General features: G+C 72.8%; 57 protein-coding genes (1 of these 57 running past the window's edge). 24 read left to right on the top strand and 33 right to left on the bottom strand.

All coding sequences use genetic code 11. The features are described from left to right. Both gltB and ACWC91_RS37070 read right to left on the bottom strand, forming a co-directional pair. On the bottom strand, window positions 1-405 hold the beginning of the coding sequence (gene gltB / locus ACWC91_RS37075; RefSeq protein WP_450643318.1) for a glutamate synthase large subunit. The gene continues 4,107 nt to the left of window position 1, outside the view; 405 of the gene's 4,512 nt are visible here — the first part of the coding sequence; its start codon is at window positions 403-405; its stop codon lies beyond the left edge, outside the window. Between the two features lie 506 nt (window positions 406-911). Then, a complete protein-coding gene (locus tag ACWC91_RS37070; RefSeq protein WP_225074224.1) occupies window positions 912-1,643 on the bottom strand; it encodes a VIT1/CCC1 transporter family protein in 732 nt (243 codons plus the stop codon). 285 nt (window positions 1,644-1,928) lie between these two features. Between ACWC91_RS37070 and ACWC91_RS37065 the strand changes: the two genes are divergently transcribed. The 6 genes from ACWC91_RS37065 (at window position 1,929) to ACWC91_RS37040 (ending at window position 9,498) form a co-directional block, all read left to right on the top strand. Further along, complete coding sequence (locus ACWC91_RS37065) at window positions 1,929-3,026, top strand: ADP-ribosylglycohydrolase family protein (RefSeq protein ID WP_281155098.1); 1,098 nt, start codon at window positions 1,929-1,931, stop codon at window positions 3,024-3,026. Between the two features lie 713 nt (window positions 3,027-3,739). Next, complete coding sequence (locus ACWC91_RS37060) at window positions 3,740-4,855, top strand: ADP-ribosylglycohydrolase family protein (RefSeq protein ID WP_225074226.1); 1,116 nt, start codon at window positions 3,740-3,742, stop codon at window positions 4,853-4,855. A gap of 8 nt (window positions 4,856-4,863) precedes the next feature. Then, on the top strand, window positions 4,864-6,051 hold the full coding sequence (locus tag ACWC91_RS37055; RefSeq protein WP_225074227.1) for an ADP-ribosylglycohydrolase family protein: 1,188 nt from the start codon (window positions 4,864-4,866) through the stop codon (window positions 6,049-6,051). Beyond that, a complete protein-coding gene (locus ACWC91_RS37050; RefSeq protein WP_225074228.1) occupies window positions 6,039-7,430 on the top strand; it encodes an ADP-ribosylglycohydrolase family protein in 1,392 nt (463 codons plus the stop codon). The genes ACWC91_RS37055 and ACWC91_RS37050 overlap by 13 nt, the downstream gene beginning before the upstream one ends. After that, a complete protein-coding gene (locus ACWC91_RS37045; RefSeq protein WP_450643309.1) occupies window positions 7,427-8,644 on the top strand; it encodes a CaiB/BaiF CoA transferase family protein in 1,218 nt (405 codons plus the stop codon). Before ACWC91_RS37050 ends, ACWC91_RS37045 begins: the two co-directional genes overlap by 4 nt. Beyond that, complete coding sequence (locus ACWC91_RS37040) at window positions 8,641-9,498, top strand: HpcH/HpaI aldolase/citrate lyase family protein (protein WP_374113872.1); 858 nt, start codon at window positions 8,641-8,643, stop codon at window positions 9,496-9,498. Before ACWC91_RS37045 ends, ACWC91_RS37040 begins: the two co-directional genes overlap by 4 nt. 251 nt (window positions 9,499-9,749) lie before the next feature. Here the strand turns inward: ACWC91_RS37040 and lgt are convergent, their stop codons facing one another. The 11 genes from lgt to hisI form a co-directional block, all read right to left on the bottom strand. Then, the gene (lgt, locus tag ACWC91_RS37035) at window positions 9,750-10,757 is read right to left on the bottom strand and encodes a prolipoprotein diacylglyceryl transferase (RefSeq protein WP_450643311.1); all 1,008 of its coding nucleotides are present in this window, start codon (window positions 10,755-10,757) and stop codon (window positions 9,750-9,752) included. 84 nt (window positions 10,758-10,841) lie between these two features. Further along, complete coding sequence (locus tag ACWC91_RS37030) at window positions 10,842-11,615, bottom strand: DsbA family protein (protein WP_450643312.1); 774 nt, start codon at window positions 11,613-11,615, stop codon at window positions 10,842-10,844. A gap of 90 nt (window positions 11,616-11,705) precedes the next feature. Continuing rightward, window positions 11,706-12,542: a tryptophan synthase subunit alpha gene (trpA, locus tag ACWC91_RS37025; protein WP_225074232.1), complete on the bottom strand. Its 837-nt coding sequence runs from the start codon at window positions 12,540-12,542 to the stop codon at window positions 11,706-11,708. Beyond that, window positions 12,539-13,822 carry a tryptophan synthase subunit beta gene (trpB, locus tag ACWC91_RS37020; RefSeq protein ID WP_225074233.1) on the bottom strand — a complete coding sequence of 428 codons (1,284 nt, stop codon included), beginning with the start codon at window positions 13,820-13,822 and terminating at the stop codon, window positions 12,539-12,541. The genes trpA and trpB overlap by 4 nt, the downstream gene beginning before the upstream one ends. 209 nt (window positions 13,823-14,031) lie before the next feature. After that, complete coding sequence (trpM, locus tag ACWC91_RS37015) at window positions 14,032-14,220, bottom strand: tryptophan biosynthesis modulator TrpM (RefSeq protein ID WP_141361829.1); 189 nt, start codon at window positions 14,218-14,220, stop codon at window positions 14,032-14,034. Window positions 14,221-14,266: 46 nt separating this feature from the next. Beyond that, window positions 14,267-15,076, bottom strand: a complete 810-nt coding sequence (gene trpC, locus ACWC91_RS37010; protein WP_141361827.1) for an indole-3-glycerol phosphate synthase TrpC — start codon at window positions 15,074-15,076, stop codon at window positions 14,267-14,269. A 176-nt stretch (window positions 15,077-15,252) separates the two neighbouring features. Continuing rightward, a complete protein-coding gene (locus ACWC91_RS37005) occupies window positions 15,253-15,753 on the bottom strand; it encodes a DUF2752 domain-containing protein (RefSeq protein ID WP_450643315.1) in 501 nt (166 codons plus the stop codon). Between the two features lie 89 nt (window positions 15,754-15,842). After that, window positions 15,843-16,088 carry an HGxxPAAW family protein gene (locus ACWC91_RS37000; protein ID WP_141361823.1) on the bottom strand — a complete coding sequence of 82 codons (246 nt, stop codon included), beginning with the start codon at window positions 16,086-16,088 and terminating at the stop codon, window positions 15,843-15,845. Between the two features lie 143 nt (window positions 16,089-16,231). Beyond that, window positions 16,232-16,879, bottom strand: a complete 648-nt coding sequence (locus tag ACWC91_RS36995; protein ID WP_225074235.1) for a TIGR02234 family membrane protein — start codon at window positions 16,877-16,879, stop codon at window positions 16,232-16,234. 61 nt (window positions 16,880-16,940) lie between these two features. Next, window positions 16,941-18,455: an anthranilate synthase component I gene (locus ACWC91_RS36990; protein WP_450642760.1), complete on the bottom strand. Its 1,515-nt coding sequence runs from the start codon at window positions 18,453-18,455 to the stop codon at window positions 16,941-16,943. Between the two features lie 11 nt (window positions 18,456-18,466). After that, entirely contained in the window at window positions 18,467-18,868 is a 402-nt protein-coding gene (hisI, locus tag ACWC91_RS36985; protein WP_450642762.1) for a phosphoribosyl-AMP cyclohydrolase, read from the bottom strand. Between the two features lie 165 nt (window positions 18,869-19,033). Here hisI and ACWC91_RS36980 point away from each other — a divergent pair, with 165 nt between their 5' ends. Next, window positions 19,034-19,669 carry a TIGR03085 family metal-binding protein gene (locus ACWC91_RS36980; RefSeq protein WP_141361816.1) on the top strand — a complete coding sequence of 212 codons (636 nt, stop codon included), beginning with the start codon at window positions 19,034-19,036 and terminating at the stop codon, window positions 19,667-19,669. A 25-nt stretch (window positions 19,670-19,694) separates the two neighbouring features. Here the strand turns inward: ACWC91_RS36980 and ACWC91_RS36975 are convergent, their stop codons facing one another. From ACWC91_RS36975 to hisD, 10 genes are all read right to left on the bottom strand, one after another. Further along, entirely contained in the window at window positions 19,695-20,951 is a 1,257-nt protein-coding gene (locus ACWC91_RS36975; RefSeq protein WP_225074238.1) for an MFS transporter, read from the bottom strand. 14 nt (window positions 20,952-20,965) lie between these two features. Then, window positions 20,966-21,553: an ArsR/SmtB family transcription factor gene (locus ACWC91_RS36970; RefSeq protein ID WP_225074239.1), complete on the bottom strand. Its 588-nt coding sequence runs from the start codon at window positions 21,551-21,553 to the stop codon at window positions 20,966-20,968. 119 nt (window positions 21,554-21,672) lie between these two features. Next, entirely contained in the window at window positions 21,673-22,428 is a 756-nt protein-coding gene (hisF, locus tag ACWC91_RS36965; RefSeq protein ID WP_225074240.1) for an imidazole glycerol phosphate synthase subunit HisF, read from the bottom strand. Continuing rightward, window positions 22,425-22,829: a RidA family protein gene (locus ACWC91_RS36960; RefSeq protein WP_450642763.1), complete on the bottom strand. Its 405-nt coding sequence runs from the start codon at window positions 22,827-22,829 to the stop codon at window positions 22,425-22,427. The genes hisF and ACWC91_RS36960 overlap by 4 nt, the downstream gene beginning before the upstream one ends. Next, complete coding sequence (gene priA, locus ACWC91_RS36955; protein ID WP_225074242.1) at window positions 22,826-23,551, bottom strand: bifunctional 1-(5-phosphoribosyl)-5-((5-phosphoribosylamino)methylideneamino)imidazole-4-carboxamide isomerase/phosphoribosylanthranilate isomerase PriA; 726 nt, start codon at window positions 23,549-23,551, stop codon at window positions 22,826-22,828. The genes ACWC91_RS36960 and priA overlap by 4 nt, the downstream gene beginning before the upstream one ends. Window positions 23,552-23,555: 4 nt before the next feature. Next, the gene (gene hisH / locus ACWC91_RS36950) at window positions 23,556-24,206 is read right to left on the bottom strand and encodes an imidazole glycerol phosphate synthase subunit HisH (protein ID WP_376503426.1); all 651 of its coding nucleotides are present in this window, start codon (window positions 24,204-24,206) and stop codon (window positions 23,556-23,558) included. Further along, window positions 24,197-24,361 carry a hypothetical protein gene (locus ACWC91_RS36945; RefSeq protein WP_225074244.1) on the bottom strand — a complete coding sequence of 55 codons (165 nt, stop codon included), beginning with the start codon at window positions 24,359-24,361 and terminating at the stop codon, window positions 24,197-24,199. The genes hisH and ACWC91_RS36945 overlap by 10 nt, the downstream gene beginning before the upstream one ends. Further along, window positions 24,358-24,960 carry an imidazoleglycerol-phosphate dehydratase HisB gene (gene hisB, locus ACWC91_RS36940; protein ID WP_225074245.1) on the bottom strand — a complete coding sequence of 201 codons (603 nt, stop codon included), beginning with the start codon at window positions 24,958-24,960 and terminating at the stop codon, window positions 24,358-24,360. Before hisB ends, ACWC91_RS36945 begins: the two co-directional genes overlap by 4 nt. Beyond that, window positions 24,957-26,072: a histidinol-phosphate transaminase gene (locus ACWC91_RS36935; protein ID WP_225074246.1), complete on the bottom strand. Its 1,116-nt coding sequence runs from the start codon at window positions 26,070-26,072 to the stop codon at window positions 24,957-24,959. The genes hisB and ACWC91_RS36935 overlap by 4 nt, the downstream gene beginning before the upstream one ends. A gap of 7 nt (window positions 26,073-26,079) precedes the next feature. Further along, window positions 26,080-27,405 carry a histidinol dehydrogenase gene (gene hisD, locus ACWC91_RS36930; protein WP_450642766.1) on the bottom strand — a complete coding sequence of 442 codons (1,326 nt, stop codon included), beginning with the start codon at window positions 27,403-27,405 and terminating at the stop codon, window positions 26,080-26,082. 194 nt (window positions 27,406-27,599) lie between these two features. Here hisD and ACWC91_RS36925 point away from each other — a divergent pair, with 194 nt between their 5' ends. After that, window positions 27,600-29,174 carry an oxidoreductase gene (locus ACWC91_RS36925; RefSeq protein WP_450642767.1) on the top strand — a complete coding sequence of 525 codons (1,575 nt, stop codon included), beginning with the start codon at window positions 27,600-27,602 and terminating at the stop codon, window positions 29,172-29,174. A 7-nt stretch (window positions 29,175-29,181) separates the two neighbouring features. On the opposite strand, the gene ACWC91_RS36920 is transcribed toward ACWC91_RS36925, so the two are convergent. Further along, the gene (locus ACWC91_RS36920) at window positions 29,182-29,709 is read right to left on the bottom strand and encodes an Lrp/AsnC family transcriptional regulator (RefSeq protein WP_450642769.1); all 528 of its coding nucleotides are present in this window, start codon (window positions 29,707-29,709) and stop codon (window positions 29,182-29,184) included. A 240-nt stretch (window positions 29,710-29,949) separates the two neighbouring features. On the opposite strand from ACWC91_RS36920, the gene ACWC91_RS36915 reads away from it, so the two are divergent. The 10 genes from ACWC91_RS36915 (at window position 29,950) to ybaK (ending at window position 38,899) form a co-directional block, all read left to right on the top strand. Further along, window positions 29,950-30,432, top strand: a complete 483-nt coding sequence (locus ACWC91_RS36915; protein ID WP_450642771.1) for a hypothetical protein — start codon at window positions 29,950-29,952, stop codon at window positions 30,430-30,432. Beyond that, window positions 30,429-31,508, top strand: coding sequence for a C45 family autoproteolytic acyltransferase/hydolase (locus ACWC91_RS36910; protein ID WP_450642772.1), 1,080 nt, complete (start codon window positions 30,429-30,431; stop codon window positions 31,506-31,508). Before ACWC91_RS36915 ends, ACWC91_RS36910 begins: the two co-directional genes overlap by 4 nt. Before the next feature lie 58 nt (window positions 31,509-31,566). Beyond that, window positions 31,567-31,986, top strand: a complete 420-nt coding sequence (locus ACWC91_RS36905) for a VOC family protein (protein WP_225074252.1) — start codon at window positions 31,567-31,569, stop codon at window positions 31,984-31,986. Continuing rightward, a complete protein-coding gene (locus tag ACWC91_RS36900) occupies window positions 31,983-32,744 on the top strand; it encodes an SDR family NAD(P)-dependent oxidoreductase (RefSeq protein WP_225074253.1) in 762 nt (253 codons plus the stop codon). Before ACWC91_RS36905 ends, ACWC91_RS36900 begins: the two co-directional genes overlap by 4 nt. Window positions 32,745-32,777: 33 nt before the next feature. Then, on the top strand, window positions 32,778-33,806 hold the full coding sequence (locus ACWC91_RS36895; protein WP_450642773.1) for a Rieske 2Fe-2S domain-containing protein: 1,029 nt from the start codon (window positions 32,778-32,780) through the stop codon (window positions 33,804-33,806). Further along, window positions 33,803-34,744 carry a PDR/VanB family oxidoreductase gene (locus ACWC91_RS36890; protein WP_225074255.1) on the top strand — a complete coding sequence of 314 codons (942 nt, stop codon included), beginning with the start codon at window positions 33,803-33,805 and terminating at the stop codon, window positions 34,742-34,744. The genes ACWC91_RS36895 and ACWC91_RS36890 overlap by 4 nt, the downstream gene beginning before the upstream one ends. Before the next feature lie 36 nt (window positions 34,745-34,780). After that, a complete protein-coding gene (locus tag ACWC91_RS36885) occupies window positions 34,781-36,292 on the top strand; it encodes an amino acid permease (protein WP_281155103.1) in 1,512 nt (503 codons plus the stop codon). Window positions 36,293-36,385: 93 nt separating this feature from the next. Further along, the gene (locus ACWC91_RS36880; RefSeq protein WP_225074257.1) at window positions 36,386-37,417 is read left to right on the top strand and encodes a hypothetical protein; all 1,032 of its coding nucleotides are present in this window, start codon (window positions 36,386-36,388) and stop codon (window positions 37,415-37,417) included. Window positions 37,418-37,428: 11 nt separating this feature from the next. Beyond that, entirely contained in the window at window positions 37,429-38,169 is a 741-nt protein-coding gene (locus ACWC91_RS36875) for an LON peptidase substrate-binding domain-containing protein (protein WP_450642774.1), read from the top strand. A 178-nt stretch (window positions 38,170-38,347) separates the two neighbouring features. Beyond that, entirely contained in the window at window positions 38,348-38,899 is a 552-nt protein-coding gene (gene ybaK, locus ACWC91_RS36870; RefSeq protein WP_374113874.1) for a Cys-tRNA(Pro) deacylase, read from the top strand. Window positions 38,900-39,068: 169 nt separating this feature from the next. Here ybaK and ACWC91_RS36865 read toward each other — a convergent pair whose 3' ends face one another. From ACWC91_RS36865 to ACWC91_RS36845, 5 genes are all read right to left on the bottom strand, one after another. Beyond that, window positions 39,069-39,464, bottom strand: a complete 396-nt coding sequence (locus ACWC91_RS36865) for an amidohydrolase family protein (RefSeq protein WP_450642776.1) — start codon at window positions 39,462-39,464, stop codon at window positions 39,069-39,071. Between the two features lie 581 nt (window positions 39,465-40,045). Beyond that, window positions 40,046-40,780 (bottom strand): AAA family ATPase, encoded by a 735-nt coding sequence (locus ACWC91_RS36860; RefSeq protein WP_225074259.1) that lies wholly within the window; start codon window positions 40,778-40,780, stop codon window positions 40,046-40,048. Window positions 40,781-40,814: 34 nt separating this feature from the next. Continuing rightward, window positions 40,815-41,636 (bottom strand): ABC transporter permease, encoded by an 822-nt coding sequence (locus ACWC91_RS36855; protein WP_281155105.1) that lies wholly within the window; start codon window positions 41,634-41,636, stop codon window positions 40,815-40,817. Window positions 41,637-41,934: 298 nt separating this feature from the next. Beyond that, window positions 41,935-42,909 (bottom strand): ABC transporter ATP-binding protein, encoded by a 975-nt coding sequence (locus ACWC91_RS36850; protein WP_225074465.1) that lies wholly within the window; start codon window positions 42,907-42,909, stop codon window positions 41,935-41,937. A 116-nt stretch (window positions 42,910-43,025) separates the two neighbouring features. Continuing rightward, window positions 43,026-44,243: an NYN domain-containing protein gene (locus ACWC91_RS36845; protein WP_225074261.1), complete on the bottom strand. Its 1,218-nt coding sequence runs from the start codon at window positions 44,241-44,243 to the stop codon at window positions 43,026-43,028. A gap of 248 nt (window positions 44,244-44,491) precedes the next feature. On the opposite strand from ACWC91_RS36845, the gene ACWC91_RS36840 reads away from it, so the two are divergent. Further along, window positions 44,492-44,671, top strand: coding sequence for a hypothetical protein (locus ACWC91_RS36840; RefSeq protein WP_225074262.1), 180 nt, complete (start codon window positions 44,492-44,494; stop codon window positions 44,669-44,671). Window positions 44,672-44,754: 83 nt separating this feature from the next. Here ACWC91_RS36840 and dnaE read toward each other — a convergent pair whose 3' ends face one another. Continuing rightward, window positions 44,755-48,294, bottom strand: coding sequence for a DNA polymerase III subunit alpha (gene dnaE, locus ACWC91_RS36835; RefSeq protein ID WP_225074263.1), 3,540 nt, complete (start codon window positions 48,292-48,294; stop codon window positions 44,755-44,757). Window positions 48,295-48,515: 221 nt separating this feature from the next. Here dnaE and ACWC91_RS36830 point away from each other — a divergent pair, with 221 nt between their 5' ends. From ACWC91_RS36830 to ACWC91_RS36815, 4 genes are all read left to right on the top strand, one after another. Then, entirely contained in the window at window positions 48,516-49,832 is a 1,317-nt protein-coding gene (locus ACWC91_RS36830) for a DUF2252 domain-containing protein (RefSeq protein WP_450642778.1), read from the top strand. A gap of 69 nt (window positions 49,833-49,901) precedes the next feature. After that, complete coding sequence (locus tag ACWC91_RS36825; protein WP_225074265.1) at window positions 49,902-50,600, top strand: hypothetical protein; 699 nt, start codon at window positions 49,902-49,904, stop codon at window positions 50,598-50,600. An 89-nt stretch (window positions 50,601-50,689) separates the two neighbouring features. After that, a complete protein-coding gene (locus ACWC91_RS36820) occupies window positions 50,690-51,508 on the top strand; it encodes a thioredoxin domain-containing protein (RefSeq protein ID WP_225074266.1) in 819 nt (272 codons plus the stop codon). Window positions 51,509-51,617: 109 nt separating this feature from the next. Beyond that, window positions 51,618-53,279, top strand: coding sequence for an alkaline phosphatase D family protein (locus tag ACWC91_RS36815; RefSeq protein ID WP_450644831.1), 1,662 nt, complete (start codon window positions 51,618-51,620; stop codon window positions 53,277-53,279). Between the two features lie 16 nt (window positions 53,280-53,295). Here the strand turns inward: ACWC91_RS36815 and ACWC91_RS36810 are convergent, their stop codons facing one another. After that, entirely contained in the window at window positions 53,296-53,874 is a 579-nt protein-coding gene (locus ACWC91_RS36810) for a dienelactone hydrolase family protein (RefSeq protein ID WP_225074268.1), read from the bottom strand. 148 nt (window positions 53,875-54,022) lie between these two features. Here ACWC91_RS36810 and ACWC91_RS36805 point away from each other — a divergent pair, with 148 nt between their 5' ends. Further along, window positions 54,023-55,114 (top strand): mechanosensitive ion channel family protein, encoded by a 1,092-nt coding sequence (locus tag ACWC91_RS36805; RefSeq protein WP_225074269.1) that lies wholly within the window; start codon window positions 54,023-54,025, stop codon window positions 55,112-55,114. Window positions 55,115-55,255: 141 nt separating this feature from the next. Here ACWC91_RS36805 and ACWC91_RS36800 read toward each other — a convergent pair whose 3' ends face one another. Continuing rightward, a complete protein-coding gene (locus ACWC91_RS36800; protein WP_225074270.1) occupies window positions 55,256-55,996 on the bottom strand; it encodes an SDR family NAD(P)-dependent oxidoreductase in 741 nt (246 codons plus the stop codon). Window positions 55,997-56,048: 52 nt separating this feature from the next. Next, window positions 56,049-56,609, bottom strand: a 561-nt coding sequence (locus ACWC91_RS36795; RefSeq protein ID WP_450726232.1) for a cation:proton antiporter domain-containing protein, incomplete at its 5' end; no start/stop codon positions are given.

Here is a 56,609-nt window from a genome sequence, read left to right as displayed (position 1 = left end):
CTGGCGGAACACGGGCATGGTGGAGCGGGCGGTGGCGCCGAGCAGCTCGGGGGCGACCGGGACCTCACGCCAGCCGAGGACGGTCAGGCCCTCGTCGCCCGCGATCGCCTCGATGCGCGAGACGGTGTCCTCGGTGCCGTCCTCGGGCAGGAAGGCGATGCCGACGGCGTAGGCACCGGCCGCGGGCAGTTCGAATCCGGCCACCTCGCGCAGGAACGCGTCGGGCACCTGGGAGAGCAGACCGGCGCCGTCGCCGGAGTCGGGCTCGGAGCCGGTCGCGCCGCGGTGTTCCAGGTTGCGCAGAACCGTGAGCGCCTGTTCGACCAGCGCATGGCTCGCCTCGCCGGTGAGGGTGGCCACGAAGCCGACGCCGCAGGCGTCGTGCTCGTTGCGGGGGTCGTACATACCCTGCGCGGCAGGGCGGGCATCCATGAACGACCAGTTCTGGTCGTTCGCGGGATGCTGGGACGGCTGGCGCGGCATACGCATCGGCTCTCCCGTCGTCGTCATGTGGCTGTGGGTCCCTCCCAGGCCGTTCTGGCTCTGGGGGAGCGAGTGCCGAGGGACGACGTTGGCCCTCTGCCTGAAATGCGAAATTTCGTGCAGATTACATGATGGGCGGTTTCTCGGGAATCGGAAACTCCGTTCCAGCATGCGGGCACCGTGGGTCGCCAGGGGGGTACCGCGACCTGCGGTAAAAGCTGTGGGGCGGGCGGCGGACGAGATCGGTCGGATCCGTGTCCGTCGGCCCGGGGGGACAGGGAGGACGAAGTCGCCCGGCCCTGCGCATGCGCGACAGGCCTCATTGCCTGCGGGTGCTTACGGCTCATGCCCCGCGGTCACACGGCCGAAACCAACGGGTAAAGAAGCAACAGCGTACTTATGCGACTGTCCGCATAAGTTCCAGCGCCTTATCCTACGGCGGTTCCGAACAGGGTGCCCAGGGCGTAGGTCACACCGGCGGCGGCACCACCCAGGGCGAACTGCCGCAAACCGCTGTACCACCAGGTTCGCGCCGTCACCTTGGCCACCACCGCGCCACAGGCGAAGAGCCCCAGGAGGGCGAGCAGCACGGCCGGCCACAACACGTTGGCACCCAGCAGGTACGGCAGCACCGGCAGAAGCGCGCCGAGCGCGAACGAGCCGAACGACGACACCGCGGCGACCAGCGGGGAGGGCAGGTCGCCGGGGTCGACGCCCAGCTCCTCGCGGGCGTGTATCTCCAGGGCCTGCTCCGGGTCCTTCGACAGCTGCCGGGCCACCTCCTCGGCGAGCCCGGGCTCCACGCCGCGCGAGACGTAGAGCGCGGCCAGCTCCCGCTCCTCGTCCTCCGGGTGCTTGCGCAGCTCACGGCGCTCGACGTCCAGCTCGGCCTCGACCAGCTCGCGCTGCGAGGCGACGGAGGTGTACTCGCCGGCCGCCATGGAGAAGGCACCCGCCGCCAGGCCCGCGAGGCCGGTGAGGACAATGGTCTGCTGGCCCACCGCGCCGCCCGCCACACCGGTCATCAGGGCGAGGTTGGAGACCAGGCCGTCCATCGCGCCGAAGACCGCGGGACGCAGCCAGCCACCGTTCACGTCGCGGTGCGTGTGGTTGTCGCGGTGCGCCTCGTGGAGCGTCGCTTCGGTGTCGATGATGGCCATGACGAGGTCCCCCTGGGAGCTGGGCGAGAACTTAGGTAAGGCTGACTTTTGGACGAGTTCTATTTTTCGACAACACCGAATCTACGTTGGAAATTTCGCCGCCGCCAGCAAGGGAAGGCTGGGCTAACCTGCGGTTTTGCGTCGTTGCGCTCATCCGTGAACTGAGGTCCACAGATGTCGTACGGGTGATGGTGAGGTTCCCGAGGCTGCACCGGGCCCCGCGCCGGGGACAGTTCCGCTGAGGGCTCCCCCGCCCTGCGGGGCGCCCCGAGAGGAGAGCCCGCCATGGGATCGACCATCCGCGCCCCGCAGACCTCGGCGCCGGCCCCGGCCGCCTCGCGCGAACGGGCACGCGGCGCGCTGCTCGGCCTCGCCGTCGGAGACGCGCTCGGGGCGCCCGCGGAGAACCTGAAGCCGTCCGAGATCCGCGCCCGCTGGGGCCGGATCACCGGCTACGTCACCGACCGGCCGGCCGGCACGGACGACACCGAGTACGCCATCTTCTCCGGGCTGCTGCTGGCCCGGCACGGCCATGCGCTCACGCCCGCCCTGGTGGAGGCCGCCTGGCACGAGTTCATCGCCGACCGCGCCGAGGGTCCCTTCCACGGGGCCGGGTTCAGCGAGCGGGGCACCCTGGAGAATCTGCGCCGGGGGCTGGCCGCCCCCATCTCCGCCCAGCACCGGCACGCCTGGAGCGACGGGCTCGCCATGCGGGCGGCGCCGTTCGGGGTGTTCGCCGCCGGGCGGCCCGCCGAGGCGGCCCGGCTGGTGGCGATCGACGGCTCGGTCAGCCACGAGGGCGAGGGCATCCACGGCGGCCGGGCGGTGGCCGCCGGGGTCGCGGCGGCGATGGCGGGCGCGCCGCCGGTCGCGGTCGTGGCCGCCGCCCTCGCCGTCGTCCCCGACGACTCCTGGACGGCCCGCTCGCTGCGCCGGGCCACCGCCGCCGCCCACCGCGGCGAACGCGCGGTCCGCTCCGCGGTGGTCATCGGCGGCTATCCCTGGACCGACCTGGCCCCCGAAGCGGTCGCCCTCGCCTTCGGCGCGTACGCCGCCGCCGACGGCGACTTCCGCGAGGCGGTCCTCACCGCCGTCAACATGGGCCGCGACGCCGACACCACGGCGGCGGTCGCGGGCGCGCTGGCCGGCGCGACGCAGGGCCTCTCGGCCATTCCGGACGAGTGGGCGACGGCCATCGGCCCCGCCCGGGGCAGCTGCCTGCCGTCGATGGCGGGCCGGCACGTACTGGACGTGGCGGACCTGCTGGTGAGCGCCTCCACCGGCCTCCCCCGGCACGAAGCCCCCGTACGACGGGAGGCACCCCCCGTTCCGGACCGGTCGGCGTACGCGCTCACCGCCGGCGAAGAGGAGCCACAGCCGTGAACCACCGAATGGGTCCCGCCGCGGACGCCCCGGAGCACCCAGCCACGTGCGGTCACCCCGCCGCAGCGGCGACCGATCACCCGGCCCAAAGCGGCCACCCGCCGATGACACGACGCCCGCACGCCCGGCACAACCACGCCCCCACCAGCGACGAAGGCGGGACGCGACCATGAGCCGCAGGACCGGCGAGCCGACGGCCGGTCACCCGGCACGGAACAGCCACCCGCCGGTGGCAGCGGGCCCGCATGCGCAACACAACCGCACGCCCGCCGGCGACGAAGACGAGGCACGGCCGGGACACGCCGAGGCGAACGGCTGCCGCCGGATTTCGCCGCGGGAGGCTCCCGCGAGCGCCGCACCCCACAAGGACGCCCCGCCTCAGCGACGGCCGACCACCCGGCACGAAGCAGCCACTCACGCCCGACACCACGCCCACACGCCCGGCACGACCACCTCCCACCAGCGACGAAGGCGAGACGTGACCATGAGCCGCCGGACCGGCGAGCCGACGGCCGGTCACCCGGCACGGAACAGCCACCCGCCGGGGACGGCAGTCCGCACGCCCGGCGCGACCACGCTCACCGCCGGCGACGAAGACAAGGCACAGCCATGAGCCGCCCGACCAAGGAGCCGGTGCGCGGCAGCCGTCCGCCGGTGGCGGCAAGCCCGCGCGCCCGGCACCGTCACGCGCCCGCCGGACGTGAGGCGCAGCCGTGACGCGGCGGGTCGAAGGGCTGTTGCTGGGGCTGGCCGCCGGGGACGCCGCCGGGTGGCCCGCCGCGCGGCACCGGGCCGCTCGGATGCCGGAGTGGACCCGGCGGCTCACCCGGGAGCTGGACACGTTCGCCGAGCTGAACGCGACGACGACGCTGCCCGTGCCCATCGCGCTCAACCAGCCTCCGGAACCGCTGCGCCTCGGCCCCTCCGACGACGCCGAGTGGGCGGTGTTCGCAGCGGAGGCCCTGCTGCGGGCGGGGGACGACGGGGCGCTCGGCGACCTCGGCCGGGAGCGGCGCATCCGGGCCGCGATCGACCTGACCTGGAACGCCGCCGCCGGCGAGGTCGCGGCGGCGGCCGAACGCGCCCCCGAGGTCGAGTCTGCGGTGCTGCCGCTGCGCGCCCGTATCTCCGTCCGGGCCGGGCTCGGCAACCTGGCGACCGGACTGCGCCCGCCCGCCAGCGGACACGACAACCCGCACTACTTCGACGACGCCGCCTGCGTACGGGCCTGTGTGCTGGCCACGGCCCACCCGGGCGACCCCCGGTGCGCCGCCGAACTGGCCGAGTTCGACGCCCGGTACACCCAGGACGGCGACGGCGTCCACGGAGCCCGCGCGATGGCGGCGGCACTCGCCGAGGCGCTGGCGGGCGCGGAGGTCGGAGCGTGCGTCACGGCGGCGCTGGCCGAGCTGCCCGAGCGGACGGAGATCGGCCGCAACGCCCGGCACGCGCTGCGCCTGGCCCGGGACACCGAGGGCGCGTTCGCGCTCGTCCCGCTGCTTGAGCACCGGATCGTCGACCACGTCTACAGCTACGGCGTCGCCGCCGCCGAGACGGTTCCGGTCGCCCTCGCCCTGGCCACGGCGGCGGACGGCCGGATCGCCGAGGCGCTTCCGGCGGCGGCCTGCCTGTCCCGGGTCGCCGACTCCGCCCCGGCCCTGGCGGGCGCGCTGACCGGCGCGCTGGGCGGCGGCGAGACGATCCCGGCGTCCTGGCGGGAGGCCTGCCGCACCCTGTCCGGCTGCGTGCTGCCCCGCCTCACCGGCACCGACCTCGTGGAACTCGCCGAACTCCTGGAAGCGGCACAACCGGCCCCTCCAGGAGGATGATTCCGGGCATGACGCCCAAAGGAGAACAGAGCCGAGGCGTGGTCCGGGACGCGGACCTGGAGGAGCGGATCGCCGGCGCGCTCGTGGGAGCGGCCGTAGGCGACGCGCTCGGCGGGCCCGTCGAGGGCTACTCCCCCGACCGGATCCTCGAGCGCCACGGCGGCCGCGTGCACGGCGTCGTCGGCCCCTGGCACGGCGAGCGGTGGCGCACCGCCCGTCCCATCGCCCCGTACCACAAGGGCGACGGCCACGTCACCGACGACACCTTGATGACGCACGCCCTGGTGCGGGTGTACGCACGCGTCCGCGACCACCTCGACGCCTATGCGATCGCCGACCACCTGGTGCCCGACCTGATGACCAACCCGCGCTGGATCCCGGAACTCCAGGCGGAGGCGCTGCCGCTGCACCGGGTCTTCCTGGCGGAGAAGTGGCTCGTGGCACGGCTGCACTACGGCCACGTCGACCCGCGCGAGGCCGGCACCGGAAACATCGTCAACTGCGGTGCCGCGATGTACATGGCGCCGGTGGGCCTGGTCAACGCGGCCAATCCGGCGGCCGCTTACGCCGAGGCCCTGGACATCGCGGGCGCCCACCAGTCGTCCTACGGCAGGGAGGCGGCGGGCGTCCTGGCGGCCGGGGTCGCGGCGGCGTGCGCGCCGGGGGCGAGCGCGGACTCGGTGGTCACGGCGTGCCTGTCGCTGGCGAAGGACGGCACCCGCACCGCGATCGAGCGGGTCTGCGAAGTGGCCCGCGGGCACACGGACTTCGAGTCGGCGCTGGGCCCGCTGCGGGAGGCGGTGGCGCCGTACGACACGGTCGGGCCGGACTACCGGAACCCTTCCCTGGGCGCCCGCCGCCCCTCCCGGCTGCACGCGATCGAGGAACTGCCCATCGCGCTGGGCATGTTGACCGTGGCGCGCGGCGACTTCCGGCAGGCCGTCCTCGGCGCGGTGAACTACGGCCGCGACTGCGACTCCATCGCGACGATGGCCGGGGCGCTGGCGGGAGCGCTGGGCTCACCCGTCCCGGAGGACTGGGCGAAGACGGTGGCCGAGGCCAGCCGCCTGGACCTGTGGGAACCGGCGCGCACGCTGGCCGGGGTGACCCGGGAGGTCTTCGAGAAGGACGTACGGCGGCGGCGCGCCCACGAACGGGCGTTCGCCGGAATGGGAGGCCCGGAATGCTCCGAGTGACCTGGGTCCAGCCGGAGGACCTGCTCGGCCACGAGTTGCGCCAGGCGGTGCAGGACGGCCGCGAACCGTCGGCGATCGCCGCCCGCTGGCGCGCGGCGGGCGGACCCGAGGCGCCGGCCCGCGCGGGCGCGTCCCCCGGTCGCGCCTCCCGCTACCTGCGCCTCCTGGCGGAGGACCTCCTGGACGAACTGGCCGAACTCCCCAGCCGGCTGGCGGACGCGGAACCCACGGACCTGGCCGCGATCAAGGCCCTGTGCCCGGCCTGGCCCGGGCAGCCGGGCACTCCCGCGCCCTCGGGGACCGACGGGCGCCTGGAGGCCGCCTGGCTCGGCCGGGCCGCCGGCTGCCTGCTGGGCAAACCCGTGGAGAAGCTGCCCCTCACCGGCATCCGCCAACTCGCCCGGGCCACCGGCAACTGGCCCCTGAGCACCTGGTTCACGGGGAAGGGCGTACCAGGGGACCTGGCCGCCGCGTACCCCTGGAACCGCCGCTCGGCGGCCAGTTCTCTGGCCGAGAACATCGACGGCATGCCCGAGGACGACGACCTCAACTACCCCTTGCTCAACCTCCTCCTGCTGCAACGCCACGGGAAGCGGTTCACGACCACCGACACCGCCCGCCTCTGGCTGGACGAACTCCCCGCGGGCCGCACCTTCACCGCCGAACGCGTCGCCTACCGCAATCTGCTGCTCGGCATCGAACCCCCGCTGACCGCCCGGCACCGCAACCCCTTCCGCGAGTGGACCGGCGCTCTGATCCGCGCCGACATGCACGGCTGGACCAACGCGGGCGATCCGGCGGCCGCGGCCGCGCAGGCCCACCGTGACGCCACCCTCACCCACACCGCGAACGGCGTCTACGCCGCGATGTTCGCCGCCGCCGTCATCGCCGCCGCGGCGACCGGAAACCACGACGTCCACACCTGCCTGGCCACCGGCCTGACCGTCGTGCCGCCCGGCTCCCGGCTCGCCCGCGCCGTGCGCCACGGCGTCCAACTGGCCAAGACCCACGAGGACTTCGACACGGTCGTGGACGAACTCCACGCCACCCACGCCGACTGCCACTGGGTGCACGCCGTTCCCAACACCGCGCTGATCGCCGCCGCCCTGACCCACGCCGACGGCGACTTCACCGGCTCCGTCTGCCGCGCCGTCTCCGGCGGCTGGGACACCGACTCGAACGGTGCCACGGCCGGCGGTGTCGCGGCCCTCCTCGCCGGTTCCCCGAACGCGCTGCCCGACCGCTGGACGGCACCGCTCAAGAACCGGCTGGCCACTTCGGTGGGCGACTTCGACGGCACCGGCTTCGACACCCTGGCCCACCTCACGCACCTGGAGGCGTCCCGCCCCATGAGCGACATCGACGGGCGCGCCTCATGACCGCGCCCCACGACGCCGCGCCCGACGCCTCCGGGCCGCTCGCCGGTCTGCGCGTGCTCGACCTCGCCACCCTCTTCGCCGGACCCATCGCCGCCACCATGCTCGGTGACTTCGGCGCCGAGGTGATCAAGGTGGAGCACCCGGTCAGGCCGGACCCGTCCCGGGGCCACGGGCCGTCGAAGGACGGGGTCGGCCTGTGGTGGAAACTGCTCGGCCGGAACAAGCACACCATCACGCTGGACCTGTCGAAACCCGGTGGCCGCCGCACCCTGCTGCGGCTGGCCGCCACCGCCGACGTGATCGTGGAGAACTTCCGGCCCGGCACCCTGGAGAAGTGGGAGCTCGGCTGGCCTGAGCTGTCGGCGGCCAATCCGCGCCTGGTGCTGGCCCGGGTCACCGGGTTCGGGCAGTTCGGCCCGCACGCCTCCCGGCCCGGGTTCGGCACCCTGGCCGAGGCACTGAGCGGGTTCGCCGCGATCACCGGCGAGCCGGACGCGCCGCCGACGCTCCCGCCGTTCGGGCTCGCCGACTCGATCGCGGGCCTGGCCACGGCGTACGCGGTGATGACCGCGCTCGCGGCGCGGGAGCGCACCGGGGCCGGCCAGATCGTCGACATGGCGATCATCGAGCCGATCCTGACCGTCCTCGGCCCGCAGCCCCTGTGGTACGACCAGCTCGGCTACGTCCAGCCCCGCATCGGCAACCGCACCCGGAACAACGCCCCGCGCAACACCTACCGCAGCAGTGACGGCACCTGGGTGGCGGTCTCCACCTCGGCGCAGTCGGTCGCGGAACGCGTGATGCGGCTGGTGGGCCGCCCCGAGCTGATCGACGAGCCCTGGTTCGCGACCGGCGCGGAGCGGGCCGCGCACGCCGACGTGCTCGACGAGGCGGTGGGCGGCTGGATCGCCCGGCACACCCGCACCGAGGTCCTGGCCGCCTTCGAGAAGGCCCAGGCGGCGATCGCGCCGATCCAGGACGTACGGGACGTGATGGCCGACCCGCAGTACCGGGCCCTCGGCACCCTGACCACGCTGCACGATCCGGAACTCGGCCGGATGCGCATGCAGAACGTCCTCTTCCGGCTCTCCGCCACCCCGGGCGCGATCCGCTGGGCGGGCCGCCCGCACGGCGCCGACACGGACGCGGTCCTGTCCGAACTGGGTCTCACCCCGGAGGAACTGGCCGCGCTGCGTGCGGAGGGCGCCCTGTGACGGTGACCGCCTTCTGCCCGCTCACCTGGCTGTACGCACCCGGTGACCGCCCGCACGTCGTGGCCAAGGCCCTGGCCTCCGGCGCGGACGTGGTGGTCGTCGACCTGGAGGACGCGGTCGCCCCGGACCGCAAGGAGTACGCCCGCGCGGCCACCGCCGAGCTGCTGACCGAGCCGCCGCCGGTCCCGGTGCACGTGCGGATCAACGCGGTCGACGGGCCGCTGGCCGCCGCGGACCTGGCGGCCGTGGCTCCCCGGCCGGGTCTGGCCGGGCTGCGGCTGCCGAAGGTGACGTGCGCCGGGCAGGTCGCCCGGGTCGCGGCGCGGACGGAGGCCGTACAGGGCCCGCCGCCGGCGGACGGTTCGGGGCCCCCGCTGTACGCCCTCCTGGAGACCGCGCTGGCCATCGAGCGCGCCTACGCCATCGCCTCCGCGCATCCCTCGCTGTGCGGCGTCTCGATCGGCGAGGCCGACCTCCGCGCCGACCTGGGCGTACGGCAGGACTCCGGTCTGGACTGGTGCCGCGCCCGGGTCGTCGTGGCCGCCCGCGCGGCCGGCCTCGCCCCGCCGCCGCAGTCCGTCCACCCCGACATCCGGGACCTGGAGGGCCTGGCGGCCTCCTGCGCGCACGGCCGCGCCCTGGGCTTCCTCGGCCGCGCTGCCATCCATCCGCGCCAGCTCCCGATCATCGAGCGCGCCTATCTGCCGACCGACCGGGAGCTCGAGGAGGCCGAGACGGTCATCAAGGCGGCCACCGCGGACCAGGGCGCGCAGGCCCTCCCCGACGGCCGCTTCATCGACGCGGCGGTGGTGGCGGCGGCCCGGCGCACCCTCGCGCTGGCCCGGCGGTGCTGACCCGACGAGGGCGCCCCCGCGATCCGGGGCGCCCTTGTCCACATGCGGCTTTCGAGGGTCGTCAGGGTCGGTCGTCGGTCCGGAAGCGGGAAACCCGTCGTCCGTCGTGCCGGCTGTCCCCCGACCGGGTGCGGCGCGGCGCCGGAACACCTCGAACGGTGCCGGGCGGCAGCAGGCCCGACCGGGAACCACAGGACCAGAACTCCATTCGGCCCGGCGGCCACGCCTGTGCGTTCGGCAGGCCGGCTGCTCTACGAGCGGGGCTTCTGCTGCTTCTCCCCTGACATCACCGGAGCCTCATCAGCCACTGCGTCCTGACCGGAAGTGGACGTTCCCTCGCTCGCGGTCTCCGGAGCGTCCTTGTCCAGTACGAGAAGACCCTCCGCGCCTGTGCCCTCTTCCGCGTCCTGCGTGCCGCCGTCCGTGGCGTCCGTGCCGTCCGGGGCGTCCGGCTCGACGGTCTCTTCCCGGCCGGGCCGGAGCCGGGCCGAGAGGACCATGTAGATCACGGCCGCGATGAAGACGATCAACGCGGTCCAGTTGTTCAGCCGCAGGCCCAGGATGTGGTGGGCCTCGTCGACCCGCATGTACTCGATCCAGAACCGGCCCGCGCAGTACGCGGCGACGTACAGGGCGAACGCCCTTCCGTGACCCATCTTGAACCGGCGGTCCGCCCAGAACACCAGCAGCGCGACGCCGACGCACCACAGCGACTCGTACAGGAACGTCGGGTGGTAGTACCCCGGCACCCGGCCGTCCGCCGAGGACGTGATGTGCAGGGCCCACGGAAGGTCCGTCTCCCGCCCGTACAGCTCCTGGTTGAACCAGTTGCCCCAGCGCCCGAACGCCTGCGCGATCGCCAGCCCGGGAGCCACGGCGTCGGCATACGGCGGCAGCGCGATACCCCGGCGCCGGCAGCCGATCCAGGCACCGAGCGCGCCCAGCGCGACGGCTCCCCAGATACCGAGTCCGCCTTCCCAGATCTTGAAGGCGTTGACCCAGTTCCGGCCTTCACCGAAATAGAGTTCGTAGTCGGTGATCACGTGGTACAGGCGACCGCCCAGCAGGCCGAACGGGACGGCCCAGACGGCGATGTCCCAGGCGGTGCCCTTCTTACCACCACGCGCGACCCACCGGCGGTCGACGATCCAGAGGGCGACGAAGAGACCGACGAGGATGCTGAAGGCATAGCCGCGCAGCGGAATGGGACCGAGGTACAGCACACCGCGCGACGGGCTGGGGATGTAGGCAAGTTCCATGGCAGGGTCGACGCTACCGCAGCCGGGGCGCGGCCAAGGCGAGCAGCCCGGCTACGGGTCCATAACGGGCGGCTCGCGCCTCACTCATTTGCGGTCGGCCGCCTCCACCATCTGCTTCAGCTTCGCCGGGGTCATCGTCTGGTCCTGGAGGATGTTCTTCCCGTTCAGCAGGACGGTCGGGGTGCCCGAGAAGCCGCCGGCCTGGAAGGCCTGGTGGGACTTGTCGACCCAGCTGTCGTGCGTGCCGTCGCGGACGCACTTGTCGAAGGCCGGACTGTTCAGGCCGCTCACCTTGCCCGCGAGCTGGATGAGCTTGCCGTTGTCGGCGAAGGCGTCGTCGGACTCCTTGGGCTGGTTCCGGTAGAGCACGTCGTGGTAGGCGGGGAACTTGCCGGCGTCCTGGGCGCAGGCCGCCGCGTTGGCCGAGCGCAGGGAGCCGGTGCCCCCGAGGTTGCCGTCGATCAGTCTGACCAGGTGGTATTCGACTTTGAGCTTGCCGGCGTCGGCCAGCTCGTGGACCGTCGGCCGGTACATCGTCTCGAAGGCCTGGCAGGCCGGGCAGCGGAAGTCCTCCCACACGGTGAGCGTCGACTTGGCTCCGTCCTGGCCGACCGGGATCGCCAGGCTGTCCTTGCCCCGCGCGCCGGAGGGCGCCACGACCGGGCCCGCGCTGCTGCTCTTGTGCTTGCCGGAGTTGGCGGCCACCACGCCGATCACCGCCGCCAGGCCCAGGACGCACACGACGGTCGCGGCCACGATCAGCGTGCGCCGTCGCCTCTCCGTGGCCTTCTGCTTCTCGCGCTCGGCCGCCAGCCGCTGCCGGGCGATGCGCTTTCCCTGATGGTTCTTCTCGCTCACACCCCCTGAACGAACCGGGGAGGCGCATTGCGCCTCCCCGGTGCCAGGACCACCCGTTCGGGCGATCGAAGGATGTGCCGCGACCCGCCGTTACGCCTGTCCGCGCACGCCGCTCGCCAGCTCGCCCGCGAGGGCGCGGACCGCCTCGACGCCGGCCGCCGGGTCCGGGGCCTGCAGCATCCGCTTGACGAAGGCCGAACCGACGATCACGCCGTCGGCGAAGCCGGCGACCTCGGCGGCCTGGGCGCGGTTGGAGACGCCGAGGCCGACGCAGACGGGCAGGCCGCTACCAGTGGCCCGGGTGCGTTCCACCAGGTCCTGGGCCTGCGTGCCCACCGACTCACGGGTGCCGGTGACACCCATCAGGGAGGCGGCGTAGACGAATCCGGAGCCGGCCGCGGTGATCTCGGCGAGCCGCTCGTCCCTGCTGCTGGGCGCGACGACGAACACCGTCGCCAGGCCGTGCTTCTCGGCGTGCTCCCGCCACAGGGCCGACTCCTGGACCGGCAGGTCCGGCAGGATGCAGCCGGCGCCGCCCGCCTCGGCGAGTTCCGCGGTGAACCGCTCGACGCCGTAGCGGTCGACCGGGTTCCAGTACGTCATGACGAGCACCGGCTTGCCGGTGGCCGCGTGGGCCTCCTTCACCGTCCGCATGACGTCCGCGATCCTGACTCCGCCGCGCAGCGCGATGTCGTCCGCGGTCTGGATGACCGGACCGTCCAGTACCGGGTCGCTGTGCGGCAGCCCGACCTCGACGACGTCGGCGCCGCCGTCGAACACGGCCTTGATCGCCTCGATGCCGCCGTCCACGGTCGGGAACCCGGCCGGCAGATAGGCGATGAGAGCGGACCGGCCCTCCGCCTTGGCGGCGGCCAGGGTGTCGGCCAGCAGCCGGCCCTGTCCACCGGTCGATGCGGTCCCGCTCACTTGGCGTCCCCCTCGATCTCGGCGGTGTCGGCTTCGTCGGCGGCCACCTCGGCGTCGGTGTCGTACAGGCCGAAGTAGCGCGCGGCGGTGTCCATGTCCTTGTCGCCGCGGCCGGAGAGGTTGACCACGATCAGTCCGTCCTCGCCCAGTTCCCGGCCCACTTCCAGGGCGCCGGCCAGCGCGTGCGCGCTCTCGATCGCCGGGATGATGCCCTCGGTCCGCGACAGCAGGCGCAGCGCCTGCATGGCCGCGTCGTCGGTGATCGCGCGGTACTCGCCGCGGCCGGAGTCCTTGAGGTAGGAGTGCTCGGGGCCGATGCCCGGGTAGTCGAGGCCGGCGGAGATGGAGTACGGCTCGGTGATCTGGCCCTCGTCGTCCTGGAGGACGTAGGAGCGGGAGCCGTGCAGGACGCCGGGCTCGCCCGCGGTCAGGGTGGCCGCGTGCTCGCCGCTCTCGATGCCGTGCCCCGCGGGCTCGCACCCGATGAGGCGGACGCCGGTGTCCGGGATGAAGGCGTGGAAGAGGCCGATGGCGTTGGAGCCGCCGCCGACACAGGCGACGGCCGCGTCGGGCAGGCGCCCGGCGCGCTCCAGCAGCTGGCGGCGCGCCTCGACGCCGATGACCCGGTGGAAGTCGCGGACCATCGCCGGGAAGGGGTGCGGTCCCGCGACCGTCCCGAACAGGTAGTGGGTGTGGTCGACGTTGGCGACCCAGTCGCGGAACGCCTCGTTGATGGCGTCCTTCAGGGTGCGGCTGCCGGACTTCACGGCGACGACCTCGGCGCCGAGCATGCGCATCCGGGCCACGTTCAGGGCCTGCCGCTCCGTGTCGATCTCACCCATGTAGATCGTGCACTGGAGACCGAAGAGCGCGCAGGCGGTCGCGGTCGCGACGCCGTGCTGTCCCGCGCCGGTCTCGGCGATCACCCGGGTCTTGCCCATCCGCTTGGTGAGCAGGGCCTGACCGAGCACGTTGTTGATCTTGTGGGAGCCGGTGTGGTTGAGGTCCTCGCGCTTGAGGAACACACGGGCGCCGCCGGCGTGCTCGGCGAAGCGGCGCACCTCGGTGAGGGCGCTGGGACGGCCGGTGTAGTGGGCGAGCAGGTCGTCGAGCTCGCGGGCGAACTCGGGATCGGCCTTCGCCTTGTCGTACTCGACGGCGACCTCGTCCACGGCGGCGACGAGCGCCTCCGGGATGAACTTGCCGCCGAACGCGCCGAAGTAGCCCTCGGCGCTCGGCACCTGGCCCTCCGGGTCGGGAATGAAGAACTCGCTGGGCATGCGGATACCTCACAGGGGCGTCTGCCCCGGGATCGGTGGGTCTGAGGTCACGGTGGTCGCGTGCGCGTGCCGTGCTCCGGGTGTGCGGGCACGGGCGTCAGCGGGCGGGCCGCTCGGCCGGCGGGCGGACCGCGGTCGCGGTACGGCGGCACGGGCCGGGAGCGGCAAGGGCGGGGCGTCCGGCCCGGGGCCGGACGACTCGGCTCAGCTCACCGCTGGTGGCGCGCACGCGGGCGACGCCATCGCATGCCGTTGACCTGGCCCGGTTCGTCACCGATGACGTACCGCACCCTGCGGCCGTGCACACGGCGTGCGGGCGCGCGGCAGCCACGGGGCCGGCAGCCGCGCGCGAGGCGGGCGTACGGGTCCCGGAAGGGTTCGGCGATCGGGAGGGTCATCGGGGCACACTCTACCGGCGTACGGCCACTCGGGTGAGCGGCTCGCTCAGCTCCGCCCGTGCCGCAGCGCCGGGTGCGCGCCGGCCGCCACCAGGTCGGCGACCGCCGTCTTCGGGTCGCGGCCGGTGACGAGAGACTCGCCGACCAGGACCGCGTCGGCGCCGGCGTTGGCGTAGGCGATGAGGTCGTGCGGGCCGCGCACGCCGGACTCGGCGATCTTGACGAGGCCGTCCGGGATCTCCGGGGCCACCCGCTCGAAGGTGTCGCGGTCGACCTCGAGCGTCTTCAGGTTGCGTGCGTTGACGCCGATCACCTTGGCGCCCGCGTCCACCGCGCGCTCGACCTCCTCCTCGTCGTGGACCTCGACGAGCGGGGTGAGCCCGATGGACACCGCGCGCTCGATCAGCGACTCCAGGGCCGGCTGGTCCAGGGCGGCGACGATCAGCAGGGCGAGGTCGGCGCCGTAGGCCCGGGCCTCCCACAGCTGGTACGAGGTGACGATGAAGTCCTTGCGCAGGACCGGGATGTCCACGCGCGCGCGGACCGCCTCCAGGTCGGCCAGCGAGCCGCCGAAGCGGCGCTGCTCGGTCAGCACCGAGATGACGGAGGCGCCGCCCGCCTCGTAGTCCGCGGCGAGCCCGGCCGGGTCGGCGATCGCGGCCAGTGCTCCCTTGGACGGGCTGGAGCGCTTGACCTCGCAGATCACCTTGACGCCGTCACCGCGCAGCGCGGCGGCCCCGTCCTTGGCCGCGGGCGCCTTCGCCGCGCGCTCCTTGAGCTCGTCGAGGCTGACGCGCGCCTGCCGCTCCGAAAGGTCGGCACGGACTCCGTCGATGATCTCGTCGAGCACACTCACGCGAGCGGCCCCCTTCCAGACGGTGGACTGTTCCAGCGGGTCGAACGGCCTCCGGCGGTCCGCCGCGAACCGATCAGGCGGGTGGAACCGGTGGTTACTGCGATGGTATCCGGAGGCGGGCGCCGACCTCGCATCCGGTCGACGGCGGTCCCACTACCTGGACATACCGGGCCCGATCAAGGATGGAGCCAGCCGCCGAACGGCAGGTTCCGGGCAACGGTGAACACCAGCAGCAGGGCGCCGAGGCTCCACAGGTGCGCCGTCCCGAGCACGAGGCGCGGCGGCCGCCCGCGCACGGCGCGCAGGACCCACAGCGTCCACACCACGGCGAAGACCGGATAGCCCACGGCGGCCAGGGCGTTGTCGTGCAGGGCCGTCATGAAATCGCCGCGGATGAAGGCGTGGGCGCCGCGCAGCCCGCCGCAGCCGGGGCAGTAGAGACCGGCGTAGCGCAGCAGGGGGCAGACCGGGTAGTGGCCGGGCTGGTTGGGGTCCACGGCCCCGACGTAGGCGAAGGCGCCGGCGACGGCGGTCAGGACCCCGGCCGGGACCGCGAGCCGCCTGAGCACGGCCGTGGCGTGCGGGGGAAGGGCGGGGGCGTCCTGGGTGCGCCGCGGGCGGGGTACGGGCGTCCGGCCGTGCGTCACCCTCCGGCTGTCGGGATTCACGCCTCGCATTCTGCCCCGGACCGGTCACTCACGCGCGAGGGGCGGCACCGGGCCGCCCCTTGGGCTGTCGAATGGTACGGGTCCGCCCCGTGCGGACCTCAGCTCTCGGCGCGGGCCGGCTCGCGCGGGCCGACCTGGTGCACCGGGTGCTCGTTCTTCTGGCCGAGGCCCATCATGCGCATGATGCCGCCGACGACGCCGCCGGCGAGCACGATCCCCATGCCGGCCCAGAAGCCGACCGGCTGGGCCATCACCATGAAGGCGCCCGCGACGCAGAAACCGATGAAGGCGATGATGACACCGGTCCAGGCGGCCGGGGTGTGACCGTGGCTGCTGCCCGCCATGACTTGCTCCTCGTTGCTGTGTTCTTGTCTGAGCCGGACGCTCGGCTCCATTGTCCCGTACCCGTGCACCCGACGTGAGCGGGGGTGGCTCCTCGCGACCGCCGTCCGGGCCCGGCGCGAAGCGCGCCCCGGCCTGGCGGCGGTCAGGCGGGTCCGGAGCCGGTCGGGTCCTCGCCCCGGTCGAGGGCCTTCCACAGGTCCTCGGGGCGGTCGGGGTCGACCGGGCGGGTCGCGCGGGTGCGGGGGGCGCCGGAGCGCTCGTAGCGGCCGGACATGGCCGGCCACAGGCGGCCGTAGCGCAGGGCGAGCAGGCCCGCCAGGAGCAGCAGCGCCCCGCCGACGGCCGCGACGTAGGGCCAGCCGGTGTGGCTGAGCGCGGCGGCGGTCGCGGCGGTGTCGCCGGAGACCTGGGCGGCCTTCTCGTCGAGGGCGCCGCCGTCGGTGGCGCCGAGCAGGGCGGCGGCGACCGTGCCCGCGCCGGAGAGCGCGAGCAGCACGGCGACCAGGACGCGGCCGGAGCGGCGGACGGCGAAGACGGCGACGAGCGCGGCCAGGCCCACTATGGCCAGCGCCGCGGGCACGCCCGTGACCTCGCTGCCCTTGGCGGTCAGCGGGAAGGCGCCGCCGGCCACCGTCGCGGTGCCCTCCGCCCAGCGCTGCCGGGTGGCGAGCAGCGCCACGGCCGCGCCGAGCGCGCCGCACAGCAGGGCGACGGCGAGGCTGCGGCGGCCGGACCGGGCGGGTGCGGCGGCTTCGGAACGGGGGTGAGGTAGGGCAGTCACGTACTCCACTATCGCTCGGACCGCGGGCGCCGTGTCATCCGGGGTTCATGTGCCGGACGTGAGAAACGCCCTACTGTCCCAGCCGGTTCGCGGTGTGCACCGCCCGCAGCACGGCCGCCGCCTTGTTGCGGCACTCGGTGTCCTCGGCCACCGGGTCGGAGTCGGCGACGACGCCGGCGCCCGCCTGGACGTAGGCGGTGCCGTCTCGCAGCAGGGCGGTGCGGATGGCGATGGCGGTGTCGGAGTCGCCGGCGAAGTCCAGGTAGCCCACGCAGCCGCCGTACAACCCCCGCCGGGACGGCTCGAGTTCGTCGATGATCTGCATGGCCCGCGGCTTCGGCGCGCCCGACAGGGTGCCGGCCGGGAAGCAGGCGGTCAGCACGTCGAAGGCGGTGCGGCCCGCCGCGACCCGTCCGGTCACGGTGGAGACGATGTGCATGACGTGCGAGTACCGCTCGACGGACATGAAGTCGACGACCTCCACGGAGCCCGGCTCGCAGACCCGGCCCAGGTCGTTGCGCCCGAGGTCGACGAGCATCAGGTGCTCGGCGCGTTCCTTGGGGTCGGCGAGCAGTTCCTCGGCGAGGGCCTGGTCCTGCTGCGGGGTGGCGCCGCGCGGCCGGGTGCCGGCGATGGGGTGGACCATGGCCCGCCCGTCCTCGACCTTCACCAGGGCTTCCGGGCTGGACCCGACGACGTCGAAGGCGTCTCCGTCCCCGCAGGGGAACCGGAACAGGTACATGTACGGCGAGGGGTTGGTGGCCCTGAGCACCCGGTAGACGTCCAGCGCGCTCGCCGTGCACGGCGTTTCGAAGCGCTGCGAGGGGACGACCTGGAAGGCCTCGCCCGCGCGGATGCGCTCCTTGACGTCCTCCACGGCCGCCTGGAAGTCCTCGCCGCCCCACAGCGAGGTGTACTCGGGCAGTTCGGAGGGCGGCAGCGCGGCGGGCGGCTGGACGACCGGGCGGGACAGGTCCGCCTCCATGGCGTCCAGGCGGGCCACGGCGTCGGCGTACGCCTCGTCGACGCCGGTGTCCAGGTCGTTGTGGTTGATCGCGTTGGCGATCAGCAGGACCGTGCCGTCCCAGTGGTCGAGGACCGCGAGCTCGGAGGTGAGCAGCATGGTCAGCTCGGGCAGCCGCAGGTCGTCGCGCTCACCGGGGCCGATCTTCTCCAGTCGGCGCACGATGTCGTAGCCGAGGTAGCCGACCATGCCTCCGGTGAAGGGCGGCAGGCCCAGGTCGTGGGCCAGGTCGCGGGGGGTGTGCAGGGTCTCGACGGTGGTGCGCAGCGCGGCGAGCGGGTCGCCCTCGGCGGGGACGCCGACGGGCGGGGCGCCGAGCCAGTGGGCCTGGCCGCCGCGCTCGGTGAGGGTGGCGGCGCTGCGGACGCCGACGAAGGAGTACCGGGACCAGGTGTACGCCGTACTGCCGTTCTCCGCGGACTCCAGCAGGAAGGTGCCGGGGCGCTCGGCGGCGAGCTTGCGGTAGAGCCCGACCGGGGTGTCGCCGTCGGCGAGGAGCTTGCGGGTGACCGGGATGACGCGGCGGTCGGTGGCGAGTTTGCGGAACGTCTCGAGGTCCATGGCGGCTGACCCTACTGACCTTGGGCCGGCGCGCCGGAACCGGCGTCCTTCAGCAGGACGTCGGCGTCGAAGCAGGTGCGGTCGCCGGTGTGGCAGGCGGCGCCCACCTGGTCGACCTTGACCAGCACGGTGTCGGCGTCGCAGTCCAGGGCGACGGACTTGACGTGCTGCACGTGCCCGGAGGTGTCGCCCTTGACCCAGTACTCCCGGCGGCTGCGCGACCAGTAGGTGCAGCGGCCGGTGGTCAGCGTGCGGTGCAGCGCCTCGTCGTCCATCCAGCCGAGCATCAGTACCTCGCCGGTGTCGTACTGCTGGGCGATGGCGGGCAGGAGCCCGTCGGCGCTGCGCTTGAGGCGGCGCGCGATCTCCTGGTCGAGGCTGCTGGGCGTGGGCGTACCGGGCGTGCTGGTCATGGGTGCCATTGTGCCGCGCGGGACCGGCGTCCGGGGCGGCGTTCCACTGGCTGAGCGACGTGGCGCGACGGGGGCTTTTCGGGCGCCCGGCCCTTGGGCGGCTCGGCGCCCGGGGTGGCCGGTCGACGGGTGGGCGGACTCGCTGCGTGGTCGTAGGCTGACCACATGTCGACCTTTGCCAAGCGTGAACGGCTCCTTCTCGCCGATCTCTTGGAGACCGCCGGCCCTGAGGCGCCCACCCTCTGCGAGGGGTGGCTCACCCGGGACCTGGCGGCGCACGTGGTGGTGCGCGAGCGGCGTCCCGACGCGGCCGGGGGTGTGCTGATCAAGCCGCTGGCGCCCCGCCTCCAGAAGGTGATGGAGGAGTACGCGGCGAAGCCGTACGAGGAGCTGATCCAGCTGATCCGTACCGGCCCGCCCCGCTTCTCACCCTTCCAGCTCAAGCAGATCGACGAGGCGGCCAACACCGTCGAGTTCTACGTCCACACCGAGGACGTGCGACGCGCCCAGCCCGACTGGACGCCGCGCGAACTCGACCCGGTCTTCCAGGAGACCCTGTGGTCCCGGCTGGAGCGCACCGCCCGGCTGCTGGGCCGGGGCATCCCCACCGGCCTGGTCCTGCGCCGCCCCGACGGTCGGACGGCCGTCGCGCACCGGGGCACGCCGGTGGTGACGGTGACGGGCGAGCCGTCGGAGCTGCTGCTGTTCGCGTTCGGCCGGCAGGGCACGGCCCGGGTCGAGACGGTCGGCGACCAGGACGCGATCACCAAGCTGTCGGAGACCAAGCAGTTGGGGCTCTGAACCCCGCCGCGCCGCTCCGGCGGGGTCAGCGGGGCAGTTCGGCGCGGCGCAGGGCGGGGGCGGCCAGGGCCACGACCCCGCCCAGACCGCACACCGCCGCGCTGACGACGAACACCGGGCCGGTCCCCCAGGCCCCGATCGCGGCGGCCGACAGCGGCATGCTGAGCGGGGCGAAGCCGAGGCTGATCAGGCCGCCCACGGCGGTGACCCGCCCGAGGTAGGCCGGATCGGTCTGGGTCTGCAGCAGTGCGCCGCACAGGGCGCCGCTGAGTCCGACGAGGAGGCCGATCAGTACGGCCACCGAGGCGGCGGCGACGACGCTCGGGACGAAGGCGAGGGCACCGATGGCCACGGAGCCGGCCAGGATCATGTACGCGGCCACGTGTCCGGCGTGCGGCAGCCGGCCGCGCACCGCCAGCAGCAGGGAGGCCGCGCCCGCCCCCGTGCCGAATCCCGCCAGTACCCAGCCCATCCCGGAGGCGCCCCAGCCGCGCTGGTCGGCCAGCAGGGCCAGGCCCACGTTGAGGGGGGCGACGAAGCCGAGGTCGCCGAAGACGATGGCCAGCATCAGCGGGCCGAGGACACGGTGGCGGCGGATGTAGCGCAGGCCCGCCACCAGGTCGCGCCAGGGGGTGCTGTCGGCGGTGCCGGCGGCGTCGTCCTGCGGCAGGTCCCGGATCCGTACGGAGAGCAGCAGTGGGAGGGACACGGCGATCAGCAGTCCGGCGCACCCGAACGCCGCCGCGGCTCCGCCGAGTGCGACGCCGAGGCCGCCGAGCGGGGCGCCGACGACGCTCGCGAACCTGATCGCCAGCCCCCGCATGCCCTGCACGCGCGCGAGCTGGTCCCGGCTCGTCACCCGCGCGGGCAGGGCGCCCACCGCGGGCATGAACACGGCGTCGACGGTGCCGAAGACGAGGGCGAGCAGGGCCAGCAGCCACAGGCCGGGGCTGGCGAGCCACAGCAGGGCGGCCACCGCCAGGACGGCGGCGCAGCGTACGGCGTCGCTGCCGATCACGACCCTGCGCGGCCCGAGCCGGTCGGCGATCACTCCCCCGCCCAGCATCAGCAGCGCCCTGGGCAGCGCGCCGACCGCCATCACCACTCCGGCCTGCGCGGGTGACCCGGCACGGATGGCCGCCCAGGACAGGGCGAGGTAGTAGACGTTGTCGCCCATCATCGAGGCGGTGTAGGCGGCGAGCCAGCGCAGGACGTTGCCGTCGCGGTGGGCGGGGCGCTCGGCTGCACGTTCGCCGGCGGATATCGCAGACGCGGTGGTCAAGGCGGTGACCTCTCTCAGACGCGGAACGGGAAGGCGTACGTGTGCAGCGCGACGTGTTCGCGCCCTTCGGTCTCGCCGGCCGCCTCGCGGGCCCGGCCCTGCTCGTCGTACTTCGTCAACAGGTCGTGCACGTCCTTCTTGAGCTCGGCCAGTTCGGCGGCCGTCAGCCGCAGCAGCGACTCCGAGTCGAACGCGGCGTCGTTCCACTCCCGCCCCCAGTGGAGGCGCTCGTCGAGGTAGGTGCGGTACATCTCGACGCGCTGCTCCAGGAAGAGCCGGGAGGCCGCGAGGTGCGCCGTCACCTTCTCCGGCGCGTCCCGGAAGTCCTCGTCGCGGATGGAGACGCCGTCCGAGGCCGGCTGCCACCAGCGTTCCCGCGCGTCCCCGCTGCGCGGCTCGGCCGCCTCGATCAGACCGTGCTCGGCGAGCTTGCGCAGGTGGTAGCTGACCAGGGACACGGCTTCGTCCACCTGTTCGGCCAGGTGTGAGGCGGTCGCCGCCTCGGCCACGAACAGCAGCCGGTAGAGCTTCATGCGCAATGGATGGGCGAGCGCCTTGAGCGTGCCCAGATCGGTGACTTTCCGGTTCTCCTCGCGTGGCATGCACCCACCATAGATACGAAAGGAAAGTTGCACAACAGGAATTGCGCAACTTCTCTTTCGCGTATCGGCACGAGAAGGCCCCGGCCGCTACGGGGCGACCGGGGCCATGCTGTCTCGGGCTACCGAACGGGGTGTCCCGCCCCGCGCAGTGCCTCCTTGACCTGGCCGATGCGCAGGTCGCCGAAGTGGAAGACCGAGGCGGCAAGGACCGCGTCCGCGCCCGCAGTTACGGCCGGAGGGAAGTCGGCGAGCTTGCCGGCGCCGCCCGAGGCGATCACCGGTATCGTCACGTGCCTGCGGACGGCCGCGATCATCTCCAGGTCGTAGCCGTCCTTCGTGCCGTCCGCGTCCATCGAGTTGAGCAGGATCTCGCCCGCGCCCAGCTCCGCCGCCCGGTGCGCCCACTCCACCGCGTCGATGCCGGTGCCCCGGCGGCCGCCGTGGGTGGTGACCTCGAAGCTCCCGGAGGGAGTGCGGCGGGCGTCCACCGACAGGACCAGCACCTGGCGGCCGAAGCGCTCGGCGATCTCCCGGATCAGCTCCGGGCGGGCGATCGCGGCCGTGTTGACGCCCACCTTGTCCGCGCCCGCCCGCAGCAGCTTGTCCACGTCCTCGGTGGTGCGGACGCCGCCGCCCACCGTCAGCGGGATGAACACCTGCTCGGCGGTGCGGCGCACCACGTCGTACGTCGTCTCCCGGTCGCCCGAGGACGCGGTGATGTCCAGGAACGTCAACTCGTCGGCGCCCTCGGAGTCGTACACCTTGGCCATCTCGACGGGGTCGCCGGCGTCACGCAGGTTCTGGAAGTTGACGCCCTTGACCACCCGGCCGCCGTCCACGTCCAGGCAGGGGATGACTCGGACCGCCAGGGTCATGAATCCACGGCTCCTCTGTATGCCTCTAGCTCGATCTCGACCAGGATGCGCGGATCCACGAAGCCCTCGACGACCAGCAGGGTCGAGACCGGACGCACCAGGTCGAACAGTTCCTTGTGGGCCCTGCCCACCTCGTCCACGTCCCGCAGATGGGTCAGGTACAGCCGGGTCCGGACCACCGCCCCGGGGCCCAGTCCGAACTCGGCGATCGCTTCCAGCGCGCTGGTGAACGCGACCTTCGCCTGCTCGTACGGATCGCCCTCCCCGTACAGCACACGGCCCTTGAAGGCCGTCGTGCCGGCCACCAGGACCCGGTCGCCCGCCGCTACGGCGCACGCGTAACCGAATGTCTCTTCCCAAGGACTTCCGCTCTGCACGCGCCGTACGGCTTCCGACGTCATGACGCCACTGCCTCCAAGGCCTCTTCCAGGGTGAACGCCTTCGCATACAGGGCCTTCCCGACGATGGCGCCCTCGACACCGAGCGGCACGAGGCCGGCGAGCGCCCGCAGGTCGTCGAGCGAGGAGACACCGCCCGACGCCACCACCGGGCGGTCGGTCGCCGCGCAGACGTTCTTCAGCAGCTCCAGGTTGGGGCCCTGAAGGGTGCCATCCTTGGCGATGTCGGTGACGACGTAGCGCGCGCAGCCCTCCTTGTCGAGGCGCTCCAGCGTCTCGTACAGGTCGCCGCCGTCGCGGGTCCAGCCGCGGCCGCGCAGCGTGGTGCCCCGTACGTCCAGGCCGACCGCGATCCTGTCGCCGTGCCGGGCGATGACCTCGGCGACCCACTCGGGGGACTCCAGGGCGGCGGTGCCGAGGTTCACGCGGGTGCAGCCGGTGGCCAGGGCGGCGGCGAGGGTGTCGTCGTCGCGGATGCCGCCGGACAGCTCCACCTTGATGTCCATGGCCTTGGCGACCTCGGAGATCAGCTCGCGGTTGTCGCCGGTGCCGAACGCGGCGTCCAGGTCCACCAGGTGCAGCCACTCGGCGCCCGCGCGCTGCCAGGCCAGGGCGGCCTCCAGCGGAGAGCCGTACGAGGTCTCCGTGCCGGACTCGCCGTGCACGAGGCGCACGGCCTGGCCGTCGCGGACGTCGACGGCGGGGAGGAGTTCGAGCTTGGCCATGTCTCTACAGGGTTCCGATCCAGTTGGTGAGCAGCTGCGCTCCGGCGTCGCCGGACTTCTCGGGGTGGAACTGGGTGGCCCACAGGGCGTCGTTCTCCACGGCGGCCACGAAGGGCTTGCCGTGCGTCGCCCAGGTCACCTTGGGGGCGTTCAGCGCCGGGTTGTGGGTCTCCAGCCGCCAGTCGTGGACGGCGTAGGAGTGCACGAAGTAGAAGCGGGCGTCCGCGTCCAGGCCGGCGAACAGCTCCGAGCCGGCCGGCGCCTGAACGGTGTTCCAGCCCATGTGGGGCACGATGTCCGCCTGGAGCGGCTCGACCGTGCCGGGCCACTCGTCCAGGCCCTCGGCCTCCACCCCGTGCTCGATGCCGCGCGCGAAGAGGACCTGCATACCGACGCAGATGCCCATCACCGGGCGCCCGCCGGACAGCCGGCGGTCGATGATCCAGTCGCCGCGCACGTCCTTCAGGCCCCGCATGCAGGCGGCGAACGCCCCCACGCCCGGCACCAGCAGACCGTCGGCGTTCATCGCCGCGTCGTAGTCGCGGGTGATCTCGACGTCGGCTCCCGCGCGGGCGAGGGCCCGCTCGGCGGAGCGGACGTTGCCGAAGCCGTAGTCGAAGACGACCACCCTTTTCGCGCCGGTGCTCAATTCCACACCTCCAGCCGCATCACGCCCGCGACGAGGCACATCGCCGCGCCGATGGACAGCAGCACGACGAGGCTCTTCGGCATCTGCTGCTTGACGAAGGAGATGATGCCGCCGAGCAGGAACAGGCCGACGACGATCAGCAGGGTGGACAGACCGGTCACAGCGCGCCCTTCGTGGAGGGGATGATGCCGGCCGCGCGCGGGTCGCGCTCGGACGCGTACCGCAGCGCCCGGGCCAGGGCCTTGAACTGGCACTCCACGATGTGGTGCGCGTTGCGCCCGTAGGGCACGTGCACGTGCAGCGCGATCTGCGCCTGGGCGACGAAGGACTCCAGGATGTGGCGGGTCATCGTGGTGTCGTACTCGCCGATCATCGGCGCCATGTTCTCGGGCTCGGTGTGCACGAGGTACGGGCGGCCGGACAGGTCGACGGTGACCTGGGCGAGGGACTCGTCCAGCGGGACCGTGCAGTTGCCGAAGCGGTAGATGCCCACCTTGTCGCCGAGCGCCTGCTTGAAGGCGGCGCCCAGCGCGAGGGCCGTGTCCTCGATGGTGTGGTGGGAGTCGATGTGCAGGTCGCCGTCCGTCTTCACGGTCAGGTCGAACAGACCGTGCCGGCCGAGCTGGTCGAGCATGTGGTCGTAGAAGCCGACGCCGGTGGCGATGTCGGTCCTGCCGGTGCCGTCGAGGTCGATCTCGACCAGGACCGAGGTCTCCTTGGTGGTGCGCTCGACCCTTCCGACGCGTCCCTCGCGAGTCATCCGCTCTGCTCCTGTTCCTTCTTCAGTTCCCGTACCGCGTCGAGGAACGCGTCGTTCTCCTTAGGCGTTCCCGCGGTGACCCGCAGCCATCCCGGTACGCCGTTGTCCCGGACCAGGACGCCCCGGTCCAGGATCCGCCGCCAGGCGGTGTGGGCGTCCTCGAACCGCCCGAACTGGATGAAGTTGGCGTCCGACTCGGTCACGTCGTAGCCGATCGCGCGCAGTTCGCCGACCAGCCGGTCCCGCTCGGCCTTCAGCTGCTCGACATAGCCCAGCAGCGTGTCGGTGTGTTCCAGGGCGGCCAGTGCCGTCGCCTGCGTGACCGCCGAGAGGTGGTACGGCAGCCGGACCAGCTGCACGGCGTCCACGACCGCCGGGTGCGCCGCGAGGTAGCCCAGGCGCAGACCGGCGGCGCCGAACGCCTTGGACATGGTGCGGGAGACGACCAGGTTCGGCCGGCCCTCGAGCAGCGGCAGCAGCGAGGCGCCATGGCTGAACTCGATGTACGCCTCGTCCACGATCACCATGGACGGCTTGGCCGCCTGCGCCGCCTCGTACAGCGCGAGGACCGTCTCCTGCGACACCGCGTTGCCGGTGGGGTTGTTGGGGGTGGTCACGAAGACGACGTCCGGGCGGTGCTCCGCGATCGCCCGCTCGGCGGCGGCGAGGTCGATCGTGAAGTCCTCGCGGCGCGGCCCGGAGATCCAGCCCGTGCCCGTGCCGCGCGCGATGAGCGCGTGCATGGAGTACGAGGGCTCGAAGCCGATCGCGGTGCGGCCCGGACCGCCGAAGGTCTGGAGCAGCTGCTGGATGACCTCGTTGGAGCCGTTGGCCGCCCAGACGTTCTCGACGCCGACCCGGTGGCCGCCCGTCCTCGTCAGGTACCCGGCGAGCTCGGTGCGCAGCTCCACCGCGTCCCGGTCGGGATAGCGGTTGAGGCTGCGGGCGGCCTCGCGCACCCGCTCGGCGATCCGCTCGACCAGCGGCTCGGGCAGCGGGTAGGGGTTCTCGTTCGTGTTCAGCCGTACGGGGACGTCCAACTGGGGCGCGCCATAAGGGGACTTGCCGCGCAGCTCGTCCCGTACGGGAAGATCGTCGATTCCGAAGCTCACTTGCCGCTCACTTGCTCGTCGGTACCTTCCAGCCGAACCTCGCCTTGATCGCCGCGCCGTGCGCCGGGAGGTCCTCCGCCTCCGCCAGCGTCACCACGTGGTGGGCGACCTCGGCGAGGGCGTCCCGGGTGTAGTCCACGATGTGGATGCCGCGCAGGAAGGACTGGACGGACAGGCCCGAGGAGTGGCAGGCGCAGCCGCCGGTGGGAAGCACGTGGTTGGAACCGGCCGCGTAGTCGCCGAGCGAGACGGGCGCCCAGGGGCCGACGAAGACCGCTCCGGCGTTGCGCACCCGGTCGGCGACCGCCGCCGCGTCGGCCGTCTGGATCTCCAGGTGCTCGGCGCCGTAGACGTCGACCACCTTCAGGCCCTCGTCGAGGCCGTCGACCAGGACGATCGCGGACTGCTTGCCGGACAGCGCCGGGCGGATCCGGTCCTCGATGTGCTTCGTCGCCGCGACCTGCGGCTCCAGCTCCTTCTCGACCGCGTCCGCGAGTTCCACGGAGTCGGTGACCAGGACGGCGGCGGCCAGCGGGTCGTGCTCGGCCTGGCTGATCAGGTCGGAGGCCACGTGCACCGGGTCGGCGGTGGCGTCCGCGAGGATCGCGATCTCGGTGGGGCCGGCCTCGGTGTCGATGCCGATCTTGCCGGTGAAGTAGCGCTTGGCGGCGGCGACCCAGATGTTGCCGGGGCCGGTGACCATGTTGGCGGGCGCGCAGGACTCGGTGCCGTGGGCGAACATCGCCACGGCGGTGGCGCCGCCCGCCGCGTACACCTCGTCGACGCCGAGCAGGGCGCAGGCGGCGAGGATCGTCGGGTGCGGCAGCCCGCCGAACTCGGCCTGGGCCGGCGAGGCGAGCGCGATCGACTCGACGCCGGCCTCCTGGGCGGGCACGACGTTCATGACCACGGAGGACGGGTAGACCGACCGGCCGCCCGGCGCGTACAGCCCGACGCGCTCGACGGGCACCCACTTCTCGGTCACCGAGCCGCCGGGCACCACCTGGGTGGTGTGCGTGGCGCGGCGCTGCTCGCGGTGGACGAGCCGGGCGCGCCGGACGGACTCCTCCAGGGCCGCGCGCACGTCCGGGTCGAGCTTCTCCAGCGCGTCCTCGATCGCCTGGACCGGGACCCGCACCGACTCCAGACGTACGCCGTCGAACTTCTCGGCGAAGTCGATCAGCGCCGCGTCGCCGCGATGATGCACGGCCTCGCAGATCGGGCGCACCTTCTCCAGGGCGGCCGAGACGTCGAAGTCGGCTCGGGGCAGCAGGTCGCGCAGGGCGGGTCCCTCGGGGAGGGCGTCGCCGCGCAGATCGATTCGGGAGATCACGGTGTCAATTCTCTCAGACCGCGCGCGGGCACCGTCCGTCCGTATCAGTGGCTGATACAGAACGCCGTACCAGTGGCTGGTACGGAACACGGAAGGTCCCCTTCACATTTCGTGTTCAGAGCGTCACCGATCGGGCATGACCGGTTGTACGAAGCGTAGTCAACCAGCGAGTAGCCGGGGAGGGAGGGAGGATCGTGGCCGAGGGGGCCGGCTTAGACTCCGGTGACCTGTCCGACGACCTGACCGCCACCGAGGCGGGAATGTGGCAGGCCTTCCGCAACGGCAGCGTGTACGACCTGCGCAGCGGCGACGCCGTGGTGGACGATCCGCACGGCGGGCAGCCGTGGGGGCCCGAGCGGACCGTGCGGGCGCGCGTCGTCTGCTGGCTGCTCCTGGACGGGCCGCCCGCGCTCGCCGGGCGCGTGTCGTCCCTGAAGCTCCGCGGCCTGCGGGTCACGGGCGCCCTGGACCTCGCCGGGGGCGCGGTGCTGCCGTACATGGAGCTGAACGGCTGCCGGTTCGACCAGGAGGTCCTGCTGCCGGAGGCGCACTTCACCACCGTGCGGCTGGTGGACTGCTCGGTGCCGCGGCTGGAGGCGGCCCGCGTGCGCACCGAGGGCGACCTGCATCTGCCGCGCTGCCGGTTCACCGGCGGGATACGGCTGACCGACGCGCACATCGGCACGGACCTGCTCCTCAACCAGGCGGTCGTGCACCGGGACCGCGCCGGCCGCTCGATCGCCGCCGACGGGATGACGGTGGGCCAGGACCTCCAGGCGGAGCTGCTGGAGTCGTACGGCGAGTTCAGCCTGCGCAGCGCGAAGATCGGCGTGTCGCTGAGCCTGCGCGGGGCGCGGCTCGCCAACCCGCGGGAGCGGTTCGCGCTGAACGCGCCGCAGCTCACGGTGGAGCGCACGCTGTACCTCACCCCGGCGGGCGTCGGCGGACCGCTGAGCGGGGTGACGCCCGCGCACGGGACGCGGATTCAGCCCTTCGAGTGCCGGGGCGGGGTGCGTCTGGACGACGGGCGGTTCGGTGACGCGGTCGATCTGGAGCGGGCCCGTTTCACCCTCACCGACGAGCAGGTGCTGTCGCTGCGCCGGGTGCAGACGCCGGAGCTGCGCTTCCTCGGGGAGCGGCCGCCGCGCGGGCAGGTGCTGCTGTCCGGGGCGCGGGTCGTCACCCTCGTCGACCGGGCGAGCAGCTGGCCCGCGCCGGGCAGCCTGCACATGGGCGGCTTCGCCTACGAGAACCTGGTGCCGCAGGGCCCGTTCCCGCTGACCGAGCGGTTGAACTGGGTGGCGGCGGCGACCGCCGAGTACAACCCGGAGCCGTACGAGCGCCTGGCCGCCGTACTGCGGGAGGCGGGCGAGGACGTGGACGCGCGCGAGGTGCTGCTCGCCAAGCAGCGCCGCCGCCGCGAGACCCTGCCGCTCGCCGCCAAGCTCGTGGGCTACCTCCAGGACTGGACGGTGGCCTACGGGTACCGGCCGGGCCGCGCCGCGGTGTGGATGGCGGTGCTGTGGGCGGCCGGCTCGCTCGCCTTCGCGCGCGCGGGCCCGCCCCCGGCCGACCCCGGCGGCCACCCGGAGTGGAACCCCGCCCTGTTCGCCCTGGACCTGCTGCTGCCGGTCGTCGACCTGGGCCAGGCGGGCGAGTGGCAGCTGCGCGGCGGCTGGCAGTGGCTCGCCGCGGCACTGGTCCTGCTCGGCTGGACCCTGGCAACGACGGTGGCGGCGGGCGCGACGCGGCTGCTGCGGCGGAGCTAGTGCAGCACTAGGGGCTCTCGTTCAGAGCCCTGGGCCCGAGCGGCGCTGCCGCGCGGGACTGGGGTCGTGCGGCGCCTCCGGCGGAGCCGTTCTTGTCGAACCACAGCTTGTGCACGGCGACCTCGAGCATGCACTCGGTCTCGATCACGCCGTCGAGGGGGCGAACGCGCTCCTGGAGGAACCTCCACAGCTCGGTGTCGTCGGCGGTGAGGACCTGGGCGAAGACATCGGCCCTGCCGAGCGTCGTGGAGACGTAACTGACCTCGGCGCACGCCGTCAGCTCCGTTACGACGTGGTCGTGGTGCTCGGGCGCGACCTTGAGGAACAGCAGCGCCAGCCGGGCGGTGCTGAAGCGGCCCGGGTCGGCGAAGGCGGTGATCTTGAGGATGCCGCCGTCCTCGAGCCGGCGGAACCGGCTGCGCACGGTGCCCTCGGAGACGTCCAGAGACCGCGCGATCTCCCGGAAGGCCCGGCGTCCGTCCTGCTCCAGCTCGGCGATGATCGCCCGGTCGAGGCTGTCGAGTTCGATGGTCATGGCCAGATCCTAGGCCGCCCGGACGGCACACGGACCACGCATTGCGAGGCCTGGGCGGGCATCCGCTCCACCTTTGCGCACCACAACGCCGTAAAACTTTTCGCATTACGCAGCACCAACCCCTTGCGTTCACGCATTACGAGCCCTAGCGTCCCGGCTTAACGCAATGCGTATCCCCGGAAGCACATCACTGCCCGGATGCGCAGCGCCACGCATCTCTGGATACGCAAGGAGCAGACCATGTCGCTGCCCGCACCCGCCCCGCCCCCCATCCCGTCCGGGACCGACTTCGCCCGGCCCTCCGGAGCCGGGGCCGCCGTGTCGTTCACCTTCGACGTGGACGCGGAGGCGGGACGGCTCGGCGAGGGCGAGGCGTACGCCCGCCATCTGCACCTGCTCGGCGACAAGGTGTCCGCGGCCGAGCAGCGGGCCGGGATCGAGAAGGGACCGGCCGCGCTCACCGCCGCCGGTGCGCCCGTACCGGCCGGCCACCGCTCGGCCTCCTGGGAGCCGACCCCGGAGACGTTCGACCTGCTGACCGAGCGCGGATTCGGCCACGACTCGGTGATCGGCCGGCCGCAGCGCTTCGCCGAACTCGCCCGGCTCGTCGGGGCCGTGGCCGGGGACGGGCGGGCCTGGACCGCCCCGCTCGCCGACGTCACCGCGTATGCGCACCCGCTGCTGCCGCCGCCCTCCGCCCCGGCCCCGGCGGTGGACCGGTGAGCGGCACCGGCACCGGCACCCACACCCGGTTCGTCTCGACCGCGGTCGAACCGCGCGAGCGCGGAAGGGAGTTCGGCGAGACCTGGCGCCAACGGGTGGCCGCCACCGCCGACGGCTACCGGGAGCTGTTCGCCCACGCCGGTGTGCGGGACCTGTCCGGACCCGGGGCCCGCGCGCTGGCCGCCGTCGAGGCCTGGGCCCCGCACCTGGCCTCCGAGATCCGGGGCATCGCCGAGGGCGCCGCCCTGCCCGTGGAGACCGTCGCGGCGGTCAACGCCCGTACCGAGATCCTCGCGAGCACCCGCGCGGGGGGCGAGTGCTCGACGGTCGTCGCGCTGCGCGACGGCGACGAGGAACCGGTGGCCGCGCAGAACTGGGACTGGTACGCGGGCCTCGCGGCGAACTGGCTGGAGTGGGAGATCCCGCACGCCGGCGGCGGGCGCACCACGACACTCACCGAGTACGGGATCGTCGGCAAGATCGGCGTGAACGACCGCGGGGTGGGCTGCCTGTTCAACATCCTCCACCACCGCGCCGACACCGGCGCCCACGGCGTCCCCGTGCACGTCGTCGCACGCCGGCTGCTCGACGAGGCCGGCACCGTCGCCGACGGGCTGCGGATCATCGGCGGCGCGCGGACCTCCGCGTCCACCACGATCACCGTCGTCGGCGGGCGGCGGGCCGGACGCAGTGCGGTGGCCGCCGAGTTGTGGCCCGACGGACCCGGGCACGTGCTGCCGGACCCCGACGGGCTGCTGCTGCACACCAACCACTTCCTGAGCCGCCCCGGCGCGGGCGGTGACACCGAGCCGCGCACCGACCCCGACACGCTCGTGCGCTACGAGGTGCTGCGCCGGGCCCTGCACGGGCGCGGCCGGGACCTGACCCCCGCGCAGGCGCTGGCGGCGCTGGCCGACCACGGCGGAGGCGTGTGCGTGCACGCCCCCGAGGGACGAGACGACGCCTTCCAGACCCTGGCCGCCGTCCGCATCGACTTCACCACCCGCCGGCTGGACATCCACGCCGGCCCGCCCTGCCGCACCCACGGCAACCGGACCGGCGCCAACGGCGACTGACCCGGCACCCGCGTCAACCGACCCGAACGACCGAGCACTTCGACCCGAGGAGCGAGCAGTGCTTCAGCTCAAGCGCATCGACAACACGGACATCCTCACCCACGACGTACAACGGCTCGTGGACTTCTACCACGGCGTCCTGGGACTGCCCTTCCACCTGCCGTACGTGCCCGAGGAGAAGTGGGCCGCCATCGACCTGGGCAACGTGACGCTCTACCTGTTCGCCTCCGAGGCGGGCGAGCACGCCCCGCGCCGCACCGAGGTCAACGCCGAGAACCCGCCCGGCCTCGACTCGTTCGCCTTCGAGGTGGACGACCTCGACGCCGCGTACGCCGCACTGGACGGCCGGGTCGAGTGGGTCACCGACAAGGAGATCGTCTGGAACCACCCGTCGGGCGTGTGGTACCGCTACCGGCCGTTCTACGACCCGGACGGCAACATGCTGTACATCACCGAGCCGCACCGGGCGCGGGCGTGAGCGCCCCCGCCGCCGGCTCGCTGGCCGGCCGCAGCGCCCTGATCACCGGTGCCGCCCGCGGCATGGGCCGCACCCACGCCCTCGCGCTCGCCGCCCGCGGCGCGGCCCTCGCCCTGGCCGACCTGGACGCCGACGCGCTGGACCGCACGGTCGCCGAGGTCCGGGCGGCCGGCGGGCGGGCGGAACCCTTCACCGCGGACATCACCGCACGCGACCGCGCCGAGGACCTGGTCTCCCGCGCCGCCGGGGTGCTGGGCGGGCTGGACGTCCTGGTGCACAACGCCGGGCTGATGTTCTCCATGACGGGCCTCGCCGAGACCGACGACGCCGACTTCGAACGGCTGCTCGCGGTCAACGTCCGCGCACCGCTGTACCTGACCCGGGCCGCCCTGCCGCACCTGCGCGCGAGCGGGGCGGGACGCGTCATCTTCATCTCGTCGCAGTGGGGCCAGGTTCCCGACGGGCACTCCTACGGCTACATGGTCTCCAAGGCCGCCCAGCTCGGGCTGATGAAGACCCTCGCCCGGGAGTTCGCGAGCGAGCGGATCATGGTCAACGCCGTGGCCCCCGGGGCCGTCGCCACCCGCATGGTGCCCGACTCCAACTACGAGGCCGAGGTCGCGGCCGTGCCCATCGGGCGCCTCGCCGAACCGTCGGAGATCTCCGAGGTGGTGGCCTTCCTCGCCGCCGACACGGGCTCCTTCATCACCGGCCAGACCATCCCCGTCAACGGCGGCGCGCTCGTCGTCGGCATCTGACCACTCGTCGGTACGCCTCCCAAGGACACCCTCATGTCTTCATCCACCTCCGCTCCCACCAAACGCGAGCAGGCCGAGCGCGCCATGCGCCACTCCTGGTTCCCCGTCGCCCGTTCCACCGACCTCGCCACCCCGCAGCCCGCGACGCTGCTCGGCGAGAAGCTCGTGGTGTGGCGCTCGTCCGACGGCACGGCCCACGTCAACGCACGGCGCTGCCCGCACCGCGGCGCCGACCTGTCGCAGGGCGTCGTCACCGACGGCTCCCTCGGCTGCCCCTACCACGGCTGGCGGTTCGACGGCACGGACGGCCGCTGCACCCACGTCCCCTCGCTCGCCGACCAGTCGGGCATCCCGCCGAAGGCCGCGATCCGCACCTACCCGGCCGTGGAGCGGTTCGGCCATGTGTGGACGGTCCTGGAGAACCCGGTCACGGGGCTGTACGACCCGGAGGAGTGGCACGGCCGGGACCTGGTGTGGCTCGCCGCCGAACCGCTGTCGTCGCGCACCGGCGTCGCCGTGGCGATCGAGAACTTCCGCGACGTGGCGCACTTCCCCTTCGTCCACCAGGTGTCGATGGGCCCCACGCCGGAGGTCGTCGCGCCGCTGACGGTGCGCCGCGACGGGATCGACGTGTACATGGACCACCAGTTGGACGCCGGAACGGGCGACTGGGCCGCGCAGGGCGACTGCCTGATGGCGTACCACTGCGCCGCCCCGGGCTTCGCGTCCATCAGCTACCACTACGGCGACGCCGGTCTGCGCGTGGTCGCGGGTTTCCCCTCCCCCGTGTCCTACGAGGAGGTGCGGATCTTCTGGGGCGTCGCCAACGAGCGGGACTTCAAGGGCGCCTCGCTGGAGGAGTGCCTGCGGGTCGAGGAGATGGTCTACCTGGAGGACCTGCCGATCACCGCGAACATCGAGCCGCGCGAGGTGCCCTGGGACGCCGAGGTGCCGGAGTTCTCCGCGCCCGCGGACCTGTTCACCCTCAACTACCGGCGCGCCTTCCACGAGTTGATGCGCCGCACCGCCGGCCTGGTGGACGCGGAAGGCGCACGACCATGAGCCGGCCGGCCGACGCCCCGCGCGAACTGCGCGTCGCGGCACGGGAGGACGCCGCCGACGGGGTCGTCGCGCTCACCCTGGCCGATCCCGGCGGCGGCCGGCTGCCGGCGTGGACGCCCGGCGCACACCTGGACCTGCATCTGGCCGGCGGCCTCGTCCGGCAGTACTCGCTGTGCTCCGACCCGGAGGACCTGTCCCACTACCGGATCGGGGTGCTGCGGGTCGACGACGGCCGCGGCGGCTCGCGGCTGGTGCACTCCGCGCTGCGTCCGGGCACGGTGCTGCCGGTCTCGGCGCCGCGCAACAACTTCCCGCTGGTCGAGGACGCGGACGAGTACGTACTGATCGCGGGCGGGATCGGCATCACACCGCTGCTGCCCATGGCCGGGCGCCTCACGGCGCTCGGCCGGCCCTGGCGGATGCTGTACGCGGGCCGCTCGCGCACCACGATGGCGTTCCTCGGCGAGCTGCCGCCGCGGCACGTCACGGTCGTCCCGGAGGACGAGGCGGGCCGCCCGGACCTCGCCGCCCACCTCGCACCGAGTCCCGGGGCGACGGTGTACGCCTGCGGCCCGGGCGGGCTGCTCGACGCCGTACGCGCCCTGCATCCCGGCCCGTTGCACACCGAGCGCTTCACGGCCGTCCCGGCGGCGCCCGGTCCGGCCGGCGCGGGCGCCTTCACCGTGGAGCTGGCCCGCTCCGGCACCGAGGTGACCGTCCCGGCCGACCGCAGCGTCCTCGACGCGGTGCGCGAGTCGGGGACACCGGTTCCGTCCTCCTGCGAGATGGGCATCTGCGGCACCTGCGAGACCAAGGTCCTCGCCGGAACGCCGGACCACCGCGACGATCTGCTCACCCCCGAGGAGCAGGCCGCCGGCGACACGATGATGATCTGCGTCTCGCGCAGCGCGGGCGCACGGCTCGTCCTCGATCTGTAGGGCCCCTGCTCCGAGCACCCCTGAAGGGGGATCTCCATGCCTGTTGCGTCACACCCCGAGCCACCCGTGCGAGGGGACCGAGAAGACGGGGCCGCGCCCGCGCTGCCGAAGAAGATGCGCTGGTACGACGGTTTCGCCCTGTCGCTGACCATGCCGGCCGCGCTGGTCGCCTCGCTGGGCGGCTCCATCGGCGGCCTCGGCGGCTGGGGAGCGGTCGTGCTGTGGGCGACCGCGATGGTGCTGGCCGCCGTCACCAACTGGATCTACACCGAACTGGCGGCGATGTTCCCCGAGTCCTCCGGGGGCATCGCGCACTACGCGACGGAGGGCTGGAAACGGCGGGCGCCGGTCGTCGGGCCGCTGGCGTCCTTCGGCTACTGGTTCCCGTGGACCACCGCGCTGTCGGTGTACGCCGGGATCGTGGGCTCGCTGGTGCAGGCGCAGTGGTTCCCCGGGCAGCGGTGGAGCCTGGCGTTCGGCCCGGTGCGGCTCACCTTCCCGATCGTCGTCGGTCTGGGCGTGATCGTGCTGCTGTTCGCGGCGGCCCTGGTCGGCCTGCACGCGGCGATGTGGGTGGTGTACCTGACCGGCGGGATGCTGCTCGTGCCGCTGCTGGTGTTCATGGTCGGCCCCTTCCTCAGCGGCCGGTGGGACGCCTCCCGGCTGCACTGGGACCTGCACGGCGCGGCCGGTCTGCGCGAGGCGCTGGTCTGGCTGTACATCATGGCGTGGACCTGCTTCTGCGTGGAGGTGTGCGCCACCTTCGCACCGGAGTACCGGGACACCGTGAAGGACACCTCGCGGGCGCTGCGGGCGGGCGCGCTGTTCGGTCTCGGCGTGTTCGTGCTGATGCCGCTGGCGCTCGCCGGCTACGTCGGCGAGAAACCGATCTCGGACGAGCCGACGACGTTCTACGTCAGGGCCTTCCAGGACCTGATCGGCGGCGGGGCCGACCTGATGGTGGTGTTCCTGATCGGTTCGCTGCTGCTCATCATGGTCACCGGTCTCGCCGACGGCTCCCGGGTGCTCTACACGATGGGCGTGGAGGGGACGACGATCCGGCAGTTCGGTGTGCTGAACGGGCGGGGCGTGCCGGTGCGCGCGCTGGTCGTCGCCCTGGTCCTGAACATCACGACGCTGACGGTGCTGAAGACACCGCTGGCGATCATCGTGGCGGGCAACCTGGGCTACATCCTCACGCACGTGCTGGCGCTGTCGGCGTTCGCCCTGCTGCGCCGGGACCGGCCGGACGCGGCGCGGCCGATCCGCCTGCCGTCGTTCCTCGTGCCGGTGGCGTGGGTGCTGGCCGCGCTGCTGAGCGTGATCCTCGTCGTCGGTGCGACCGGGTTCTCGGTGAGCGGCTACGGCGGTTTCACGGAACTGGGCGTGGCGATCGGGGTGCTGGCGACGGGTGTGGCCCTGTGGCTGTACCGGACCCGGGTGCAGGACCGCGGAAGAGCCGGGGAGCCCGGGCACGCCGGGGACCCCGGAAGTGCCGGGGAGCGCGGAGAAACCGCCGCTCCCGCAGAGCCCGCCGACAGTTGTTGAAATCACCACCTTTTACTTGACCTTGACCATCCGCTGTACAACTTTCCTCGCCTTGCCCGAACCCCCTGGCGCGTCCGCGACCTGCGTCTTTCAATGGTCGGCACCATGGCATCGATGCCCGCGTTCATCCGCCCCACCCGGATGACAAGAACCGCCTCCAGCCCCGCCGCCGGGCTCACCGCCGACGACGAGGTGCTCCTCGACGCGCCGGACGAACCTCTCGGCCCGGCGCTGGTCGCCGCCGCCCAGGGCGCGTACGGGCCCGCCGCGTCGCTGCTCGCCGGCACCCGGGAGGGGGCCCGGTGGGAGGAGCGCGACCGGTACGCGACGCGGCTGGCGGCCATCGCCCGCTCCCGCCCGGAATGGCTGGACACCTGGCGGGCCGCCGCCCCGTACGACCCGGACGCGCTGCTGGTCGCCGCCCAGCTCGCGGTCGACCGCGCCTGGACCTCGCCCGCGCGGGCGGAGCTGCTGCGCGCGGTCAGCCCGCTGATCACGGCCGCCGCACGCGCCGACGGCCGTGACCCGGTGCCGTGGCGCGTCGCCCTGGACCACGCGCGCGGCAGCCGCGCCGGGCACCGGTACTTCGAGGAGCTGTGGGAGGCCGCGGTCCGCCGGGCCCCGCACCACTACGGCTGTCATGTGGCCGCCCTGCGCTATCTGACCGCCTCCTGGCACGGCTCGCACCGCGAGTGCTTCGACTTCGCCGACCTGGCCGCCCAGGACGCCCCGGCCGACTCGCTCGTCCAGGCCCTGCCGGTCCGGGCCGCCTTCGCCTATCTGACCGACGGTTGCGGTCCGCAGGTGCCGCGGGCCCGGCTGCACGCGGCGGCCGACCGGGCGATCGCCTTCTCCGCCCGCTTCCCGGCGGCCGTGACCTGGCCCGCGGAGATCCGCAACCTGCTGACCTGCGTCCTGCTGCGGCTCGAACGCCACGAGGACGCCCTCGCGCAGCTGCGCCTTGTCGGCCCGTACGCCACCTCCTTCCCCTGGGACCGGCTGTCGGACGACCCCCTCGGCCTCTTCCTGAAACTGCGCGCCGGCCTGGGGTCGGCACCGCCCGCGCGGCCGTCCCGGCGCCCGCGATACGGGCTCGGCGGACGCGCCCGTCGCGGCGAGCATTAGGCTTTTGCGCCGTGACCACCGTCCGCCTTCCGCTCTTCCCCCTGAACACGGTGCTGTTCCCGGGACTGGTGCTGCCCCTGAACGTCTTCGAGGAGCGCTACCGCGCCATGATGCGCGCGCTGCTGAAGACACCCGAGGACGAACCGCGCCGGTTCGCCGTCGTAGCGATCCGCGACGGCCACGAAGTGGCCGTGAGCGCCCCGGGCATGCCCGATCCGACCGCACTGCCCGAACGCGGCCCCGCCGCCGGCTTCGGCCCCGATCCGGCCAAGGCCTTCCACTCCGTGGGCTGCGTCGCGGACGCGGCGACGATACGGGAGCGGGCCGACGGCACCTTCGAGGTGCTGGCCACCGGCACGACCCGGGTCCGGCTGCTGTCGGTGGACGCCTCCGGTCCGTACCTCGTGGCGGAACTGCAGGAGCTGATCGAGGAGCCCGGCGACGAGGCGGGCGCGCTGGCCGAGGGGGTGCTGCGGTCCTTCCGCCAGTACCAGAAGCGGCTGGCGGGAGCCCGGGAGCGGTCGCTGGCGACCGGAGCGGACCTGCCGGACGAGCCGGACGTCGTCTCCTATCTGGTCGCCGCCGCGATGATGCTGGACACACCGACGCGGCAGCGTCTGCTCCAGGCCCCGGACACGGCCTCACGGCTGCGCGACGAGCTGCGGCTCCTGCGCTCGGAGACGGCCATCATCCGCAGCCTGCCGTCCTTGCCCGCGGCCGACCTGACAAAGGCTCCAACCAGCCAGAATTGACGCGACGGACCGCTCTGCATCTCCCCGAACACCAGCCCCAGCCGTATCTGGATCTTCCACATCCTCCACACGAAGAAGGGAAGAAGGACGGCTCGACGATCAGGCGAACCCGGCCCGATCAAGGTCTCCGGACAGGGGACGTTCCTCTCGTTCCGGCCCGTCTGGGAGGATGCGGCGGGTGGCGAAGAAGTCGAAGAAGCACCAAGGGGAAGAAGGGGCGCGCGGAGCGCGTCCGAACAAGGGCGGCGGGCGGCAGCCGGGCGGTACACCCGCGACGGTGGCGCTCACCACGGCCGGGGTGCCGTTCGCGGTCCACTCCTACGACCACGACCCCTCCCACCCCTCCTACGGCGAGGAGGCGGCCGAGGCGATGGGTGTGTCCCCGGACCGGGTCTTCAAGACGCTGGTGGCCGACGTCGACGGCGCCCTGACGGTGGCCGTGGTGCCGGTCGCGGGCTCCCTGGACCTCAAGGCCCTGGCGGCGGCGGTCGGCGGCAAGCGCGCGGCGATGGCCGACCCGGCCCTCGCGGAGCGCACCACCGGCTATGTCCGCGGCGGCATCTCCCCCCTCGGCCAGCGCAAGAGGCTCCCCACGGTCCTGGACGACTCGGCCCCCGCCCACGACACCATCTGCGTCTCGGCGGGCCGCCGCGGCCTGGAGGTGGAACTGTCCCCCGGCGACCTGGTGGATCTCACGAACGCGACCCTCGCCCCGATCGGGCGCGCCTGACCGGCCGGGCCGGCCGGCCCTCCCGGGGCCTGCCCGGCGCCGGTGAAACCGAGCACGACCGCTCACACCCGGCCGCGTCCGGCCCTCGACGACGAAGGCCGTCGCCTTCGAGGCCCTGAGACCGCACGGCCGCACGGCCGCGTCCCGCCGCCGGCCGGATCACCGTGCCTCACACACCGGCGCGGTGCACCATCCGGCCGTCGACCACTGTGGCCGCGACCGGCAGCAGCGGCAGCTCGTCGGCCGGGCAGTGCAACGGGTCGCCCGCGAACACCGTCAGATCGGCGCGCAGTCCGGGGGCGATCCGGCCCGCGACCGCCTCCTCGCCGGCGCCGTACGCGGCGTCGGCCGTGTAGCCGCGCAGGGCCTGCAGCGAGGTGAGGGCCTGCCCGGGCAGGTGCGGGGCGCGGCCGGTCTGCCCGACGGTCCGGCGCGGCACGGCGCCGGCCATGACCTCGCGCGGGTCGTAGGGCGCGATCGGCCAGTCCAAGGCGAGGGCGACCCGGCCGCCGGCGGCCAGGATGTCGGCGTAGCGCCACGCCTGGCCCGCGTGCTGGGGACCCACCCGGCGCGACCGCGGGCGGCGAGGACGACCATCCGCACCTCGGCGCGGCACTGGCCGCCGTCGACCCGGCGACCGTCGGCGACCAGGCGCTCGAACGGGTTCTGGCCGCCTTCCTCGACACCTTGACTTGACGGGCCCGAACCCCCGGACCAGGCCGAACGGAACGCGGAAGGCGCGGACAGAGGCAGCGGGCCGGGCGGCCACGGCCCGCCGGCGTTGGTACCGCCCACTGGCCGAACGGCCCGGGCTGGGCTGGCCCGGGCTGGGCTGGGCTGGGTCGGGAACCTCTCGAAGAGGACACGCAAGCGCAAAGGGCGCATGCGGAAGGGTCATGCGAATGGCCACCGCCCGGCGTGACCGGACGGGCGCACGACGACGGGTCGCGCCCTGCGGTCGCGGCCCGGGGCGGGCGTCCGAAGCCGTGTGACGTCTCGCGGACCGGTACTCGCGGCGGCCCCGCGCGGGCGGCACGAGCCCGATCCCGTCCGGCGGCCGGCCCACCGAGAGCGGCCGGGACGCGCACGGACGGCAAACCGAGGAACCGGGCCGTCCGCTCCGCGCGTGCGCTCACCGCGTACGGCTCACTCCGGCGGCAAGGTGGGTCCGAACGCCGTCGCGTCCGGCTCCGGGTCCCGCGGCCCGAACAGGGCCGTCAACCCCAGGTGGACGATCAGCGCGGCCAGCGACCAGGCAAGCAGCGCCCCCAGGGCTTCGAGCTTCAGCGGTGCCGGGAACGTCACCCCTTTGCCCACGGCCTTGGCGTGGGCGACCACGTCCTGCTCGGGCCCGAGCCACACCCCGAGCCGCCACGCCAGCAGCGACCCGAGCAGTCCTCCGACGCACAGGGCCACCACCAGCGGCACGCCCCCGCGCCGCCGCACCAGGAAGACGACCGCGGCGCTCAGCACGCCGAAGGCCAGAGCCAGCAGCGTGAACGTGCCGTCGACGCCGATCGCCTGCTCCCCCTCGGTGTCCTTGAGGTAGACGACCCAGCTGCTCCCGGACACATCGGCGATCAGCGGCACCCGGGGCGCCAGCCGCAGCCAGAGCAGTCCCAGCGGCACCCCGCAGAGCGCCACGGCGACCATGACGACGACGGCCTCCCGGACCTCGGCCGCCCATCCGGGCCCGTCCTGTTCGTACGCGGTCACCGGCCGGGCTCCGGCGGGCGGCACCTGCCAGGACTGCCAGGGCGAGACCGGCCCCGGCTGCGGGGCCTGCCCGGATCCCGATCCCGATCCCGGGGACTCTGAGGACCCGGAATGCTGTGAGGAGCGCCGGCGCGGCGGTGGTGGCGGAGTCAACGGAGCGGTCACCTTGTCATCGTGCCAGTTGCGGGGGAAAGCCGCGTCACCGGACGGCGGCCCGGCGATAGGCCCAGGTGGCGACGGCCAGCGAGACCACCCCGACCCCGGCGCAGACGGCCATGTCGCCGGCCACCAGAGCCCAGTCGGGACGGGCCGCGAAGGTGTGCGCGTAGGCCTCCACGCCGTACGTGGACGGCAGCAGGTCGCGCAGCAGCCGCACGGCCTCGGGCATGCGGTCGGGCGGCAGCACGCCCAGCAGCAGCGCCGCCGACATGCCCAACTGGCCCAGCAGGGTGGCCAGTTCCGGGCGCGGGGCGAGCAGCCCGCAGGCCGCGCCGAGCCCGGAGAGCGCGGCACCGGCGAGCGGGATCACCGCCACCAGCACCCACAGGTTGCCGAGCGGCAGCCCGAACAGCACGCACCCGAACACGGCGGTCACCAGCGTGCCCGGCACCGTGAAGGAGGCGTAGGCGGCCGCCGCGCCCAGCACCACGGCCGCGGGCGGCACCGGCAGCGTCGCGTAGTGGTCGAGCCCGCCGCTGGCCCGCAGCTGCCCGAAGTACTGGGCGAGCAGGTTCAGGGCGACGTAGGCGACGACGACGACCGAGGCGCCGGACACCACGAACCGGGCCTCGCTGCCACCGCTGACCACGCCCCGCATCATGATCATGATGCCGACGGACTGGAAGGTCGCCACGAACAGCAGCGGGATCCGCGCCACCCGCGCCCGGGACAGCTGGGCCCGGTACACGGCGGCCAGCGACGGCCACAGCCGCGCCCGCGGCCCGAGCACGGCCGCCTCACCGGCGCCGCCGTCCTGTACGGCCGTCGCGCCCGGCAGCACACCGGCGGGTACGACACTCACGTCGAACTGCTCCCTTTCCCTGCGGCAGCGCACGCGGCCGGCTCACCTCCGGCAGCGAACGCCACCGGGTTACCTCCGGCGGCGAACGCGGCCGGCTCACCTGCGGCAGCGAACGACGCGGCCGGTTCGTCTGCGGCGGCGCACGCGGCCGGCGCGGCAGCGAACGACGCGGCCGGTTCGTCTGCGGCGGCGCACGCGGCCGGCGCGGCAGCGTCTCCCGCACCGGACGGGGTCCCCCCGGCGCCAGCGTAGTCCTCCGCGGATCCGTCGCTCCCCGCGCTCATGGCGACCACACGGCTCATGACTTCACCAGCCCCTGCCGGGCGGCGCCGCCCAGCGCCAGGTACACGTCCTCCAGACTGGGCGTGGTCAGGGTGAAGTCGTCCAGGGCGGCGAAGGCGGCCCCGCCGGTGACCGTGGCGACGGCGGCGCGGGCGTCCTCGGGCGCCAGCCGCAGCGTCCAGCGGCGGCCCGACTCCACGGCCCGCTCCCTGAGCACGGCGACCTCCGCCACCTCCAGGGGCGCCCGCTCCCGCCACACCAGCTCGACCCGCACCTCGCCGGAGACCCGCTCCTTGAGCCGGGCCGGGGTGTCGCAGGCGATGACCCGGCCCTGGTCGAGGACGGCGACCCGGTCCAGGACCGTCTCGGCCTCGATGACGTTGTGGGTGACCAGGACGACGGTCGTGCCGCGTTCGGCGCGCCGCCGGTCGACGGCGGACCACACCGCTCGCCGGGCCACCGGATCCATCCCGGTGGTCGGCTCGTCGAGCACCAGCAGCGGGCGTTCGCCGACCAGCGCGGCCGCGAAGCAGGCGAGCCGCCGCTGGCCGCCGGAGAGCTTCTTCAGCGGGCGCCCGGCGATCGGCGCGAGACCCAGCTCGTCGAGGACGGCGTCCCGCTCGGCCCGCGCCCGCCTGAGGTCCAGGCCGCGCAGCCGCCCGGTGGTCTCGGCGGCGAGCGATACGGTCAGCTCGTCCAGGGCGGTGGACTCCTGCCCGAGGTAGGCGAGGATCCGCGCGGCCCGCTCGGGGTGCGCCACGATGTCGTGGCCGAGGATCTCGACCGTGCCGCTGTCGGGGCGCAGCAGCCCGGTGAGCTGGCGCACGAGGGTGGACTTGCCGGCGCCGTTCGGTCCGAGCAGCCCGAAGATCTCGCCGCGCCGGACGTCGAGTTCGACCGCGTCGGTGGCCAGCACCGTGGGCGTCCCGGGTGCGCCGCGCCTGCCGCGTACCGCGGGGTAGGTCCGGGTCAGTCCGCGCACCGCGCACACGACGTCGTCCCCGGGCCGAAATGCCTGTGCCGTGCGCGTACTCACAAGGGACGAGGGTACGGGGTCGCGGAGCCTCACTCGCCCTCGGGGCGCCCCGAACCGGTCCGGTCCGCGGTTCAGTCGGCGACGGGAGCGCGCTCGGTGGACGTCCGTACGTCGATCTCCCGCCAGAACCCCGCCCGGATGGCGTACCGGTCGTGCTCGTCGATCTGGTCGTCCTTGTGCGCGAGCAGACCGAAGCGGGCGGCGTAGCGCAGCAGCTCGCCGTCGACGCGGTGCGGGATCCGGGGGTACATCGACGACAGTTTCTGAAGGTGTGCCTGGTCACCCAGCCGGTCCACCCAGCGCCGGGCGAAGACCTGTCCCACCTCGTACGGGTCGCCGCCGACGGTCGTGATGTCCTCCTCCCGGTCCGCCCACCGCTGCTCGGCCGTCGTCAGCTGGGCGAGCGTCGGCATGGACGCGGCCTCGGGGGGCTCGGCGGGCAGGCCCGGCCGGTCCACCCAGCCCCGGTCCGAGGACCAGCGCAGGGTCGCCGTGGAGGGGTGCTGCGCGTGCGGGGTGCCGGGGGCGCGCAGGGCGGCGAGGTCCTTGGGGGTGGGCACGCCTTTGGCGGCGGGCACCCGCTCCTCGGTGCCGCCTCGCCCCGCGGCGGCGGCCGGGTGCTGCCGCTGTTCGGCGGGGCCTTCGGCGGCCTGGGTGAGCGTGGACTCGGGCAGCGGCGCGGAGAGGATCGCGGCGATCTCGGGGCGGGGCGCGGGCGGTGGCGCGCAGATGCCGCCGAGTTCCTTGGCGCGCACGGCCTTAGTGATCCACGTGCGGTCCAGCACGCGCCGCTCGTCGGCCTCGGCGACCAGGTCCTCGGACTGGTTGTAGTCGCCGTCGGCGGCCTGCACCGCCCACAGGTGGACGGCGACGCCGTGCTCCTTGGCGGCCATCATGCCGGGCAGCAGATCGCCGTCGCCGGTGACGAGGACGACGTCGGAGCAGGCGCGGTTGCGGGCCAGCTCGGTCAGTTCGGCGTGCATCGCTGCGTCCACGCCCTTCTGCGCCCAGCGTCCGTCGCTGCGGGTGAGAGCGCCGAGCCGGACGGTGACCCGGGGCATCACGCGCAGCCTGCGGTGCTCGGGCTGCGGTACGCGGTCGGGCGCGCCGTCGAACCAGTAGATGCGCAGCAGGGGCCGCTCCGTGTCGGACTCGGCCTGTTCACGCAGCCCCTGCACAAGGGCGGTGTGGTCGACGGTGATCCGGGACCGCGACGGCTCCCCGGCGAGAAGACTGGCCGCGGCGCCCAGCAGATACCCGGCGTCCACCAGGACGATGCAGCGGTCCACGCGATCCACCCTCTTTCCGGGAGGTTGCTTCGGCATGTGCTTCGGGATGTGCTTCGGGATGTGCTTCGAGTCTGCCCGACCCGGCCGGGGTTAACGGCCCGAACTCGATCTTCGGCGTGGCGTTTCGGGCGCCCGCGCCCCGACGCCCCGCGTTACATACGGTAATTATCCAACATGCGTTCATTGTCGGCCTATGTGAATCTGGTCCCGGCCCTGGCCCCTAGATCCCCCACAGGAGGCTGATCACCATGGCCAAGAACCGCAAGCAGGACCGCAGCCGGCAGAAGGCGTCCGTGGCCGCGAACGGCCCGCAGGAGACGGAGCACTCCACGTCGGAGTCGCAGCCCGAGCATCACGCCCAGGGTCCGCAGACGAGTCCGACTGCCATGGCCCGCAAGGGACGTCAGAAGCGCTTCGGCCACAACTGAGTCCGGTCCATGGACTGTTGAACAAAGCGCGGTAATCGACGAGAGGGCGTACCCGATGCGCACGGGTACGCCCCTCGTTCATGTCAGCCGGCCAGGCAGGACGGGCCGAGCAGGACCTTCAGATCGCCGAACAACGCCGGATCCGGCTTGACCCGGTGCCGGTCCAGACGCAGCACCGTCGTCCTGCTCGGCCCCTGGAGCTTGATGCGGACCTCGCTGTCGCCCTTGTGGTGGCTGAGGATCTCACCGAGGCGGCTCACCATGGGCGGGGTCACCTTCAGCGCCGGGATGGTGAGGATCACCGGGGCGTTGCTCCCCGCGTTCGACAGGTCGGGGATCATCAGCTCCATCGCGACCAGACGCGGCACGTCCTCGCGCTTGTCGAGGCGGCCCTTGACGAACACCACGGCGTCCTCGACGAGTTGGGTCGACACCAGCTGGTAGGTCGCCGGGAAGAACATGCACTCGATGGAGCCCGCCAGGTCCTCGACGGTGGCGATCGCCCAGGCGTTGCCCTGCTTGGTCATCTTGCGCTGGAGGCCGGAGATGATGCCGCCGATGGTGACGACCGCGCCGTCGGCGTGCTCGCCGCCGGTGAGCTGGGAGATGCCCGCGTCGGCCTTGTCCGCGAGCACGTGCTCCAGGCCGAACAGCGGGTGGTCGGAGACGTAGAGGCCGAGCATCTCCCGCTCCTGGGCGAGCAGGTACGTCTTGTCCCACTCCTCGGCGGAGAACTCCACGTCCAGCCCGAAGCCGGGCTCGCCACTGGTCTCCTCGCCCATCCCGCCGAAGAGGTCGAACTGGCCCTCGGCCTCCTTGCGCTTGACCGCGACCACGTTGTCGATCATCGGCTCGTACTGCGCCGTGAGGCCCTTGCGGGTGTGCCCCATCTCGTCGAAGGCGCCCGCCTTGATCAGCGACTCCGTGGTGCGCTTGTTGCAGACCACCGCCTCGACCTTGTCGAGGTAGTCGGGGAACGAGGCGTACTTCCCCTTGGCCTTGCGGGACTTGATGATGGACTCGACGACGTTGGTGCCGACGTTGCGCACGGCGGACAGGCCGAAGAGGATCACGTCGTCGCCCTGCGCGGCGAAGTTCGACTGGGACTCGTTGACGTTGGGCGGGAGCACCCGGATGCCCATGCGGCGGCACTCGTTGAGGTAGACCGCCGACTTGTCCTTGTCGTCCTTGACGGAGGTCAGCAGGCCGGCCATGTACTCGGCGGGGTGGTTGGCCTTCAGATAGGCGGTCCAGTACGACACCAGGCCGTACGCGGCCGAGTGGGCCTTGTTGAACGCGTAGCCGGCGAAGGGGACCAGCACGTCCCACAGGGCCTGGATGGCCTCGTCGCTGAAGCCCTTCTTGCGGGCGCCCTCCTGGAAGATGGTGAAGTTCTTCGCCAGCTCCTCGGGCTTCTTCTTGCCCATCACACGCCGCAGCACGTCGGCCTCGCCGAGCGAGTAGCCGGCGACGATCTGGGCGGCCTTCTGCACCTGCTCCTGGTAGACGATCAGGCCGTAGGTGACGTCCAGGACCTCCTTGAGCGGCTCCTCCAGCTCCGGGTGGATGGGCGTGATCTCCTGCTGGCCGTTCTTGCGCAGGGCGTAGTTGGTGTGGGAGTTCATGCCCATCGGGCCCGGCCGGTACAGGGCCGAGACGGCGGAGATGTCCTCGAAGTTGTCCGGCTTCATCAGGCGCAGCAGGGAGCGCATGGGGCCGCCGTCGAACTGGAAGACGCCGAGGGTGTCGCCGCGCTGGAGCAGTTCGAAGGTCTTGGGGTCGTCCAGCTCCAGGCCCAGGAGATCGATGTCGATCCCCTTGTTGGACTTCACCATCTTCACGGCGTCGTCCATGATCGTCAGGTTGCGCAGGCCGAGGAAGTCCATCTTCAGCAGGCCGAGCGACTCGCAGCTCGGGTAGTCCCACTGCGTGATGGTCACGCCGTCGGTGTGCCTGACCCAGACCGGGACGTGCTCGGTGATGGTCTCGCTGGACATGATCACGCCGGCCGCGTGCACGCCCATCTGCCGCACCAGGCCCTCCACACCGCGTGCGGTGTCGATGACCTTCTTCACGTCCGGCTCGTTCTCGTACATCCCGCGGACCTCGCCCGCCTCCGAGTAGCGGGGGTGCTCGGGGTCGGTGATGCCGGACAGCGGGATGCCCTTGCCGAGGACGTCGGCGGGCATGGCCTTGGTGATGCGGTCGCCCATCGCGTACGGGTAGCCCAGCACGCGCGCGGAGTCCTTGATCGCGTTCTTGGCCTTGATGGTGCCGTAGGTGCCGATCATGGCGACCTTGTCCGCGCCGTACTTCTCCGTCACGTACCTGATCACCTCGACGCGCCTGCGCTCGTCGAAGTCGATGTCGACGTCGGGCATGGAGATGCGCTCGGGGTTGAGGAACCGCTCGAAGATCAGGCCGTGCGGGATCGGGTCGAGGTCGGTGATGCCGAGCGCGTAGGCGACGATCGAGCCGGCCGCGGAGCCACGGCCGGGGCCGACCGCGATGCCGTTGTTCTTGGCCCACATGATGAAGTCGGCGACCACGAGGAAGTAGCCCGGGAACCCCATCTGGATGATGACGTCCATCTCGTACTCGACCTGCTTCTGACGGTCCTCGGGGACGCCGCCGGGGAAGCGGCGCTCCATGCCGCGGCGGACCTCCTCCTTGAACCAGGTGACCTCGGTGTAGCCCTCGGGGATGTCGAACTTGGGCATGAGGTCGCGCTTCTCGAACATGCCGGTCGTGTCGACCATCTCGGCGACCAGGAGGGTGTTGGCGCAGCCCTCCTGCCAGGCGTCCGAGGAGTCGATGGCGTACATCTCCTCGGTGGACTTCAGGTAGTAGCCGGTGCCGTCGAACTTGAAGCGGTCGGGGTCGGAGAGGTTCTTGCCGGTCTGGATGCACAGCAGGGCGTCGTGGGCGCCGGCCTCGTGCGCGTAGGTGTAGTGCGAGTCGTTGGTGACCAGGGGCGGGATGCCGAGCTTCTTGCCGATCTCCAGCAGGCCGTCGCGGACCTTGCGCTCGATGTCGATGCCGTGGTCCATCAGCTCCAGGAAGTAGCGGTCCCTGCCGAAGATGTCCTGGTAGTCGGCGGCGGCCTTCAGGGCCTCGTCGAAGTGGCCGAGGCGCAGCCGGGTCTGGACCTCGCCGGAGGGGCAGCCGGTGGAGGCGACGATGCCCTCGGACCACTGGGCGATCGTCTCCTTGTCCATCCGGGGCCACTTCTGGAGCCAGCCCTCGGCGTAGGCGTCCGAGGAGAGGCGGAAGATGTTGTGCAGGCCGGTCCTGTTCACGGCCCACATCGTCTTGTGGGTGTAACCGCCGGAACCGGAGATGTCGTCCCGCTTCTGGTGCGGCTGACCCCATAGGATCTTGCGCTTGTTGCGCCGGGACTCAGGGGCGACATACGCCTCGATCCCGATGATCGGGGTGACTCCGGCCTTCTTCGCGGAGTGGAAGAAGTCGTACGCCCCGTGGAGGTTTCCGTGGTCGGACATGGCGATGTGCGTCATGCCCATCTCGTTGCAGGCGTTGAACATGTCCTTCAGCCGCGCGGCACCGTCCAGCAGCGAGTACTGGGTGTGGACGTGCAGGTGCGTGAACGGCGGCTTCGACACGGTTCGGCCTCCATGGACAACATAGACGACGTGCTGCGGACAGTCCGGGGGACAGCGTCGAAGTCTATGCCCCGGCACTGACACGCAGCCGCGTTCGCGCCGTACCTTCAGGCGGGACAGCGCGGGCACTCCGCCGCACCGCCGGACGTTGGTGTGGTGGAACGCCCAAGCCGGACCCACTCCACACGTCATGCACCACCTGCACCAGGAGGCACTCCGCGATGTCGGTCCCCCAGCTCAGCGACGAGCAGCGCGGCAAGGAGATCATCGCCGTCCTCGACACCGCCTTCGGCGAGCTCCTGGCCGACGATCCGGCCGCGTTCGGCACGAGGCTGCGGAGGATGGCGGCCTCGGCCCTCGCGTTCCACCGGGGCACGGCCTGTCTCTTCCACCACGACCTGGCCGCCGACCGGCGCGGCGGACCCTACCTCGACGACCGCACCTCGCGCGTGTGGATCCACGGCGACCTGCACGCGGAGAGCTTCGGCACCTACATGGACGCCGACGGCCGGCTGGTCTTCAGCGCCACCGGTTTCGACGAGGCCTACGTCGGCCCCTTCACCTGGGACCTCAAGCGGTTCGCCGCCTCCCTCGCCCTCGTCGGGTACGCCAAGGCGCTCAGTGACGACCGGATCACCGAGCTGGTGACGCTCTACGCGACCGCCTACCGCGACCGGATCCACGCCCTGGCCACCGGCGCCAAGAGCGACGAGGTGCCGCCCTTCACGCTGGACACGGCCGACGGCCCCCTCCTGGACACGCTGCGTGACGCCCGTTCGCTGACCCGTGCCGGGCTGCTGGAGTCGGTGACCGAGATCCGCGACTTCGAGCGACGCTTCGCGCCCGGCGGCGGCGCGGTCGAGCTGGACGCCGCCACCCGCTACAAGGTCCTCGCGGCGTTCGACGGCTATCTGGAGACCCTGCCCGAGGCGTCGCTGGCCCGCCCGGAGTCCTACCGCGTCAAGGACGTCGTCGGCCGCCACGGGATCGGCCCGGCCGGCCTGTCGTACGACATCCTCCTGGAGGGCCACAGCGACGCCCTGGAGCACGACGTGGTGATCTCCATCCAGCCGGCCCGGACCGCGGCGGCCTCCCTGCACATCACGGACCAGGCGATCCACGACCACTTCCAGCACGAGGGCCACCGCACGGTGGTCTGCCGGCGTGCCCTCCAGGCGCACACCGACCCGTGGCTGGGCTGGACCGAGCTGGACGGCGCGGGCCGGCTGGTCACCGAGGTCTCGCCGTACGCCGTGGACCTGGACTGGGACCACGTCGACGACCCGGAGGAGATCGCGCAGGTGGTCGCCGACCTGGGCCGGGCCACGGCCGCCATGCACGCGGCGGCGGACGACACCTCGGGCGAGTCCCTGGTGCCGTTCTCCACCGAGCGGGCCATCGACGCGGCGATCGCGGGCGACGAGGAGGGCTTCGCGCCGCTGCTCGCCGACTTCGCGCACGCCTACGGCGCACGCGCGCGTGCCGACCACCGCGTCTTCGTGGACCTGCTGCGCAACGGAGGGATCCCGGGTCTGTGACGGATGGGCCGCACACAGGAACCCTTTAGGGGTCTCTTACCCGCCCGCATGACAGACTCTTGTCTCGCTATGGACATATCCGGGACCAAACTCAGAGCCGTGCGCGCGGCGCTGTTCACGGCCGTGGTCGTGACGCTCAGCACCGCGTCGCACGTGCTGCTGTCACGGGTCCCGCTGCCGCTGAGCACGGTGGCCGCGGTCGCGGTCGCCGTGTTCCTGCTCTCCTACGCCCTGGCCGGCCGCGAGCGCGGCTTCGGGCGGATCGCCGCCCTGCTGGTCCCGTTGGAGCTGGCGGCCGACACCGTCTTCACCACCGGCCAGCACCTCTGCTACGGCCCCGCGGGCGGCCCGGTCGCCGGTCCCCTGCGCTCGGTCGGCTTCGACGTGCTGTGCGGCGGGCACACCGACGTCGGCACCCCGCTGGCCCAGATGACCGGCACCGACACCGGCCGGCTGACCGCACTGCTCGCGCACGCCGACCCGGCCACGGCCTGGCTGCTGCTGGCCGCGCACGTCGCCGTCGGCCTGGTCGCGGCCGGCTGGCTGCGCCGCGGCGAGCGGGCGCTCGCCCAGCTGCTGTGCGCGGTGGCCGCCACGACCTTCCGGCCGCTGCTGCTCGCGGTGGCGGCGGTCACGGTGCGCAGCACCCGCTCGGTGGGCCGGCCGGCGCGTCCCGCGCCGCGGATCGCCGCGCTGCGCGCCCGCATCCTCGTGCACTCCCTGGGACGGCGCGGACCGCCGTGCCCGGACGCCCTCGCGCTCGTCTGAGCGACGACCCCGGGCGCCCCGAGCACGACCAGTCCCCCATTCGCAGTCCCGCGCACGAAGCTGCGCGCGTCCCACAGGAGAACACCACCATGAGCAAGCGGAACAGCCAGTCGGCGAAGACGGCGGCCCGGGAGCGGCTGCGCGCCGAGCGCGAGCGCGAGGCCAAGCGGGCCAAGGTCAAGCGGCAGATAACCGTGGCCTGCGCGGTCGTGGCCGTGCTGGCTGCGGCCGGCGGCATCGGCTACGCCGTCGTCCAGGCCAACAAGCCCAGCCACTGGGAGGCCGTGAAGGACGAGAAGGTCGTCGCCCCGGCCAACACCACCGGCACCGACGGCACGACCGTGGTCATCGGCAAGAGCTCGGCCCAGAAGACCCTCAAGATCTACGAGGACCCGCGCTGCCCGATCTGCAGCCAGTTCGAGGAAGCGGTCGGCGCGACCGTCAAGAAGGACGTCGACGACGGCAAGTTCAAGCTCCAGTACATCGGCGGCACCTTCATCGACAACCACGACAACGGCGAGGGCTCCAAGAACTCGATGAGCGCCATGGGCGCCGCGCTCAACGTCAGCCCCGAGGCGTTCCTCGAGTACAAGGCCGCGCTGTACTCGAAGAAGTGGCACCCGGAGGAGACCGACGACAAGTTCAAGAGCGACGACTACCTCATCAAGGTGGCGGACACCGTGCCGGCCCTGAAGAACAACGCGTCGTTCCGCGACGACGTCAAGAGCGGCAAGTACGACGCCTGGGCGGTCGCCATGTCGAAGACCTTCGACAACAACAAGGACGGTGTGGACGGCACCCCGAGCCTGGTCATGGACGGCAAGAAGGTGACCACCCCCGGCACCCAGAACCCGCCGATGACGGTGGACGAGTTCAACACGGCGGTGGACGCGGCCCTCAAGGGCTGATCCCCGGGCGGGCGGCGCCGCCGCTTGCCGTGAATCCCGCGCGAAGAGCGGGCGAACCTTTTCCGGTTCGCCCGCTCTTCGCACTTACCGGTCAGTAATCTGATCGCCCGTGACCAGTCGACAGAGCCACCTCGAGAGCGCCGACTCACCCGTCGCGCGCCGCCGTACGTTCGTCAAGGCCGCGGCGGCAGGCGCCGTTCTGGCGGGCCCGCTCGCCGCCGCGCTGCCCGCACGCGCCGCCACCGGTGCGCCCGCCTTCCTGCACGGCGTCGCCTCCGGCGATCCTCTGCCGGACGGCGTCCTGCTGTGGACCCGCGTGACCCCCGTCCCCGAGGCGGTACCCGGCTCCGGGCTGGGCCCGGACACGGAGGTGCGCTGGGCGGTCGCCGGGGACAAGAGGTTCACCGACGTCGTCGCCGAGGGCTCGACCACCGCGACGGCCGCCTCCGACCACACCGTCAGGGCCGACGTCCGGGGACTGCGTCCGGCCACCGACTACTGGTTCCGTTTCTCGGCCGGGGGCACCGACTCCCCCATCGCCCGTACCCGCACCGCGCCCGCCGCCGACGCCGCCGTCGCCAACCTGCGCTTCGGCGTGGTCTCCTGCGCCAACTGGGAGGCCGGCCACTTCGCGGCCTACCGCCACCTCGCGGCCCGCGGCGACCTCGACGCCTGGCTGCACCTCGGCGACTACATCTACGAGTACGAGTCGGGGGAGTTCGCGGCCCGCGGCAAGGTGGTGCGGCCGCACGTCCCCGCGCACGAGATCCTCGACCTCGCCGACTACCGCACCAGGCACGCGACGTACAAGACCGACCCCGATCTGCGGGCGCTGCACCACAGCGCGCCGGTCATCGCCATCTGGGACGACCACGAGTTCGCGGACAACGCCTGGTCGGGCGGCGCGGTCAACCACACCGAGGGCGCCGAGGGGACCTGGACCGCCCGCGCGGCGGCCGCCCGGCAGGCCTACTTCGAGTGGATGCCGGTGCGCACGGCGGTCGAGGGCACCACCTACCGGCGGCTGCGCTTCGGCAAGCTGGCCGATCTGTCCCTGCTGGATCTGCGGTCCTTCCGCTCGCAGCAGGCCGCCACGGGCAGCGGCTCGGTCGACGATCCGGACCGCACGATCACCGGCCGCGCCCAACTCGACTGGCTCAAGGCCGGGTTGAAGGCGTCGAACACCACCTGGAGACTGGTCGGCAATTCGGTGATGATCGCGCCGTTCGCCGTCGGCTCGCTCTCCGCCGACCTGCTGAGGCCGCTCGCCGAGCTGCTCGGTCTGCCGCGGGAGGGCCTGGCCGTCAACACCGACCAGTGGGACGGCTACACCGACGACCGCCGCGAACTGCTGGCCCATCTGCGCGCGAACGCCATCCGCAACACCGTCTTCCTGACCGGCGACATCCACATGGCGTGGGCCAACGACGTCCCGGTGGACGCCGGCACGTACCCGCTGTCGGCGTCCGCCGCCACGGAGTTCGTGGTCACCTCGGTGACCTCCGACAACCTCGACGACTTCGTCAAGGTTCCCGAGGGCACGGTCTCGGCGATCGCCGCGCCGGTGATCCGTGCCGCCAACCGGCACGTCCACTGGGTCGACACCGACCGCCACGGCTACGGCGTGCTGGACCTGACCGCCGACCGCGCGCAGCTGGACTACTACGTGCTGTCCGACCGCACCAGCCCGAACGCGACCTCGGCCTGGACCCGTTCGTACCGCACACGCAGCGGCACGCAGAGGATCGAACGCGCCTACGACCCGGTCTGAGCCCCGGCCGGCGGCCCTAGTCGGTTTCGAGCTCCGCGAGGAAGCCGAGCGCCACCCGCCAGGTGGCCTCGGCGGCCTCCTCGTCGTAGTCCGGCAGGTCGGGGTCGGTGTAGAGGTGGCCGGCCCCGGCGTAGCGGTAGACCTCCACGTCGGCGCCGGTGCGGCCCATCTGGAGGTACCAGGCGCTCAGCCAGTCGTCCGGCTCGAACGGGTCGGGCTCGGCCACGTGCAGCTGGACGGGCAGGTCCTCGGCGCTCGCGTTCGGCGCGACGTCCGAGGTGCCGTGCAGCAGGAGCAGTCCGCGGGCCTTCTCGTCGCCGAGGGCGAGCGTCTGCGCGGTGGCGGCCCCGAACGAGAACCCGGCGTAGACCAGGCCCCGCTCCGAGTAGGGCGCCGCGGCCAGCACGGCCCGCTTGAGCAGCTCGTCCTTGCCGATCGACTCCTGGCAGGCCCTGCCCTCCTCGACGGTGTCGAACGTACGGCCCTCGAAGAGATCCGGCGTCCACACCTCGTGCCCGGCGGCACGCAGCCGGTCCGCGGCCTGGCGCACCGCGGGTCTGAGGCCGTAGGTCGAGTGGAAGAGCACGATGTTCATGGGCCCATGGTGCCAGCCGGGTACGACGGCATCGGCCCACCGCGGTACGCGTCCGCCCGAAGAGAGCCTCGTCACACCGCCGCGCCCTACCCGCGATCTTCACATCCACACAGGTTCACACCGCGCGTCGCGGGTTAGGTTCGCAGGCATGGAGAACGTACTCCGCCCTCTGATCGTCGTCGGCGGCTCGGTCGTCCTCACACTGGTCATCGGCTGGGCCACCGACCTGCTGCTGCGCAAGGCCGACGAACGGCACCACGACAAACCGTTGTGGGGCCTGCTGCGCCGTGCCCGCGTCCCCTACCAGCTCGTGCTGTGCGCCGCCCTGCTGCGCGGCTCCTACGACCAGGCCCAGCTGCTGGAGCAGCACCGGGTCGGCATCGGCCGGACGCTGACCCTGGTGCTGATCGGGTCGGCGGCCTGGCTGGTGATCCGGATCGCGGGGGCCGTCGTCGAGACCACGTACACGCGCTACGCCAACGCCCGGGCGCACCGGGATCCGGCCCGGGTGCGGCGGGTGCGCACCCAGGTCGAGCTGATCATGCGCGTGGTCTCGGCGGTGGTCATCGTGGTGGCGGCGGCCTCGATGCTGCTGACCTTCCCGGCGATGCGCGCGGCCGGTGCCTCACTGCTGGCCTCGGCCGGCCTCCTCGGCATCGTCGCCGGTGTCGCCGCGCAGTCCACGCTGAGCAACATGTTCGCGGGACTGCAGATCGCCTTCGGCGACATGGTGCGGATCGGCGACACCGTGGTCGTCAACGGCGAGTGGGGCACGGTCGAGGAGATCACGCTGACCTTCCTGACGGTACGGACCTGGGACGAGCGGCGGATCACCATGCCGGTGTCGTACTTCACGTCCAACCCGTTCGAGAACTGGTCGCGCGGCACCCCGCAGATGACCGGCACCGTCTTCTTCCACCTCGACCACCGGGCGCCGATGGACGCGATGCGCGAGAAGCTGCGCGACATCCTGCGCGAGTGCCCGGCCTGGGACGGCCGCGCCTACAACCTGGTGGTCACGGACACGACGCCGACCACGATGCAGGTACGGGCGCTGGTGACGGCGAAGGACGCCGACGACATCTGGACGGTACGGGTCGTGGTCCGCGAGCAGATGCTCCGCTGGCTCTCGGAACACCACCCCTACGCCCTCCCCCGTGTCACCACGGCCAACGCCACCCCACCCCACGACGGCACGCCCCACCCCACCTTCAACAACTCCCAGCCGGCCTCCGGCTGACCACCCACCCGCCACCGGTGCCCGAGCCCCACGCTCGGGCCAGGCCCGCAGTCATCGGTCCCGTCCGTCCCCGCGTACCGTCCGCGGTGATCGTCCGCCGCCCAGCGGCGCGTGTTCGGTGGCCGTGGCCGCGCTGCGGGCTCAGTGGCCGCGTTCCGCGCCGCCGTTCACCTGGATGATCTGGGAGGTGATGTGGGCGGCGGACGGGGAGGCGAGCCAGTGGAGGGTGGCCGCGATGTCGCCCGGGGTGCCGGGGCGGCCGGTGGAGGTCTCGGCGATGAGCCGTTCGCGGCGGGCGTCGTCCATCGCATCGCCGAAGAAGTCGGTGTCCTCGACGTACCCGGGCGCGACCAGGTTCACCGTGATCCCGCGCGGGCCCAACTGGCGGGCCAGATCGTGGGCGTAGGGATGCAGCGCGGCCTTGGAGGCGGCGTAGGCGCCGCTGCCCGAACCGCGGTAGGCGGCGATGGAGCTGAGGAACAGCACCCGGCCGCCCGGCTCGGCGAGCCGCTCCTTGAGGGCCTCCGTGAGCAGCACGGCGGTCAGGGTGTTGATCCGGAAGTTGACCAACCAGTTGTCGGCGACGAGGTCGAGCGGATCCTCCCGCTCCACCCGGGGCTCCAGCCGCCCCGACCCTCCGGCGCTGTGGATCAGCACGTCCACCGCCCCGAGCTCGTCGGCCACGAACCGGGCGACCGACCGCGCCCCGGCCACGTCACCGACGTCCGCAGCGAACGTCAGCGCGCCCGGCACCCCGGCCCGGTGCAGCACCTCGCCCCGCCGCCCGAGCAGCAGCACCCGGTCCCCGTCGGCCGCGAAGGTCCGCGCCGCGGCGAGTCCGATCCCCGTTCCGCCCCCGCTGATGACGACGTTGCGACTCATGGTCGCGAGAGTACCGAGACGGCACCGGCCGGTCCCGTACGCCGAGCGGGGCTCACCGCAGACTGCGTACATCCAGGTGGCGCAGTACCCGGTCCACGATCTCCGGGTCGGCCCCCGGCTCCCGGCGCGCCGCCAGCACCTCGTGCCGCGCCGCGCTGAGCATCTCGCTCTGGATCCGCCGCAACCGCTTCAGCCGCCGTACGCGCTTGTCGTGGCCCTCCCGGCGCTCCTCCTCCCCCCACTGCGGGCTGATCCGCAGCCCGATGTCGAAGGCCCGCCGCAGCATCTGCTCGGACAGCTCCTCCGGCAGTTCCTCGACCTCCTCGATCTCCCGCAGCCGCCGCCTGGCCGCCCGCGCCGCCCGCGCCGCCAGCTCCTCCTCGAACGCCTTCTCCCGTTCGGTGTCCGCCCGCACCCCCAGCCGTTTGACCAGCCACGGCAGCGTGAGCCCCTGGAGCACGAGCGTCGCCATGATCACCCCGAAGGCGATGAACACGATCTCGTCCCGGTCGGGGAAGGGCGCGCCGCTGTCCGTCTTCAGCGGAATGGCCAGGGCGAGCGCCACCGAGGCGACACCGCGCATTCCGGACCACCACATGACCACGCTCTCCCG

It is taken from the genome of Streptomyces sp. NPDC001204, from assembly GCF_053598035.1.
The sequence above is the reverse complement of the archived record's forward strand: the minus strand, read 5'-3'. Positions and strand labels throughout refer to the sequence as shown.

Coding starts and splice junctions, on each gene's coding strand:
- ACWC91_RS37070 (WP_225074224.1), bottom strand. CDS start 1,643: ATGGCCATCATCGACACCGAAGCGACGCTCCACGAGGCGCACCGCGAC.
- ACWC91_RS37065 (WP_281155098.1), top strand. CDS start 1,929: ATGGGATCGACCATCCGCGCCCCGCAGACCTCGGCGCCGGCCCCGGCC.
- ACWC91_RS37055 (WP_225074227.1), top strand. CDS start 4,864: ATGACGCCCAAAGGAGAACAGAGCCGAGGCGTGGTCCGGGACGCGGAC.
- ACWC91_RS37050 (WP_225074228.1), top strand. CDS start 6,039: ATGCTCCGAGTGACCTGGGTCCAGCCGGAGGACCTGCTCGGCCACGAG.
- ACWC91_RS37045 (WP_450643309.1), top strand. CDS start 7,427: ATGACCGCGCCCCACGACGCCGCGCCCGACGCCTCCGGGCCGCTCGCC.
- lgt (WP_450643311.1), bottom strand. CDS start 10,757: ATGGAACTTGCCTACATCCCCAGCCCGTCGCGCGGTGTGCTGTACCTC.
- trpB (WP_225074233.1), bottom strand. CDS start 13,822: ATGCCCAGCGAGTTCTTCATTCCCGACCCGGAGGGCCAGGTGCCGAGC.
- trpM (WP_141361829.1), bottom strand. CDS start 14,220: ATGACCCTCCCGATCGCCGAACCCTTCCGGGACCCGTACGCCCGCCTC.
- ACWC91_RS37005 (WP_450643315.1), bottom strand. CDS start 15,753: ATGCGAGGCGTGAATCCCGACAGCCGGAGGGTGACGCACGGCCGGACG.
- ACWC91_RS37000 (WP_141361823.1), bottom strand. CDS start 16,088: ATGGCGGGCAGCAGCCACGGTCACACCCCGGCCGCCTGGACCGGTGTC.
- ACWC91_RS36990 (WP_450642760.1), bottom strand. CDS start 18,455: ATGGACCTCGAGACGTTCCGCAAACTCGCCACCGACCGCCGCGTCATC.
- hisI (WP_450642762.1), bottom strand. CDS start 18,868: ATGACCAGCACGCCCGGTACGCCCACGCCCAGCAGCCTCGACCAGGAG.
- ACWC91_RS36980 (WP_141361816.1), top strand. CDS start 19,034: ATGTCGACCTTTGCCAAGCGTGAACGGCTCCTTCTCGCCGATCTCTTG.
- ACWC91_RS36970 (WP_225074239.1), bottom strand. CDS start 21,553: ATGCCACGCGAGGAGAACCGGAAAGTCACCGATCTGGGCACGCTCAAG.
- hisF (WP_225074240.1), bottom strand. CDS start 22,428: ATGACCCTGGCGGTCCGAGTCATCCCCTGCCTGGACGTGGACGGCGGC.
- ACWC91_RS36960 (WP_450642763.1), bottom strand. CDS start 22,829: ATGACGTCGGAAGCCGTACGGCGCGTGCAGAGCGGAAGTCCTTGGGAA.
- priA (WP_225074242.1), bottom strand. CDS start 23,551: ATGGCCAAGCTCGAACTCCTCCCCGCCGTCGACGTCCGCGACGGCCAG.
- hisB (WP_225074245.1), bottom strand. CDS start 24,960: ATGACTCGCGAGGGACGCGTCGGAAGGGTCGAGCGCACCACCAAGGAG.
- ACWC91_RS36920 (WP_450642769.1), bottom strand. CDS start 29,709: ATGACCATCGAACTCGACAGCCTCGACCGGGCGATCATCGCCGAGCTG.
- ACWC91_RS36915 (WP_450642771.1), top strand. CDS start 29,950: ATGTCGCTGCCCGCACCCGCCCCGCCCCCCATCCCGTCCGGGACCGAC.
- ACWC91_RS36895 (WP_450642773.1), top strand. CDS start 32,778: ATGTCTTCATCCACCTCCGCTCCCACCAAACGCGAGCAGGCCGAGCGC.
- ACWC91_RS36890 (WP_225074255.1), top strand. CDS start 33,803: ATGAGCCGGCCGGCCGACGCCCCGCGCGAACTGCGCGTCGCGGCACGG.
- ACWC91_RS36885 (WP_281155103.1), top strand. CDS start 34,781: ATGCCTGTTGCGTCACACCCCGAGCCACCCGTGCGAGGGGACCGAGAA.
- ACWC91_RS36880 (WP_225074257.1), top strand. CDS start 36,386: ATGGTCGGCACCATGGCATCGATGCCCGCGTTCATCCGCCCCACCCGG.
- ACWC91_RS36840 (WP_225074262.1), top strand. CDS start 44,492: ATGGCCAAGAACCGCAAGCAGGACCGCAGCCGGCAGAAGGCGTCCGTG.
- ACWC91_RS36830 (WP_450642778.1), top strand. CDS start 48,516: ATGTCGGTCCCCCAGCTCAGCGACGAGCAGCGCGGCAAGGAGATCATC.
- ACWC91_RS36825 (WP_225074265.1), top strand. CDS start 49,902: ATGGACATATCCGGGACCAAACTCAGAGCCGTGCGCGCGGCGCTGTTC.
- ACWC91_RS36820 (WP_225074266.1), top strand. CDS start 50,690: ATGAGCAAGCGGAACAGCCAGTCGGCGAAGACGGCGGCCCGGGAGCGG.
- ACWC91_RS36810 (WP_225074268.1), bottom strand. CDS start 53,874: ATGAACATCGTGCTCTTCCACTCGACCTACGGCCTCAGACCCGCGGTG.
- ACWC91_RS36805 (WP_225074269.1), top strand. CDS start 54,023: ATGGAGAACGTACTCCGCCCTCTGATCGTCGTCGGCGGCTCGGTCGTC.
- ACWC91_RS36800 (WP_225074270.1), bottom strand. CDS start 55,996: ATGAGTCGCAACGTCGTCATCAGCGGGGGCGGAACGGGGATCGGACTC.